The sequence below is a fragment of the Microbispora sp. GKU 823 genome, assembly GCF_002027145.1.
Lineage (GTDB): Bacteria > Actinomycetota > Actinomycetes > Streptosporangiales > Streptosporangiaceae > Microbispora > Microbispora siamensis.
Genome location: NZ_MWJN01000063.1, coordinates 1 through 52,831, shown reverse-complemented (window position 1 = coordinate 52,831; position 52,831 = coordinate 1). Strand labels below are relative to the sequence as shown.

Here is a 52,831-nt window from a genome sequence, read left to right as displayed (position 1 = left end):
GAACCGGTCGGCCGCGAGATGCGGACGGGGTCGGGCGGGCGGGACGCCGCAGCGTGGCCGTCGCGCCGGGGCGGCACGACGGCCATGCTCCGCACCGGGCGTCCCGCCCGCCCCCTGAGGCCGCGGTGGATGCGGCGGCCCACGGCGACTGCGCTTTCATCACTGTCGCTTTCACCGCGGAGCCGCCGCCTTCCCCTACTCGCTCACCGCGGCAAGTACGCGGGCCACCTTCGTGGCCGCTCCGGCGGGGTCGTCCGCCCGGTGCATCCGTTCACCCCAGGACCACCAGTAGTCGGCCGCCTGGCAGACGACGTTCTCCGTGAGGCTCGTCGCGTCGGGATTGATCACGCGTACGTAGGCGCGGCCCGACGGGGTGCGCACGACTCGCGCGAGTAAGCCCCGCGCGTCGAGTTCGGCCACCAGATGTTCCAGGCGCCGGAAATCGTCCTCCCCCACCGTAGGTCCTCCTTAATTTCCGTTCGCGGGCGAAATGTGTACTTTGCGTTCCCGTCTGTTCACTCTGGTGCGCCAAAGATGGCTCACGGAACTGCTCGGGTCAACGAGGGCGAGAAGCGGCCGCGGTGAAGGAAAACCCATGTTGGTTGAAAGAAAACCCCCATCGGGAGACGATCCTTAGTCGGCACGTCCAAGTTGGGGGCTTGGCCGCGCCAACTATGGTCCATCATTATGGTGTGGTCGGAGCGCGACGAGTAAGTCACTCTCCGTCACGAAGCGAGGACGCTCGAGACCACGGGCTGCGAGTGCGGCCGGCCACGAGAGAGGGGCCGGAATGTCCGGTCGGCAACACAGGGAGACAGAGATCGCGCGCCGCATCCGGGCGCGGGGCCTGGCCGCCGGGCGGAGCCTGGCCGAGATCGCCGAGGAGATCCACAACGACTGCGGACCGCAGTTCGGCACGACTCGGATCAAGGCACATCGCCTTTCGCACGGCGTGGCGCTCGCCGATGTGATCGAGCAGGTGCGCGCTCTCTTCGAGAGAGACGGAAAAGCCGTCCCCGGCATCGGCGAGACGCTACTGTCCGCGTACGAGTCGGGCATGAAGCGGCCCGGCCCGGAGTATCTCCACTACCTGTGCTCGGTCTACCGGGTGGAACCGCTGGCCCTCGGGTTCGAAAGCCCGTGCATCTGCGGCCACGGACACCTGGCCGAATCAGGTGGCGGCGACCAGGAACAGGACAGACCTATCACTTCACCCGCTCCGTGGGGTGCGCCGGCCCCGTCGGGCGCCGGCACCCCTCCTGTGGACGGGGGCGAGGAGGACGAGAACGTGCTACGGAGGACGCTGTTGAGGCTCCTCGCCGGCGGCACCGTCGGGGCGGCTGGGCTCAAGGAGCTCAACGAAGAGGTGCTCGGCGCGGTGGAGAACCTTCGCCGGCGGATGGACGAGACCATGGTCACGGCCACCGTCTCGCCGGCGATGCTCGACCAGTGGGAGCAGGCCACGTCCGGTTTCGGGCGGCAGTACATGAACACCCCGCCCGTACGGCTGCTCTGCGACGTCATGCTGGAGTTCACCGCCGTACGCAAGGCACTGGACCGCCGGCAGCCCGTCGACGTGCAGGAGCGGCTGTGCCGGATGGCCGCCCAGCTCGCCGGGCTCTCGGGGATGATCATGATCGACCTCGGGGACCAGCGGATGGCCCGCTCGTTCTTCCGCACCGGACGGATGGCGGCGGACGAGACCGGCGACCGGGCCCTGCGTGCCTGGGTCACCGCCCGTGAGGCGCTGGTCCCGCTCTACTACGGCGACCCGCGTGAGGCCCTCACGCTGGCGAAGAAGAGCCGCGACCTGGCCGGCCACACCCCCTGCGCCGCGCGGACCATGGCCCCCGTCGTCGAGGCGAGGGCGCTGGCGAAGATCGCCGGTGTCAACGGCTCGCGGCACGAGGTGGTCGAACAGGCCAAGCGGGCCCTGCACCGCGCCAGGGCGGCCTTCCAGCAGATGAACGACAGCGACAGGGAAGACCCGGCGTTCGGCTACACCGAGCGGCAGCTCTACTTCTACCAGGGCGACGTCCTGGTGAAGCTGGGGCAGACCGTGGAGGCCGACGTGATCCTGCAGCAGGCGCTCGACAAGTACACGGACGAGGACCTGCTCGACCAGACTCTGATCCGGTTCGACCGGGCGATGTGCCGGCTCATCGACGGCGACGTCGAGGCCGCGCTCAAGCTCGGCCAGGAGGCCATCGAGCTGGTCGACAAGGACTACCGGACCGACCTGCTGCTCAAACCGGCGTACGACCTGGCGAAGGCGATCAGGGCCAAGTACGGCGACTCGGCCCCGCTGCAGGCCTTCTGTGAGGTGATCAAGCAGAGCCGGGTCACGATCCCGCCGGAACTGCTCCGGGACGCCGGGTGACGTGGGTAGCGAGGAGGACGTGTGGCAGGAGACGCGCTGGCGGGAGATCTCGAGCCGGGAGATCCCGTGAGAGGCGGGGAGAGCGGGACCGCGCCACTGAGGATCCGGCGGTACCGCTGGTCCGACCTCGACGCGGTGTGGTCCCTCCACCAGATCGGCCTGGCCCAGGTGGGCGTCGTGCCGGGCGACGGCGTCTACTACGACGACGACTTCCCCCGGATCACCGAGGTCTACCTGGCTGCCGGAGGTGACTTCCTGGTCGGGGAGGTGCCGGGGGCGGGGCTCGTCGCGATGGGTGGCCTGCGGCGCATCGACGCCGACACGGCCGAGATGTGCCGGCTCCGGGTCCACCCCGATCACCAGCGGCGCGGCTACGGCGCGCAGATCACGCAGGAGCTCGAGGATCGGGCGCGCCGGCTCGGCTACAGGACGTTGCGCGGAGACACCACCCTGCGTCAGGTCGCCGCGCTGGAGCTCTACCGCAAATCCGGGTGGCGGGAGCTGCGGCGCGAGGTACGCGGCGACAACGTGGTGATTTATATCGAGAAGCAGCTAAATGCCGTAGTCTCTCCACTTTTCTCCCGATAGATAATGCTTCCATCCCTTGGCGGATAGCTGATCCCTGCGAATACTTGTGCCTTGTCCGCAAGAGTGGGGAAAGAGGCATGATGAAGAAGATCATTATCCGTAAGCCGGGGACGACCAAGCTGAGCGGCACATCGAGCGTCATCCACAAGGGGTGAGGGACCACCCGAGCCACATCTGGGTCCGGGGAGACCTCTCCCGGGACCGCGTAGCGGCCCTCCGAGCACTTGCTCCGGAGGTTCCGCCTCCCATGGCGCCCATCGTCAACGGGCACCGCAGGCTACGCGGTCCGTACACGGTCGGTGGCGCGATCCTGCGCGCCCTCGTCCCGGTCGCCTTGGAGCGTTCCCCGGGCCTGGTGGCGGAACACGACATCGAGATCCGCGCCGTCGCTCCCAGCCTGCGCCCTCGGGTGCCGGCGCGGCGGGAGACCATCGAGGCCCGCCTGACGGAGGACGAGCGGATTCTCGTGCCCGCGCCGCGACGCACGCTGCGGATCGCCAACGGGATCGCCGAGTTCGTCTGCGACTGCCTCGAAGGGCCGCGGACGCTGCTGGTGGACAACCTGCATGAGGCGGATCCGGCCGACCGCGAACTGCTGCGCGTCCTGGCGCGCCGGGTGCCGGATCTGACGCTGGCCGTGGGCTCGGCGGAGCCCCGATGGGAGGGCTCGTGGGAGGGCGCGCGGCTGGTGGAGGCGCGGGCTCAGGGCGGGCCGCCCGACGACTACGTCGCCTCCGACTGCACCTCCGACGACCCCCGGGCCTACCGGGCGTACCTGTCGCTGCCGCCGGAGGAGCGGGCGCGCCGGCACGACCGGCGCGCCGCCGAGCTGAGGCGCCACGCCGCGGCGGCGGAGCACGCCCTGGGCGCGGTGCCCTACCACCTGGAGCACGGCGGCGACCTGGACGCGGCGGCGCAGGCCCTGTGGGCGGCAGTGGACCACTGCGTCACCGAGGGCTTCCTGCACGCGGTCGTGGAGCTGGGCTCGCGCGGCCTGCGGCTGGTGGAGCCGGGTTCCGACCTGTGGTGGCGCTTCACCCACCGCACGGCGACCGCGCTGGCGGGGCTGGGCCGGCGGGAGCACGCGCAGGAGCTGTACGACCAGGCCCGGCGGGTCAGCGTCGATCCGGCCGTGCACGCCGCCGCCGCGTACGGCACGGCGATGCTCGACGCGCGTGACCGTGATCCGGCGCGGCGCGACCTGGCCAGGGCCAGAGGCTGGATCAACGAGGCGATAGCGATCTCCACGCTGCTGCCCGACCAGCGGACGCGAGCCTTCAAGCTCGGGTTCGACCAGAACGGCCGCGCGCTGATCGAGCTGCGGGAGGGGCGGGTCGACGAGGCGCTCGGCCTGGTGCGGTCGGCCATCGGCCTGGCCGAGCGCGACCTTCCGCCGGACGCCCACCCCGTGCACCGGATGGTGCTGTTCGCCAACCGGGCGCAGCTCCTCGCGCGGATGGGCCGCAAGGAGGAGGCGCTGGCCGACTTCGACCGGGCCGTCGCGATCGACCCGGGCTTCCCCGACCACTATCTCGACCGGGGCAACCTGCTGTTCGAGCTGGGACGTACGGACGAAGCGCTGGCCGACTACGAGACGGCGATGCGGGTGAGCCCGCCGTTGCCGGAGGCGTACTACAACCGGGCGGAGCTGCGCCTGGCCGCCGGGGACCTGGACGGCGCCCGGGCCGACCTCGACCACGTGCTCGACCTCGACCCCGGCTACCTCGACGCGTACGTCAACCGGGCCGGCGTGCTGGAGATGCTCGGCGAGCACGAGGCCGCCAGGCGCGACGTCGAGGCGGGGCTCGCGCTGGACCCCGGCAACGCGCACCTGCACGGCGTGCTCGGCCAACTGGAGACCGAGGCCGGCCGCTACGCGGAGGCCGCCCTGGCCTTCGACGCGGCGCTGGCCGCCGACGCCCGCCTGGCGTCGGCCTGGGCGAACCGCGCGACCCTGCGGTTCGAGACCGGTGACGCACAAGGCGCCGTCGACGACCTGACCCGGGCGATCGACCTGGGCGAGGACGCGGCCCTGTACTTCAACCGGGCCACCGCGCTCGACGCGCTCGGCCGGGGCCGGGAGGCGCTGCTCGACCTGCGCCGGGCGCTGGCCCTTGCTCCCGGCGACCCCGACGTACGCGCGGCGCTGGAGCGGCACGAGAAGGAGGGCTGAGGCGGGGACGATCATGGCGGGCGGCGGCCGCCCGCCATGATCGCCTCCACCTGCCCGCCACCCTCCGATCGGCTGGCCCTACCCTTGAAGCCGACACCGTCACCCGTCGAGGATCTGAGCATGAGCGCTGAATATGTGCTGACCCTGTCCTGTCCGGACCGGCCCGGAGTGGTCGCGGCCGTCTCCGGGCTGCTGGCCGGGAAGGGCTGCAACATCATCGAGAGCCAGCAGTTCGGTGACCCGGTCGAGGAGCGGTTCTTCATGCGCGTGCAGTTCTCCAGCGGGTGCACCGCCGACGAACTGCGGGCCGCGTTCGCCTCGCTCGCGCCGGAGTTCGCCATGGAGTTCCAGCTCTTCGACCTCGCGGTGCGGACGCGGGCGCTGGTGCTCGTCAGCCGGTTCGACCACTGCCTCAACGACCTGCTCTACCGGGTGCGCTCGGGCCTGCTGCCCATCGAGATCGTGGGCGTCGCGTCCAACCACCCCGACCTGCGCCCCCTCACCCAGTCGTACGGCGTGGACTACCACCACCTGCCGGTCACCGCGGAGACCAAGCCGCGGCAGGAGGCGGAGATCCTCACGCTGGTCGACCACTACCAGGCCGACCTGGTCGTGCTCGCCCGCTACATGCAGGTGCTCTCACAGGAGATGTGCGCCAAGCTCGCCGGGCGGATGATCAACATCCACCACTCGTTCCTGCCGTCGTTCAAGGGCGCCAAGCCGTACCACCAGGCGTACTCCCGGGGCGTGAAGCTGATCGGCGCCACGGCCCACTACGTGACGCCCGACCTCGACGAGGGGCCGATCATCGAGCAGGAGGTCGCGCGGGTGAACCACACCCACTCGCCCGAGGACCTCGCCGCGATCGGCCGTGACCTCGAATGCCAGGCGCTGGCCCGGGCCGTCCGCTGGCACGCAGAGCACCGCGTGCTGCTGGACGGCCACAAGACCGTCATCTTCCCGCGCTGACCTCTGCGCCTCAGCCGACCTTCAGGCCGGTGTGCCGGGCCATGAACGCGAGCTGGTCGGCCGAGAGCTCGACCGATCGGCTCACCGCCCGGGCGCCGTGCCCCACCTCGGTCTCGTTGCGCAGCAGGATCGGGCGGTCGCCCGCCTGGGCGTGCTGCAGGGCCGCCGCCATCTTCCACGCGTGCAGGGGATGGACGCGGGTGTCGGAGGCGAACACGGCGAACAGCGTGGCCGGGTACGACACCCCCTCGCGCACGTGGTGGTACGGCGAGTAGCTCCACAGCCAGGCGAACTCCTCCGGCACGTCGGCCGAGCCGTACTCGACGTTCCAGGTCGCCCCGAGACCGAACTTCTCATAGCGAACCATGTCGAGCAGCGGGGCCAGGCAGACGACGGCCGCGTACAGGTCGGGGCGCTGGGTGAGCGCCGCGCCGACGAGCAGGCCGCCGTTGGAGCCGCCGGAGATGGCGAGCCGGTCCGGGCTGGTGACGCCGGTGGCGATGAGATGCTCGGCCGCCGCGTGCAGGTCGTCGAAGACGTTCTGCTTCTTGCCGAGCATGCCGTCCCGGTGCCACTGCTCGCCCTCCTCGCCGCCGCCGCGAAGCTGGGCGACCACGTAGACGCCGCCCGCCTCGACCCAGGCCAGCGTCGTGGCGGAGAACCCCGGGTTCAGCGGGACCCCGAAGCCGCCGTAGCCGTACAGGATGGTGGGACGGGGCCCGGAGCCGGGGCGTGAGGTGATCAGCATGCGCACCTCGGTGCCGTCCTTGGACCGGTAGACGACCTGCTCGGTCGTCGCCTCGGGCACCTCCACCGCGCCGGGAGGCGCCTCCCAGAGGGAGGTCTCGCCGGTGAGCGCGTCGTAGTGGTAGACCGCGGTCGGGGTGATGCCGTCGGTGTAGCTGAACCAGGCCTCGTGCCCGCCCTCAGGACGCTCGGAGATCCCGCCGATCGAGCCGAGCCCCGGCAGCGGGACCTCGCCGATCCGCTCGCCGCTCTCCAGGGCGTGGACGGAGATCTCGCCGATCGCGTGCCGGGTCCAGCCCACGAGCAGGACCGGCTCGGCCATGCCGTCGAGGATCGCGAAGTCGGACAGCACCGCCTCGGCGTCCTCGGGGATCAGGTCGCGCCAGTGCTCGGGGCCCGGTGTCTCCGGGGAGGTGACGCAGACCCGCCCGCGTGAGGCGTCGAGGTCGGTGAAGACGTAGAGTCGCCCGTCGCGGCCGAAGTGGAGCCCGGTCTGGGCGTCGACGTCCTGCTGCACCACGACCAGTTCCGGTGCCTGGGGCGACGAGGCGATCAGGTCGGCCACCCACAGGTCGTTGCGCGGGGCCGTCCCCCGTGATGCGGAGATCGACAGCCATCTGCCGTCGAGGGAGACCGAGACTCCGTAGTAGTTGGTCTTCTCCAGGCCCTCGCCGAAGATCAGCACGTCGTCGTCGGGGGAGGTGCCGACGCGGTGCAGGTAGACGCGGCGGTGGTACTGCTCCTCACCGGCCGGGACCAGCGAGGGCGCCAGCCTGCGCACGTAGTAGAACGCCTCCCCGCCGGGCAGCCAGGCCACGGGGGAGTAGCGGCAGCGGTCGATCGGCCCCTCGACGACCTCTCCGGTCGTCACGTCGACGACGTACAGACGCGACTCCTCGTCACCGCCGACCGAGATCTGGTACGCCAGCCGGTTGCCCTCCTTGTCCGGCTGGTAGGAGTCGAGCGTGGTCAGGCCCGAGGGGTCGAGGGCGGTGGGGTCGAGCAGCACACGCTCGCCGTTCCCGTCCGCGACGTACAGCACCGGGTGCTCCTGGTCGGGGGCCCGGCGGGTGAAGAAGCGGCGCTCGCCGCGCCAGGACGGCGTCCCCACCGACCCGGAACGCAGCAGTTCGGCGATGCGCTCGCGGAAGTGGTCGCGCCCTTCGAGTTCGGCGGACCGGAACAGGGTCTCCTGCGCGTCCAGCCACTCCTTCGTCGCCGGATCGTCCGGATCCTCCAGCCACCGGTACGGGTCGGGGACGGGCGTTCCGTGGAGATCGTCGACGATGTCGTCACGGCGGGCTGGTGGGTACGGCACTCGGCTCATGCTGGCACTTTAAATCAGCCGGACGACTGCGACGGTACATCGTCCGTACCCGGCCAAGGCGGGAATAAAGGGGTGGACTGCTGGGCATAGAAGCAGCAGGCGTTCCAGTCGTTCACCTCACGGACCCTTTTTATGGGGTGGCGAAGGGGCCGCCGAAAAGGCCACACTTTGGTGAAGGGCGGTGCCGTGGTGACGATCCGCTGGGCCGTCCGGCGGAGGTCCCTGTGACGGAAGCACCCGGGTCCCAACCGACGGGGCCACAACCCAGGCGCACAGCCGAGACCGCTGTGGAGGCCGGCTGATGCGCCAAGTCCTGCTACTCAACGCCACATACGAACCGCTGACCACGCTCTCCCTGCACCGGGCCGTCATCCTGGTGCTGAGAGAGAAGGCGGACGTCGTCCACCGCGACGGCAGGGGCGCGGTTCTGCGCTCGGCCACCCGCACGCTCGACGTTCCATCGGTGATCCGGCTCCGGCGTTACGTCCGCATCCCCTACCGGACGCGCATCCCGCTCACCCGGGCGGCGCTGATGCGCCGGGACAACTTCCGCTGCGCCTACTGCGGCCAGCGGGCCGAGACCATCGACCACGTCATCCCGCGATCCCGGGGAGGCCCCCACACCTGGGAGAACTGCGTCGCCTCGTGCATGCCGTGCAACCACCGGAAGGCCGACAGGCTGCTGGAGGAAATCGGGTGGGCGCTGCGCGTGGCCCCCGTGGTGCCGCACGGCGCGCACTGGCGGCTCATCGGCGCGCAACTCGACGGCGATCCGCAGTGGGCGCCCTACCTGTCGGAGACGGCGGCCTGACCGGTGACGTCATGAACTGGACGTTCACCGCCGACGTGGAGGAGTACGCCGCGGCGGCCGAGCCCTGGCTGCTGCGCGATCCCGTCCGCAACACGGTCATGCTGACCGTGTTGCGCGGGATCCGCGGCGGCCAGTTCACGGCCGAGCCTTTGCTGGCCTGGCTGGAGGACGGCGACGCCGTGGCGGGGGCGGCCTGCCAGACACCGCCCTACCCGCTCGCGCTGGGCGACGTCCCGCTCACGGCGCTTCCCCTGCTGGCGCGCGACCTCATCGAGATGGACCACGACGTGCCCGCGGTCGGCGGTCCGGTGGCCGTCGCCGAGGCGTTCGCCCGCGCCTGGTGGCGGCCGGAGAGACGCCGCCCGGGCCGAGCGCCTCTACCGTCTCGGCGCGCTGCGGGCTCCCTCCGCGCCCGGGAAGCCCCGGGTCGCCGGCCCCGACGACCTGCCGACCGCCGTGCGCTTCTTCCGGGAGTTCCAGCAGGAGGCGCACGTCGAGCGCACGGCCGATCCCACCCCGGTCGTCGCCGCGCGGGTCAACCGCGAGGAACTCGTCCTGTGGGAGGACGACGACCGGCCCGTGTCCGTCGCCGGTGTCTCCGCGCCGATCGCCGGCATGTCGCGGATCGGCCCCGTCTACACCCCGCCCGGCCTGCGCGGACGTGGGTACGGCAGCGCCGTCACCCACGCGGCCAGCAGGAAGGCGCTCGACGACGGCGCCACCGAGGTGCTGCTGTTCACCGATCTGAGCAACCCCACCTCGAACTCCATCTACCAGCGGCTCGGCTACCGGCCCATCGCCGACTACGCCACCATCCACTTCGCCTGAGTTGCTGCTTCTCCGGGGGCGCTCGCGGTCGCCGCGCCGGGCCGTAATCTGGACGCATGCCTCGCTATGACTACCGTTGCCGCGCGTGCGGATCGACGTTCGAGCTCAACCGTCCCATGGCGGAGGCCGCCGACCGGGCGGTCTGCCCCTCCGGCCATGACGACACCGTGAAGCTGCTGTCCACCGTGGCCGTCACGGGCAGGGCGTCCGGGGCTTCCGCTCCCCGTCCTGCGGGTGGCGGGGGGTGGCGGCTGCTGCGGCGGTGGCTGCTGCGGCGGCTGAGCGGTGCGGTGTCCGGCCGCGCGGCCCGTGTAAGCCTGTAAGGCGTGCGGCCCGCGGGTGTGGGCGTGGCGCCCACGCCCGCGGGCCGGCGGAGTCAGGCCGCGGACGGCCGCCTGGTGCGCGAACGTCGTTGGAACGGCAGGTAGCGCTGCGGCAGGTGGGCGCGGGCCGGCAGGTCGGTCGGCTCGACCGCCAGGATGCGGTCGAAGCGGAAGGCCCTGATCGACCGGCGCATGCGGCACCAGCCCACCAGATACCAGAACTCGCCGTGGACCAGGCAGGTCACCGGCTCGACGTCGCGGACCGTCATCCGGCCCGCGGCGTCGTGATACTGGATGCGGATCACCAGGCGCGCGGTGATCGCGTTGGCCACCGCCCGCGCCCGCCGGGCGACGTCGGTGGGCAGCGGAGTGGTCAGGGTGGTCAGGGTCGTGGCGATGACGTCGTCGTCCAGATCGAGGTGCTCGAAGGCGTGGCGCAGTCCGCGCCGGGCGGTGACCGACTGTGGGCCGGCACCGAGGTGAGCGAGCGACAGGGCGAGGGCGGCGAGTTCCTCGGCGGTCAGCGAGTGCCGAATGACGTTGGCCATACCTCGACAATAACGACGAGGACTGACATTTTTCCGAACGCGTGCTCGCAAGAAGAGGCAGTATGGCCTACCCTTCCGGCCATCTTTTCCTGACCACACCGGCGGCGAGGCCATAGTGGCGATCGGGCGGCACCGGACGGCCTCGCGGGCACCGCGGACGGATGACGCGCTGAAACTTTCACCGGCCGGGCTCGGCCCGGAAATCACGGCGGTCCCGATATTCGAAACATTTCGCCGAATCATCCGTACGAATTCTCTGGTCGCCGCTGCATATCGGATTTCGGCCGCGGGATCGGCCGGCGCCGGGTTTCGGGCGCTCGGCTGGGCACGCTTTCGCATGCCTGCCGGCCCGATGTTCCGGCCCTGCCGAAATCGCCGGTGATTGACGGTGCCCCGGGGAGGTGGTGAATTCGCTGTGCTCGATGTCAGAGGGGAGAACGTTACTCATGTTTGCTGTGAAATCAGCCCGGCGGCTGCTGGCCCTTGGTGCGGCGCTCGTCACGACCGGTGTGCTGAGCCTGGCGCTCGCGCCCAGCCCTGCCATGGCCGGCACCGTCACGCTGCAGGCCACGGTGGACTGCCTCAACTACAACAGTTTCGGGGACACCAGGGACTGGTACCCCATCTCCCCGTCCGTCGGCGCCTCACCGTACGGCGGAGGCGGGGCAGTACCCTACTCCAGCATGGTCGCGGTCCCGGCCACGCACGCCTGGCAGTTCGCGCAGACGCTACCCAGCGGGACGACGTCCGTCAGCGTCTCCGCCAGGTGCAGCGAGGGCCATTCGTACGACCTCACCGGCTCCACGGCCGGCGTGAGCATCCCCGCGGGAACCACTACCGTGACCGCCACCTGGGGCTGCACCACCGCACCGGTCTACCCCGGCCCGTGGGTCACCAACTGCAGCCTGCAGTCGGTCTCGTACAGCTGAACGGCATGAAAACGCGGGGCCGCCTCCGGGGAGGCGGCCCCGCGGTGCATGGCCCTATCGGGAGAGCTGGGACAGGTCGCGGGACGCGCCGGTCGAGGCCGAGGTGGTCAGCGCGGCGTACGCCTGCAGGGCGGCCGACACCGGGCGGTTCCGGTCGCGCGGCCGGTAACCGCCGAGGTCGGCCAGCAGCCGCTCGCGGCGGGCGGCCAGCACGTCCTCGGCCACCTTGAGCTCGATCGAGCGGGCCGGGATGTCGATGTCGATGATGTCGCCGTCCTCCACCAGGGCCATCGTGCCGCCCTCGGCCGCCTCGGGGGAGGCGTGGCCGATGGACAGGCCGGACGTGCCGCCGGAGAAGCGGCCGTCGGTGACCAGCGCGCACACCTTGCCCAGGCCCCGGCCCTTGAGGAAGCTCGTCGGGTAGAGCATCTCCTGCATGCCCGGGCCGCCCTTGGGGCCCTCGTAGCGGATGACGACCACGTCACCGGGCTTGACCCGGTCGCCGAGGATGCCCGCGACGGCGTCCTCCTGCGACTCGAACACCACGGCGGGGCCGGAGAAGCGCCAGATCGACTCGTCCACGCCGGCCGTCTTGACCACGCAGCCGTCCTGGGCGAGGTTGCCGTACAGCACGGCGAGGCCGCCGTCCCTGGTGTACGCGTGGTCGAGGTCGCGGATGCAGCCCTCGGCGCGGTCGAGGTCGAGCGACTCCCAGCGGGCGTCCTGCGAGTACGCCTTGACGGTCCGCACGTTGCCCGGCGCCGCGTGCCACAGTTCCACGGCCTCGTCGGTGACCTCGGGCGACTTGGGGTCCCACTTGGCGATGTACTCCGCGATGGAGGCGGAGTGGACGGTCGGCAGGTCGCGGTGGAGCAGGCCGGCCCGGTCCAGCTCGCCGAGGATGCCGGGGATTCCGCCCGCCCGGTGCACGTCCTCGACGTGGTACTTCATCGTCGCGGGGGCGACCTTGCACAGGCACGGCACCCGCAGCGACAGCTCGTTGATCTCCTTGAGCCCGAAATCCACACCCGCCTCGCGGGCGGCGGCCAGGATGTGGAGGATCGTGTTGGTCGAACCGCCCATGGCGACGTCGAGCGCCATCGCGTTCTCGAACGCCTCGCGGGTGGCGATGCTCCTCGGCAGGACCGACTCGTCGTCCTCCTCGTAGTAGCGCCGGGCGAGGTCGACGATCCGCCGTCCCGCGTCCTCGAACAGGGCCTTGCGGGCGGTGTGGGTGGCGAGCGTGGTGCCGTTGCCCGGCAGGGCCAGGCCGATCGCCTCGGTGAGACAGTTCATGGAGTTGGCCGTGAACATGCCGCTGCAGGACCCGCACGTCGGGCAGGCGTTCTCCTCCATCTCCAGGAGGTCGGCGTCCGACACGCTCTCGTCGGCGGAGGCGATCATCGGGTCGATCAGGTCGAGCTTGCGGCCGGGGACCTTGCCGGCCTCCATCGGGCCGCCCGACACGAAGATCGTGGGAATGTTCAGCCGCATCGCGGCGAGCAGCATGCCCGGCGTGATCTTGTCGCAGTTGGACACGCAGACCAGCGCGTCGGCGCAGTGGGCGTTGACCATGTACTCGACCGCGTCGGCGATCAGCTCACGGGACGGCAGCGAGTAGAGCATGCCGCCGTGGCCCATCGCGATGCCGTCGTCCACGGCGATCGTGTTGAACTCGCGCGGGATGGCCCCCGCCTCGCGGACCGCGCCGGCCACCACCTCGGCGACCTCGCGCAGGTGCACGTGGCCGGGCACGAACTGGGTGAAGCTGTTGGCCACCGCGACGATCGGCTTGCCGAGGTCGCTGCCCGCTACGCCCGTGGCCCTGAGCAGCGCACGGGCGCCGGCCATGTTCCTGCCGTGAGTGACAGTGCGGGACCTGAGAGCGGGCATCGAGGGACCCCCATCCGGAGACTACTGAGTCTTCAAATGGTACGACCACTGCCCGGCTGCCGAGACCCGCTGTCCACGACTCGGAACGTGTCTACTCGGGATACCGCGAGGGCAGCACGCGTTCGGCGGCCCGGTAGATCGCGTCGATCTCCGCGGTGGTGAGCGACCTCTCCCGCTTGGTGATCCACTTGCGCACCAGCCCGCCGGAGAAGACGTCCACCTCACGGATGTTGAGGATGCGCCACGGGATCGGCGGACCGTAGATGGCCAGGGACGGCACCACGGTGATCTCCCGGCCGAGCGCCTTGCTGATCAGGTCGCTGGCCTGCGCCGCCTCCCACCGGGCCTCGTCGAGGCGCGGCTTCTGGTTGAACGGGCCGTGGAAGAGCTTGCGGTGCGACTGGACCCGTACGGGCAGCCGTTTGTCCCACTTCTCCGAGTCCACCGCGTAGACGCCGGTGGGCCCGACCACCAGATGGTCGATCTGCGCCTCGCTGCCGGGGATGGCCCTGGCGTGCAGCGTCTTGTAGCCGTTGCGCTCCAGCTTCTTGAGCTGGGCCTCCGTCTGGCGCTCGGCCGCCGAGGCACGCCGCCACGCGGGGATGGAGGAGACCGTCCTCGCCCGGTAGACGGCGTCGGCGACGCACGCGAGGATGGCCGCGGTGAGCCCGAGCCGCCAGCTGGCGAAGAGCACGCCGAACACCACACCCGCCGCGACCGCGATCACGGCCCGGCGGCGCAGGTGGCGGTATCGCGTGTCCTGCCACAGGCTGCTCAGCGACGTGCGCTCGACCGGAGCGTACGTGGGAGACGCCGGCGCCTCAGGTGGCGCCGAAGGGCGTTCCGCCTGCTCTGACGATTGGTCACTCACCCATATAGGTGACGTATCGTGACCGTCTTCTGGCGCTAGACCGGTATCCACATCACTCACGGTAGTTGAGCCGTCAGCGGCTTGCCTAGTGTTGGATGGTTCATACTTTTGTGGCCTGCTTGAGCCGATTCGTTGCGCGGAAGTGCGGGTATCTTCTCTAGATATCCGCGGCCCGGAGGCCTACCGTTCGGTAGCGTGGCGCACATTCACGATCTTACCGCCCTTGAGCAGGCGGCAGCCGTACGTACGGGTGAACTTTCTCCTGTCCAGATCACCGAGCACTACCTGGAGCGCATCGAGCGGCTCGACCCCGGCCTGGGGGCGTTCGTCACGGTGACCGCCGAGCGGGCCCTGGCCCAGGCGCGCGAGCAGGAGGCCCGGCTCGCCGCCGGCGACACGGAGGACCTGCCCCCGCTGCTGGGCGTGCCGATCCCGATCAAGGACCTCAACTTCGTCAAGGACGTGCCGGTGCACTTCGGCTCGGCCACGTACGAGGGATTCGTCGCGCCCGCGGACGACAGCGTGGTCGAGCGCCTGCGGGACGCCGGCACGATCATGCTGGGCAAGACCAGCACCCCCGAGTTCGGCATGCCGTGCTACACGGAGACCTACCTGCACGAGCCCACCCGCACGCCGTGGGACACCACGCGCTCGGCCGGAGGGTCGAGCGGGGGAGCGGGGGCCGCCGTCGCGGCCGGTCTCGCGCCCGCCGCGCAGGGCAGCGACGGCGCGGGCTCGATCCGCATCCCCGCCTCCGTCTGCGGCCTGTACGGCATCAAGCCCAGCCGCGGCCGCATCTCCGCGGCGCCCATCATGCCCGACCTCGCGGGGCTGTCGACCAACGGGCCGCTGGCCAGGAACGTCGCCGACGCCGCGGCGCTGCTGGACGTGATGGCCCACAACAACCCCGGCGACCTCTACCACGCCCCGGCGCCGGCGCTCCGGTCGTTCTCGGCCTACGCCGGGCGGGATCCGGGCCGCCTGCGGATCGCCAGGTTCGCCACGCCCGCCGTGCCCGGCGCGGAGGTCCACCCCGACGTGCTCGCGGCGTACGAGAGCGCCTCGGCGGTGCTGGAGTCGCTCGGCCACGAGGTCGAGGAGATCGCGCCGCCGTTCGGCCCCGACGTCGTGCCCGAGTTCGTCAAGATGTGGTTCAGCTTCTCCTGCATGCACCCGGTGGCGGAGGAACTGGAGCCGAAGCTGCGCCCGCTCACCGCGTGGCTGCGCGAGCGCGGCCACGCCGTCTCGGCCCCGGAGTTCCTCCAGGCGCAGTCGACGCTCCAGCTCGCCACCCGGTTCGCGCTGCTCGTGACCGACGCCTACGACGCGGTGCTCTCGCCGACCGTCACCCAGCCGCCCGTGCCGGTGGGCTGGTTCGAGGACGTCGAGTCGCCCGAGGAGACGTTCGAGCGGATGATGCGCTTCGCGCCCTTCGCGGCCATCTACAACGTGAGCGGCCAGCCCGCCGTGAACCTCCCGCTCTACTGGACGCCGGACGGCCTGCCCATCGGCGTCATGCTGGCGGGCAGGTACGGCGACGAGGGGACGCTCATCTCGCTGTCGTCCCAGGTGGAGGCGTCGGTCGGCGGCTTCTGGGGGGACCGCAGGCCACCCATGTGGTGACCGTCAGCCCAGCAGCTCCACGACGTGCGCCGAGACGTCGGCGAGCAGCGTGGCCGGCCGCACCGGCGCCGCCGCCACGGCGGAGAACAGGGCGGGCAGTCCCGGCAACGGGAAGCCGTCGTCGGCGGTGACCGCGGCGGCCGCCTCGTGCTTGGCCAGCGCGGCGCGGCTGCGCTCCCACGCCTCCAGCACCTCCTCCGGCGACGGCACGCCGAAGCCGTGCCCGACCGGGGCGGCGTGGCGCAGCCGTACGAGCGGGGTCTCGGCGAACGCGAGCGCGATCCGGCAGCGGGCGGACAGGTCGTCGAGGTCCGGCACCCAGTCGAGCGCGGGGCAGGGGGTGCGGCACCGGCCCGCGCAGGTGGCGAGGGCCCCCGCCACCTGGCTGTGCTGCCGGTCGAAGTAGGCCCGCCACCCCGCGGGCGGCTCCGCGGCCACCCGCAGCGTCCGCTCGGCCGCCGACCGCTCCGCCCTCGTGTGGTCGCAGTCCCGGTCGGGCATGACCCCGAACCGGCTGCCGGGGGCGCGCAGGCCCTCCGGCCAGCGAGCCGGGTCGCCCGCGTGGCCGAGCGCGGGCTCGAAGGCGAGCAGCGGGAGGTACTCGCTGCAGATGTGCACCGCCGCGATCATCGAGCTGAGCTCGCGCCGCCGCCAGCGGGCCTCGACGACCTCGAGGAGCAGCGCGTACGCCGACCGCAGCGAGTCGAGCGCGCCGCGCGGCTGCTCCCTCGGCGTCTGCGGCATGTGGCACGCGCGGGCGCGCCTGCGCAGGTCGGCCGGCACCGTCTGGGCGTCGATCTCGGTATGGAAGTCCTCGGCGTCGAGGGTGAGCAGCCGCTGGCCGAACTCGCAGACCGACGCCACCAGGGCCGCCCGCTCTCCCTCCCCGAGCACGGCCGGCGCGAGCGCGCCGACGTCGCCGAACGAGTACCTCCCGGCCAGGGCGATCAACAGGTCGTGGGCTGAGTGCACCCTGACGACCCTACTCAGGGCGGCGACGGCCGTCCGCCGGGCCATCCCACGCGCCCGGCGGGCGGTCGGGCAGGACGCGCACCTCGCCGAGGTTCTCCGGCGCGTCCACCGCGTATTCGCCGGTGTCGTCGTAGGTGGCGGCGTCCCGCAGGCGCGAGCCCTCGATCACGTCGACCCGCCTGATCCAGCCGAGCCTGCGCCCTGCCACGGCCCGCACCCTGTCGCCCTCCCGCAGGGGAAGCCACATCTCCTCGCTCAGGCACATGGCCCTGACCTCGCGGGAGCCCCCTTCGTCGATCGCGCACCAGTACGTCCACTTGGAGGTGTCGTTCGCCTTGCCGCCGTCCGGGAAACGGCGCAGCCGGACGACCTGGCCCTCCACGGTCGCCGCGCCGCCGAGGTCGGAGATCGCGCGGACGACCGGCAGGCCGGCGACCGCCAGGCCCACGGCGAGGGCGGCGGGCAGGACCAGCCCGTCCGGCCACACGCCGAAGGCGGCGGCGACCACCAGGATGATCCAGGTGGGGAACCCGGTGAACCAGCCGGCCGCCAGGCCCCGCAGGATCGTCGCTCCCGGCGGCCGCCCCCACAGCAGGCGTGAGGGGTAGCGGACGTTCACGACGTGCCACATCCCGCCGTAGTCGGACCACGCCCGGTTGTCGTCGGCCGGGGTGCTGACAGGAAGGCTCCTGACGGCCCGCGGCGCGAGCCCGAGCGCGGCGGCGTACGCGAGGTGGCGGCCCCAGATCGTGACCGAGGCGGCGGGCTGCTCGGCGAACCGCCCGGTCGCCCGCAGGTGCTCGCGGACGCCGAGCCAGTGGGCGGCGGCCCTGGCCCCCTCGGCCGTGCCGCGCTCCCCGTCAGCCTGCCCATGAGCGTCACGAGCAGGGCGAAGGAGACGATCGCCGCGCCGGGCCCGCCGTCGTGGTTGGCGCGGGCGTCGTCGGCCGCGACCGCGATGCCGATCGCCGCGGCGGGGACGGCCGCCGCCACGCCGAGGAGCAGCGCGTGGGCCCTGCTCCAGCGCGGCCGGGACAGGCCCTGCGCCCGCGCCTCGACGATCACCTTCTTGCGGAAGCTCTTCCACCACCGGCCGAGGTCGCGCGAGCCCTCGGCCAGCGCCCCCGTCGCCACCACGCCGTCGACGGCCAGCGAGCGTACGTGGTCGTAGACCAGCCGCTCGTACGGCCGCAGGTCGCCGGGCTCTCCACGCAGCCGTACGAGGGACAGCTCCGGGCCGATCTCCTCGACGGCCACGACGCCCCTGGCGGCCAGGTCGAGCAGGGTGGCCGAGGGCGCCTCGTCGCACAGCCGCCAGTCGCCCGTGATCAGGTCGACCACCGCGGGGGGCTGGCCGGCGAGCTCCCCGGTGGCCGGCCCCGGCTCGACGTCCGGGTTCCTCGTCGCCACGGCGAGCGCGAGCAGGAGCAGCAGCCACAGACCGGTCGCCGCCGCGGCGGCAATCCAGGCGCCCATGGTCAGAACCTGACCTGCACGGGCCCGCGCTCCTCGCCGGCGCCGGAAGTACTCGCGGGGCGTGAAGCCGGTCATGCCGGCCACGATGTTGGCGGGCACCGTCTGGATGGCGTTGTTGTAGGTCAGGACGGCGTCGTTGTAGTACTGCCGGGAGTAGGCGATCCGGTTCTCCGTGGCGGCCAGCTCCTCCTGGAGCTCGGCGAAGTTGGCGCTCGCCTTGAGGTCGGGGTAGGCCTCGGCCACCGCGAACAGGCTCTTCAGCGCGCCGGACAGCATGTTCTCGGCCGCCGCCTGCTCCTCGGGGCCCCGGGCGCCGATGGCCTGGGCGCGGGCCACGACGACGGCCTCCAGCGTGGCCCGCTCGTGCGCGGCGTAGCCCTTGACGGTCTCCACGAGGTTGGGAATCAGGTCGTAGCGGCGCTTGAGCTGCACGTCGATCTGCGCCCAGGCGTTGTCGACGGTGTTGCGGGTGCGTACGAGGCGGTTGTAGACGGAGACGAGCGTCGCGACGAGGACGGCCACGACGGCGAGGACGACGATCATGGTGATCATGGAGGCCTCCTGCACGGACGGTAGTCCCGGCCCGTTCGCCCTGTGAACGGCCCGGCCCGCCCATGGCACCGCCGCTGCCTTGCACCGGGCTTGCGCCGCGCTTTCATGCTCCCGCCGTCTTCCATGCCACGCGGTCCCCTGACACGCCCGAGGGCCCCGGCGGTGTGCCGGGGCCCTCGGGGTCGTGATCGTGCGGCCGGCCGCGGATCAGGACGCAGATCAGGCTGCGGATCAGGCGGAGGCGTCCCGCGCCCGGGCGCGCAGCGCGCGGCTGACGCCGTCCGCGCCTTCCAGCAGCAGGCGCCGCAGCGCGTGCGGCGGCTGCTTGGCGCTGATGTGGTCCTGCGTGCGGGCCACGGTCTCCGGACGGATCAGCAGCGCGGGGTAGCAGCCGATGGCGAAGTTCTGCGCCATGTCGGAGGTCCACTCGCTCCAGATCCGCCCGACCTCCTCGAAGTACCGGTCGGCATACGGCTCCAGCAGCTCGGGGTGCTGCGGGTCGACGAAGCCGAGGATCGTGGCGCGCAGCAGCGCGCCGCTCAGCTTGCCGCCCACGATCGTCGCCCAGGTCTCGGCCTTGGCCTCCGGGGTCGGGATCGAGGCCCGGCTGGTGGCGGCCGAGCGCTCGCCGGTCGCCGTGGCGTCCCTGGCCAGCTCCGCGTCGATGTCCCCGGCGCCGAGGACGCCGCCCGACACGAGCGACTGGATGAGCGTCCAGCGCAGGTCGGCGTCGACGGTCAGGCCCTCGGGCACCTCGGTGCCGTCGAGCACGCCCTTGAGGAACGCCAGGTCCTCGGACGAGGTGGCGGTCGCGGCGAGGGCGTTGACGTAGGCGAGCTGGTGGTCCGACCCCGGCTCGGCCGCCGCGACGAGGCGGCGCAGCGCGCCGGCCAGCTCGGCCAGGCCGGCGGCCCGCCACGCCGGGTCGGCGTACTGCTGCACGGCCTGGCGGGCCTGGCGCAGCACGGTCTGCAGGACGGTGATGTCGCGCACCGAGTCGATGCCGGAGACGACCAGCTTGACGTAGTCGCGGGTGGCCATCTCGGCGTCCCGCGTCATGTCCCAGGCGGCCGACCAGCACAGCGCGCGGGGCAGCGACTCGGTGAACGCGGTGATCCCGCCGCCGACGAGGGTGCGCAGCGACCGCTCGTCGAGCCGGATCTTGGCGTAGGTGAGGTCGTCGTCGTTCACCAGCACCAGGTCGGGCTGGACCTCGCCGACCAGCTCGGGCACGGCCGTACGCGCGCCGACGATGTCGAGCTCGACCCGCTTGGTCCTGGTCAGGACGCCCTCGCGCAGCGAGTAGAGGCCGATGGCCACCCGGTGCGAGCGCAGCGTCGGGTGCTCCTGCGTGGCCTCCTGCAGCACGTCGAAGCTCAGGAACCGGCCCTCGTCGTCGGTCGTGAACGACGGCCGCAGCGTGTTGACGCCCGAGGTCTCCAGCCACTCCTTGGACCAGGACGACAGGTCGCGCCCGGAGGTGCGCTCCAGCGCCGACAGCAGGTCCTGCAGGGTGGTGTTCTTCCAGGCGTGCTCGTTGAAGTAGTCGCGCACCCCGGCGAGGAAGTTGTCGAGCCCCACGTACGCGACGAGCTGCTTGAGCACCGAGGCGCCCTTGGCGTACGTGATGCCGTCGAAGTTGACCTCGACGGCCTGCATGTCCGGGATGTCGGCGGCGATGGGGTGGGTGGAGGGCAGCTGGTCCTGCCGGTAGGCCCACGCCTTCTCGACGTTGGCGAACGTCGTCCAGGCGCCCTGGCCCCAGCGGGTGGCCTCGGCCTGGCACAGCACGGACATGTAGGTGGCGAACGACTCGTTCAGCCACAGGTCGTCCCACCAGCGCATGGTGACGAGGTCGCCGAACCACATGTGCGCCATCTCGTGCAGGATCGTCTCCGCGCGGCGCTCGATAATCGCGTCGGTCACGCGCGAGCGGAAGACGTAGTCCTCCAGGAACGTCACCGCGCCCGCGTTCTCCATGGCCCCCGCGTTGAACTCCGGCACGAACAGCTGGTCGTACTTGCCGAAGGGGTAGCGCAGGCCGAAGACGCGGTGGAAGAAGTCGAAGCCCTGCTTGGTGACCTCGAAGATGTTCTCGGGGTCGAGGTACTGCGCGAGCGAGCGCCGCACGTAGATCCCGAGCGGGATCCCGTCGTGCTCGTCCCGCACGACCGTGTACGGCCCGGCGATGAGGGCCGTGATGTACGTCGACATGACGGGGGTCGGCGGGAAGTGCCAGCGCTTGGCCGCCTGCAGCGTGCCGTGCCGCCCGCGGTGCTCCTCCAGCGGCTCGACCGCGTCGGGAGCGGCGTTGGACACCACCTCCCAGTCGCCGGGGGCGAGGACGGTCAGCTCGAAGGTCGCCTTGAGGTCCGGCTGGTCGAAGCAGGCGTACATCCGGTGCGCGTCGGCCGTCTCGAACTGGCTGTGCAGGTAGACCTGCTGGTCCACGGGGTCGACGAAGCGGTGCAGGCCCTCACCGGTGCGCATGTAGGAGCAGTCGGCGTCCACGCGCAGCTCGTTGTGCCCGGCCAGCCCCGGCAGCGGGATGCGGCCCTTCTCGGCGTCGTAGGTGCTGACGTCCAGCTCCCTGCCGTTGAGTACGACCTTCCGCACGTGCGCGCCGTGCAGGTCGATGAACGTGTCCGCCCCCTCGCGGTCCGACGTGAAGTGGACCGTCGTGATGCTCTCGAACCGCTCCTCGCCCTCCGTCAGGTCGAGTTCGACCTGGTAGGACTGGACGGAGAGCAGCCGAGCACGCTCCCGGGCCTCGTCCCGTGTCAGATTCCCTGCCACACCCGCTCCTCATCACATGATCAACGCCCCCGATCCCCGCCGCCCCGTCGCGTCAGGGATTGCATGAATCCTGCCACGTCGCGGCGACAAGGCGGATTCGAGATCGCTCCTACCTGGAATAGGAGATTTCTTGCCCGGGTTGACGACCGAGGGAACCATAGTCCGTTCGAGAGGGTGTCACAGTGTCCGACCGAAAGCTTGTCGATTTCTGGTTCGACCCCGCCTGCCCCTGGGCGTGGATCACGTCACGCTGGATCCACGAGGTCGCCGCGCTCCGTCCCATCGACGTGCGCTGGCACATCATGAGCCTGGCGGTGCTCAACGAGGACAAGGACATCCCCGACGACTACCGCGAGCGGGTCAAGCAGACGCTCGGCGCCGTACGGGTGGTGGCCGCCGCCGCGGACAAGTACGGCGAGGAGGTCCTCGGCGGCCTCTACACCGAGATCGGCCGGCGCTTCCACGACGAGGGGCGCGAGCGCGACCGGGACACGATCGCCGAGGCCCTCACGGCCGCCGGGCTCGACCCCGCGCTGGTGGCCGCGCACGACTCGGACGAGTACGACGAGGCGATCCGGCGCTCGCACAACGAGGGCATCGACCTGGTCGGCCAGGAGGTCGGCACGCCGGTCATCGCCGTCGAGGGCGCGGCGTTCTTCGGCCCCGTCGTCTCGCCCATCCCCAGGGGTGAGGCCGCCGCGCGCCTGTGGGACGGCGTCCTGCTCGTCGCCGGCACCGACGGCTTCTTCGAGCTGAAGAGGTCGAGGACCCGCGACCCGATCTTCACCTGAGACTTCACAGGCTCCTTCACCCTCGCGTGAACCGACCGGAAAGGTTTCCGCTGGAAGGCTCGCCATCTGACAGCGGAGGCGCAAGGATGAGTGACATGCGTCACCTCTACGTGAACGGAGCCTGGGTCCCGTCCTCCTCCCGCGAGGCCGTCGACGTCGTCAACCCCGCGACCGAGGAGGTCGTGGACCGGGTGCCCGCCGGGGCGCCCGCCGACGTCGAGTCCGCCGTCGCCGCCGCCCGCGCCGCCTTCCCGTCCTGGTCGGCCCTGGAACCGGCCGAACGCGCCGCGTTCCTGGGGGCGGCGGCCGGGCTGCTGCAGGAGCGTGCCAAGGAGATCGCGGCGACGATCGCCACCGACATGGGCGCCCCGCTCACGCTCGCGTTGAAGGTGCAGACGCTGATGCCCGCCGAGGTGCTGGCCTCCTACGCCGACCTCGCCAAGCGGTACGAGTTCGACGGCGGCCGCGTGGGCAACTCGCTCGTCGTGCGGGAGCCCGTCGGCGTGGTCGGCGCGATCACGCCGTGGAACTACCCGCTCCACCAGGTCGTGTGCAAGGTGGCCCCGGCCCTCGCGGCCGGCTGCACCGTCGTGCTCAAGCCGAGCGAGGTCGCGCCGCTCGCTGCGTACGCGCTGGCCGACATCTTCCACGAGGTCGGCCTGCCGCCCGGCGTGTTCAACATGGTCAGCGGGTACGGGCCAGTGGTCGGCGAGGCCATCGCCGCCCACCCGGACGTGGACATGGTGTCGTTCACCGGGTCCACCAGGGCCGGCCGCCGGGTCGCGGCCCTCGCGGCCGAGACGGTCAAGCGGGTGGCCCTGGAGCTGGGCGGCAAGTCGGCGAACATCATCCTCCCCGACGCCGACCTGGAGAAGGCGGTGAAGAACGGGGTCGCGGGCGCCTACCTCAACTCGGGCCAGACCTGCTCGGCGCTGACCCGGATGCTCGTCCACTGGGACCAGTACGACGAGGCCGTGCGGCTCGCCGTGGAGGCGGCCGGCGCCTACGTCCCCGGCGATCCGTTCGCCGAGGGCACGCGCCTCGGACCGCTGGTGTCCGCCGCGCAGCGCGACCGGGTCGTCAGGTACATCAACCGCGGCCAGGAGGAGGGCGCCCGGCTCGTGCTCGGCGGGACCGACAACCCCATGGAACGGGGTTACTACGTCGAGCCCGCGATCTTCGCGGGCGTGTCGCCCGGCATGTCGATCGAGCAGGAGGAGATCTTCGGGCCGGTGCTGTCGATCATCCCGTTCGCGTCGGAGAACGAGGCCGTCGAGATCGCCAACGGCACGCCGTACGGGCTGTCGGGGGCGGTGTGGGCGGGCTCCGAGGACAAGGCGCTCGCGGTCGCGCGCCGCCTGCGCACCGGGCAGGTGGCGGTCAACGGCGGCCGGTTCAACATGATGGCGCCGTTCGGCGGCTACAAGCACTCCGGGGTCGGCCGTGAGCTCGGCGAGTTCGGCCTGGAGGAGTTCCTGGAGGTCAAGGCCATCCAGCTGTAGGACGTCAGGGCGCCTGCAGGAGGATCTTGCGGCGCTCGTCCTTGCCCAGCCGGTCGACGTACAGCGCGCCCTCGAGGTGGTCGAACTCGTGCTGGAAGCACCGGGCGAGCATGCCGCGGGCCTTGACGGCGACGGGCCGGCCGAGCTTGTCGACCCCGCGCAGCGTGACCCCGGCGGCGCGGGGGGTCGGGGCGTACAGCGGCTTGCCGGTCTCCTTGCCGGGCACCGACAGGCAGCCCTCCTCCTCGACGACCTGCTCGGGGTCGTCGATCGTCAGCTCCGGGTTGATCACGTGGCCCTTGCGGTTGCTGATGTCGTAGACGAACAGCCGCCGGCCCACGCCGATCTGCGGCCCGGCGAGCCCGACGCCGTCGGCCTGGTACATGACCGCGAACATCTCGTCGATCAGCCGGCGCAGCTCGCGGTCGAAGTCCGTCACCGGTTCTGCGGGGGTACGCAGGACCGGGTCGCCGACATAGCGAAGCTCGCGCATGACACTCCTGTCAGGCCGGAGGGTGTAAGGGACGGAGGCCCATCTCGGCTATTACTTTAGTGGAGCCCGGGGTCGTCTCCGCCAGAGGCCTTCTGGGAAACTTCTGTCGTGCGTGTCTACATCGGTGCCGACCATGCCGGCTACGAGCTGAAGAATCACCTTGTCTCCTGGCTGAAGGAGCAGGGCCACGAGGTGGAGGACTGCGGTCCCCACGTCTACGACGCGGAGGACGACTACCCGCCGTTCGTGCTGCGCGCCGCGCAGGGGGTGGCCGGCGACGCGGGCAGCCTCGGGGTGGTGATCGGCGGCTCGGGGAACGGCGAGCAGATCGCCGCCAACAAGGTGCGGGGGGTGCGCGCGGCCCTCGCCTGGAACGAGGACACGGCGAAGCTGGCCCGCGAGCACAACGACGCCAATGTGATCAGCCTGGGCGCCCGGCAGCACACGCCGGAGGAGGCCGTCAGGTTCGTCGGGCTCTTCCTGGCCACGCCGTTCTCGGGGGCCGAGCGGCACGCCCGGCGGATCCGCCAGCTCGCCGACTACGAGGCCACCGGCGAACTGCCGCCGCTGCCCGCCTGAATCCCGCCTGAATCCCGTCTAGCCCTGCGCCTGGCGGGTGTCCCTGTCGCGTCCCCGGCGGGGCTCCCGCCGGGGCGTCTCGTCGCGCAGTGGCCGCTCGTCGGCGGCCTCCTGCTGCTCCGGCGTAGGCCGGGACACGTCGCGGGCCCGCATGGCCGTGATCGCGGTGATCTGCAAACTCTGCAGCGCCATGCTCTGAAGCCTACGTCCCGGCTGTCGGCGGCGCGGCTCAGAACACCCGGCAGCCCCAGGGGGCCGGGTCCCACGCCATCGCGGCCGACAGCTCGCGCAGGGCCCCCGGCCGTGCTCCCGCACCAGCCCGGCGTCCGCCGCCGCCCGCAGGGACCGCCCGCCGAGGTACGCCGCGCCCAGCACGTCGACCGGCAGCGTGAGGTCGGCGGGCGCGCCGGTCGGTTCGCAGGACGCCTTGTCGGTGACGAGGCGCCGGCGCCCGGCGTTCCACGGGCAGAACTCGTCCTGGACGTCCAGCACCAGGTCGGCCGGGGCCGCGTACGCGCGGGAGGCCAGGGCCCGGTCCACGTCCACCAAGCGGATCCACAGGTCGTCGAACCAGCCCGCGTGCAGCTGGCGGGGTTCGGCCAGCAGGTGCGCGATCGGGTCGTCCACCGGCCGCCGCTGGGCGTGGACGACCGTGCACAGGTCCCGGTCGAGGACGCCGCGCCAGACCAGCGCGTACGCCGCGGGGTCGGAGGCGAACAACTCCAGGAGCCGGACCTCCCCGTCCGGCACGCCGTGCTCGTCCCATCCGGCCTTCGCCCGGAACAGCGCGTAGCCGCGCGCTCCCGTCGCGTCCTCCGCGATCAGGCAGCGCAGCGGGCCCATCCCGCCCCGGTCGTGCTCGGTGTCCGGGAGGATCTCGGTCCGCCAGTATCCGTCGGACCTCGCGTACATGCCCGGACGGCCGGGCCGTACGGCGTCGTAGATCCGCCGGAGATCGGCAAGTGCGTCGGCGGGGCCGGCCACGCGCAGGCGCAGCGCCGGGTCGGCGGGGGCCGAGCGCGTGAAGGCCGAGCCGTTGGTGGGGATGCGGAAGTTCAGGGTGTCGGCGGCCCTGCCGTACCCGAAACGCCCGTAGATGGCCGCCTGGCTGGCGTAAAGCGCGGCGACGGCCTCACGGCCCTCCTCGTGCAGGCCGTGCAGCTGCCGGGTCATCAGCGCGGTCAGCACGCCGCGGCGGCGATGCGAGGGGAGCACACCCACCGACGTGACGCCGGCCACGGGGATCAGCCTGCCGGGGACCGTCATCTCGAAGGACAACGTGGCGGCGCAGCCGACCATCAGGTCGCCGTCGAAGGCGGACAGCAGCCGGTCGACTTCCAGGACCTCGCGCCACCGGTCAGCGATCTCCACGGGATAGGTGGCGCTGAACGCCTCGTAATCGACGGCGACGAAGGCCGGCCACTCGGATTCCTCGATGGGGCGCACGGTGATGCTCATCGAGACACCGTAGAAGCGGGCCGCCGCGCGAGGCGACCCAATATCCGTGCCGGATGATCTAGACGTTGGTCAAGCAGGTGCCGCCACCTGGGATGTCCGGATACAGTCGAGGCCATCATGACTTCCCGTCCGGCGCCGCTGATCCCTCCTCGGCTCCGCGCGCTCCTGGCGCGCGTGCCGCTCCTGGTGCCGTTGGTCCGTTTTGTCAGGAAAGTTTGGTCGAAGGACCGGTACCTCCTCATCGCTCTCGTCGTGCTCACCGTCGTGATCGGCGTGCTCGACGCGGAGGTGTCGCCGTACTGGTTCTCGCCCTCGCTGCTGATCCTCTTCACGCTGATCGGCGGGCTCCAGCTCCGGCTGCGCAGCCTCGCGATCCTGCTGTGCGTGGTGGTGGCATCCCTGGCGTACATGGGACCGGTCAGGGGAGTGCTCAGCGTCGGCCCCGGCCTGCTGATCACTATGGCCTTCACCGCCGCGCTGGCCTGGATGATGGCGCGTACGCGGGGCAAGCTCGGCGTCCAGGGGCTGCGCGGCGACGCGATGCTGCTGGAGCTGCGTGACCGGCTGAAGCGGCAGAGCGAGCTGCCGCCGCTGCCCAAGGACTGGGGCGGCAAGGTGGTGCTGAAGCAGGCGGGAGGATCGTCGTTCGGCGGCGACTTCGTCGTCTCGATGAGGGAGGGCGACCGGGTCCAGGTGGCGGTCGTCGACGTGTCCGGCAAGGGCGTGGACGCGGGAACCCGCGCGCTCATGCTGTCGGGCACCTTCGGCGGCCTGCTCGGCTCGGTGGACGACTTCCTCGTCGCGTGCAACTCCTACCTGCACCGCCAGCTCGGCGACGAGGGGTTCGTGACCGCCGTCCACCTGGAGCTCGACCTGTCCACGGGGGAGTACACCATCACCTCGGCCGGGCATCCGCCCGTCGTCCGGTTCGACTCCGGCTCGGGCACGTGGCGGGTCTCCACCGCGAAGGGCGTCGTGCTCGGCGTGGTGCCCGACCTGGCCTGTGAGACCGACAGCGGGGTGCTGCGCAAGGGCGACGCTCTCATGCTGTTCACCGACGGGCTGATCGAGCAGCCGGCCGGGACATCGACGCCGGGCTCGACCGGTTGCTGGGCGAGGCCGAGCGGCTGCTGCCGTCGGGATTCCGCGACAAGGCCCGGCAGCTCGTCCAGTCGATGTCCTCCGGCCACAACGACGACTGCGCGCTCGTCCTGATCTGGCGCCCCTGAGCTCCTACAGCCAGCCGGAGTCGGTGGCGATCCTGACGGCGTCGACGCGGTTGCGCGCTCCGGTCTTGACGAGGATGCGCGACAGGTGATTTCGCACGGTGCCGACGGACAGGCCCAGCTCGGCGGCGATGTCCTTCGACCGCGCGCCCCCCGCCGCGAGCCGCAGGACCTCGTGCTCCCTCGGCGTCAGCGGGCAGTCGGCGGCCTCCAGCGCGGCGACCGCCAGCTCGGAGTCGACCACCCGGCGTCCGGCGACCATCCGGCGGATGCCGTCGGCGAGCTGCTCGGGGGCCACCTCGATGCTCAGGTAGCCCAGGACGCCCGCCGCGAAGGCCCGCTTGACGTGACCCGGACTGGGCTGCGCCGACAGCAGCATCACGCGGCAGCGTGGCGCCTTCTCTCCCAGCCGCGCGGCCGCGTTGAGCCCGTCCACTCCGGGCAGGTCCGCGTCGATGACGGCGGCGTCCGGCCGCACGTCCAGGGCCGCGGGCAGGATGTCCTCGCCCGACCCGACGTCCGCGACCACCCGCAGATCGTCCTCTCCGTCAAGGGACGCGACCAGGCCTCGCCGTACCAACGGAAGGTGTTCGGCCACCAGGATCCGGATCAAGGTTCTCCCCTCTGGACGTCTCTCAAAGGGTGATCGACCAACTCCGTACTGTCAACGAAGTGTCCCCAATCGGTCACACACGGGCAAGCCGAACCCGCGCCGGAAAAGTCTTCACCCTCGTGCGGGTGGGCTACGCTCGAAGGGTGCTTCGTCTGCCAGGGCACCTTCTCCGATTCGGGGGTACGCGCTGATGAGCTGGCTCTTCGTGGCCGGATTCGTGATCCTCTTCGTCGGTCTGCTCGTCTCGATCGCGCTTCACGAGATCGGGCACCTCGTGCCCGCCAAGCTCTTCGGCGTCCGCGTGACCCAATACATGGTCGGCTTCGGGCCCACGATGTGGTCGCGCAGGCGGGGCGAGACCGAGTACGGCGTGAAGTGGGTCCCGCTCGGCGGCTACATCCGCATGATCGGCATGCTGCCGCCGCGCCCCTCGGACGAGCCCGGCAAGCTGCGCAGCGTCTCCACCGGTCCCTGGCAGGGCCTCATCGAGAACGCGCGGGCGGTCGCGTCCGAGGAGATCCGGCCGGGCGACGAGAACCGGGTCTTCTACCGCAAGCCCTGGTGGCAGAAGGTCATCATCATGACCGGCGGCCCGGCGATGAACTTCGTGCTCGCGTTCGTGCTGTTCGCGGTCGTGATGATGGGGTTCGGCGTGCGCGAGCAGACGCCGGTCGTGTCCTCGGTGTCCAAGTGCGCCATCCCGGCCGCGGAGGCGGGGCACCGCGACTGCCGCGATGGCGACCCCCTGACGCCCGCCGCCAAGGCGGGACTGCGGCCCGGCGACCGCATCGTCGCCATCGGCGGCGCGCCGGTGACCAGTTGGGAGAACGCGCAGCGGCTGATCCGGGAGCACGGCGCGGGGGCGACGACGCTCGGCATCGAGCGGGGCGGGCAGCGGACCGACGTGAAGGTCGACCTGATCGCGCAGGACATGCCCTCGCTGGCCGACCCGGACAAGGTAGAGAAGAACGTCGGCTTCCTGGGCGTGAGCCCGACCGTCGTCGTCGAGAAGAAGGGCCCCGGCTACGTCGTCGGGCAGATGTGGGACCTGACCGAGCGCACCGCCGTCGCGATGGTCAACATCCCCAAGAAGATGGTCGGCGTGTGGAACGCCGCCTTCTCGGGCGAGAAGCGCGACCCGAACGGGCCGATCGGCATCGTGGGGGCGGGCCGCATCGGCGGTGAGATCGCCGCCTCGGACCTCCCGGTCGAGAACAAGATCGAGATCTTCATCAACCTGCTGGCCTTGCTGAACCTCGCGGTGGGCATGTTCAACCTCATCCCGCTGCTGCCGCTGGACGGCGGGCACATCGCCGGCGGCCTGTGGGAGGGCGTCAAGCGGGTCTTGGCGCGGGTGCGCCGCCGGCCCGCCCCCGGTTACGTGGACGTGGCCAAGGCGCTCCCGCTGACGTACGTCATGGCGGCCCTGCTGGTCGTCATGGGCGGCCTTCTCATCTACGCCGACCTCGTCAACCCGGTCCGCCTGTCCGGCTGAGCCCCGCCGGGCGGGAGCCTATTCGCCCGTCGCCCCGTCGATGCGCTCACGCAGCAGATCGGCGTGGCCGTTGTGGCGGGCGTACTCCTCGATCATGTGGCACATGATCCAGCGCAGCGAGTGGCGGACTCCCTGGCGGTCCGCCTTCGCCAGCGCGTCCAGGTCGGCGCAGGCATCCTCGGCCGCACGCGCGTGCTCGATCTCCGCGCGCCAGGTCGCGAAGGCCTCCTCCGCGGACGCGGTGTCCACGTTGTCGAACTCGCCGTCCGGGTCGTCGTCGCTGTAGTAGATGCCGCCGAGGTCCTCGCCGTTGAGCCGCCGCCGGAACCAGGCCCGCTCGACGTCGGCCAGGTGCCGTACGAGGCCGAGCAGCGACATGCTGGAGGGAGGCACGGAGCGCAGCCGCAGCTGCTCCTCCGTGAGGCCCTGGCACTTCACCGCGAGAGTCTCACGGTGCCAGTCCAGCCAGGCGCGCAGCATCGCGCGCTCGTCCGCGGCGACAGGGGGATCGATACGTGTGTCGGTCATTCCGGCATCCTGCCCCGAGCCGCGGCGCGGAGTCACATCATTTTGGGCCTGCCGGCCGGTATTCGAGCAGGACGATGCGCGAGTCGAGGACCTTGCTGCCGGCCAGTTCCAGCCCCGTCCGGGGGTAGCCGGCGTAGGCGGGCTCCCGGCCGTCGCCGCCCAGCGTGAGGGGAAAGACCATCACCCGCAGCCGGTCGACCAGCCCGAGCTCCATCAGGCTTCTGACCAGCGTGAGGCTGCCGATCGAGCGCAGCGGCACGGCCGACTCCCGCTTGAGCGCCCTGACCCGCTCGGCGAGGTCACCGCGCACGAGCCGGGTGTTCTTCCAGGCGAGCGGCTCCCGCAGGGTGTTGGAGAAGACGGCCTTCGGCAGGTCGTTCATCCGGGTGCTCGCCTCGTCGGCGGCCGCGGACGAGATCGCCGCGAGCGCCTCATAGGTGACGCGACCCATGAGCATCAGGTGCGGCTGCTCGGTCGCCTCGCGTATCCAGGCGTCGAGGCCGGGCCCCGGATAGCCGAAGAAGGCCCCCACGTCCACGCCGGCGGCGAAGCCGTCCAGCGACACGAACAGGTCCGCCGTGAGGTCAGGCACGGTGGTCACCCCGCTTTCGCCACATGCCCGGCCCGCCGGTGTGCGGCGTGGGCAGGTAGCCATCTGGAGGAGCAGGAAGGGCGTCGATGCAGGCCGGTGAGCAGGCGTTCACCAGCAGCGGCACGGTGTCGGTGCCGACCCGTAATGAGATCCACACCTGGTGAAGCCCGCCTTCGGCGATAGGCCGGTCGCAGACGCTGCACGCGCGGATCACGTCGGTGCCCCACACTCCAGGGTCGAGGCCGAGGAGATCGAGGTCCCGGGTCGATGCTCTGCCCGGCTGGAGCGGAGGAAACGGCGCTCGCACCTTGAGGTTGCCGTAAAGCGAGCGGGTGCTGACCGTGCCGGCCTTCAGCCGCCGGCACCTGGTCAGCTCGTACGGGAACCAGTGGAGGCGATGCGACGTGTAAGGGCTGAACTCCCGCAGATTGGTCATCGAGCCGATCTCCGGGGGGATTCGCACGAGGTTACTGCCGTAGAGCACCAAGTGCTTGACCTCGGTGAGTTTGGCGATGGTCGGAGGCAACGTGACGATCTGACGCTGCTCGGCCGGGCTGAGTTCGACAAGAGGACGGAACACCTCGCGGCCGTCCGCCGCCGCTTCTTCTACGAGCTCGAGCAGATGTCGCCAGCCAGGGGACGCAGTGTCCTGACGCTCAGGATGGAAGCGCACAAGGTGCGGCGGACGAACCCTGTCTTGGCGAACCCTGTGTTGGTCGAAACACCTGCATATCTCCCTGCCGGCCCCCGGCCCGCCTTCGCCGGCAGCGTCGGCCCATCGATTGGCCAGCAGGGGCGGGGGAGGCTCGTCCTTCATGGCAGGACGATAACCCGATCCGCCCTTCTCGTTCGCCTGCCGACGAGAGCCCCGGCGTCAGTACATCGAGATGTGCACGTGGTCGTAGTGGTTGGCGGTGATGCTGCCGCGGTCGGACATGGTCCGCCAGCCCGGATGGCCGAGGTTGTAGATGCGCTGCTGCCAGATCACGTACATCACGCCCAGCTTCGGCCCGTTCTTGATGGCCCAGGCGGCCAGGCTGTCGCCGAACGCCTTCATCTCGGGGGAAGGCATGGCGCCGCCCGAGCTCATCATGAAGTCGCAGGCGCGCCCGAGGGGGTGCTCGCCGCTGTTCTCGGCCCGGTAGCAGCCGACCGGAAACCGCAGGTCGAAGTGCTTTTCGACCTCCGTGCGCATGAGCCGCATCCGGGGGGTGATGTTGTCGGAGCCGCTGGGCAGCTCCGGCGCCCACGACCCGCCCGCGCGCTTGCCCGGCGCGATCGGGATCAGCGCGTCGAGCTTGTCCTTGATCTCGTCGATGAGATCCTCGGCGTCCTCGCGCTGTCCGGCGACCTCGGCGGCCTGCGCCTTGAGCTGTTCGGTCAGCGTCTTGGCGGCGTCCGCGGCCTGCTGCCGTTCGGCGCGGACCTGGTCGAAGCGGGCGAGCCTGGCGGCCTGCTCCTCCTTGAGCTGGTAGTTCAGCGCGGCGGTGTTCATGTCGGGCAGCGCCATCGCGCTCTCGGTCTGGTAGCGCAGCCCGGCCATCCGCCGTACGGCGTCGCTGGCGGCCTCGTAGTCGGCCTCGGCCTTGGCCAGCCGGCCGCGGGCCGCCTTCTCCTCGACGCGGGCCTTGGCGAGGGCGACGCGTTTGGCGTTGTAGTCGCCGATCAGCCGGTCGACCTTCTTGCGTAGGTCCGACAGCTCCTTCTTGAGCTGCTTCTCCGTCGGTTTGGGGTCGGCGGCGCCAGGGGTGGCCGCGCCGAACACGAGGACGGCGGAGGCGAGCGCGCCGAGAGCCAGGGGGAACGCGCGGGGCAGAGCCCACTCCTCTCCATCTGCCGACCGGGTTAGCTGACGGGTTCGGGCTGGAGAAGCCCGGGCAGGCGACTGCCTTGACCCCAGGTGCGTGGTTGGGTCCCCGGCTCCCGGGCGGGCGCCCGGGATTAGGCGTACCGGTTGTGACGTCCGGTGTCAGGGATACTAGTGGTAAAGAAACCGTGGCTGCCACCAAAGTCGCAACCATTCGGAGATCAAGCCGTTACCGCCTCGCGTAGCATCCGGGCGGCCTCCTCCGGAAGCACGTCGTTGACGAACGCGCCCATGGCCGACTCCGATCCGGCGAGATACTTCAGCTTGTTCGGCGCCCGCCGGATCGTGAAGAGCTGCAGGTGGAGGTAGGCGAGGTCGCGCCGATAGGTGACCGGGGCCTGGTGCCAGGCCGCGACGTACGGCATCACGACGCCGAACAGCCCGTCCAGACGGCGGAGCACCTCGATGTAGAGCGGCGCGAACGCGGCCCGTTCCTCGGGCGACAGCGCGGGGATGTCGGGCACCTGACGATGCGGGTAGACGTGCACCTCGAACGGATAACGCGCGGCGGCCGGGACGAAGGCCGTCCAGTGCTCGTTGGCGGCCACCACCCGGGGGCCCCTCCGCTCGGCGGCCAGGACGTCCGCGAACAGGTTGCCGCCCCGATGGCGGGCGGCGGCGTCCAGCATCTGCCGGGTACGCGGCGTGACGTACGGATAGGCGTAGATCTGCCCGTGGGGGTGCGGCAGCGTGATGCCGATCTCGGCGCCGCGGTTCTCGAAGCAGAAGACCTGCTCCACGCCGGGCAGCGAGGACAGCTCGGCCGTGCGGTCGGCCCAGGCCTCGACGACCAGTTCGGCCTGCTCGTCGCTCAGCGAGCTGAACGACGCGTCGTGGTCGGAGGTGAAGCAGACGACCTCACAGCGCCCGATCCCCGGCCGCACCTCGCTGAGCCCGCCCACCTGCTCGTACGCTCCGGTGTTGAAGCTGAACGACGGGAAGCGGTTCTCGAACACCGCCACCTCGTACGGCGAGGGGATCTCCGAGCCGGGATGCCCCGGGCAGAGCGGGCACTCCTCGGCGGACGGCAGGTGGGTGCGCGTCTGGCGGTGCCGGGCGACGGCCACCCACTCGTCCATCAGGGGGTCGTAGCGCAGCTCGGAGGCGAGCGGGCGCGGCGGCAGGTCCCTTTTGTCGGTGGCGCTGTGGTCGGCGTCGTCACGCCGGTCGAAGTAGATCAGCTCACGGCCGTCGGCGAGATGGGTGATGGTGCGCTTCACAGAGCGGTCTCCAGCTTCACGGTGCGGTGTCCCGGGTCACGGGGGGCTTCCAGAGGTCCGGCGTCACAGTGCGGTCTCCAGTTCGGTCTCCCCGGACGGATCGGTGAGGAGGAGCTCGCCGGCGTGCTCCGACAGCGCGGCGCGCGCCTCCTCCGGCAGGCCGACGTCGCTCACGACCACACCGGCCTCGCCCAGGGCGGCGATCGTGCTGATGCCGATCGTCCCCCACTTGGTGTGGTCGGCCAGGACCACGAGCTGCTGGGCGGCCGCGATGAGGGCGCGGTCGGTCTCCGCCTCCAGCAGGTTGGGCGTGGTGTAACCGGCGCGGACGCTCATGCCGTGCACGCCGAGCATGAGCGTGTCGACGTTCAGGGAGCGGACGGCCGCCACGGCCACCGGGCCGACCAGCGCGTCGGAGGGCGTACGCACGCCTCCCACCAGCACCACGGTCTGGTCGGGCCGTCCCGCCCGGTGGAAGACGTCGGCCACCTGGACGGAGTTGGTGATCACGGTCAGCTCGGGCACGTCCACCAGGTGGTGGGCCAGTGTCCAGGTCGTGGTCCCGGCCGACAGGGCGACGGAGCTGCCCGGCCGTACGAGCATGGCGGCCCGGCGGGCGATGGCCTCCTTCTCGGCCTGCTGCCGCACCGACTTGGCCGCGAAGCCCGGCTCCTCCGTCGAGCCGGTGCCGGTGGCGGTCGCCCCGCCGTGCACCTTGACGATCAGGCCGCGCTCCGCGAGGACCTCCAGGTCGCGGCGGATCGTCATGTCCGAGACCCCGAGGTCGCGTACGAGCTGCGCGACGCGCACCCCGCCGGTTCTGCGTACCCTCTCCAGGATCGCCTGCTGCCGTTGCTGGGCCAGCATCCACCACTCCTGTCAACAGATTCAAACAAATTATGCCTCACGTACGTGGAGACATGTTGAGTTGGGGTCCGGGTACTTGCCGTCGGCGATCCGGGGGAGGACAGTGAGCGAAAGCCGTACCCGACGGAAGGCGGTCGTGATGGGCAGGCGCGCACGCAAGTCGAAGGCACGCAAGAAGAAGAAGGCCAACCACGGCAGGCGGCCCACAGGCCGGTAGGCCCCGCGGAAGGTGCTGCACGGTAGGGCTTAGGGGTTCCTGCCCCAGGCGGCGAGCAGATGAGTCTGCTGGTCGGCGCCGGCCGGAACGTCGCGCTCGTCCCCGATGACCCCCGCCTCGCGGTAGTCCTCCCGCGCCTTCTCGAACCATTCGGAGCAGGAGGCGACGAGTTCGGGGTCGAGCCGTTCCGGCCCGCCGATGGCACGTGCCAGATCCCAGGTGTGGATCAGCGCGTCCGCGAACAGCTCGGTGATGTACTCCTCGCCCGGCACGTCGCCGAAGGACAGGTGGGTCACGCTGGTCAGGGCGCCCTCGGCGTACACCGCCTGGACGGCGCCCTGCGCGGACGCCTCGAACGCCTTGAGCGGGTCGTCGCCGAGCACGTCGCCCTCGAAGGCGTCCCCCACCTCGGCGACCGTACGGCCGGACAGCAGTTCGGGGGCCCACAGGTTCTCGGCGACGACGTGGTTGACGAGCCCCCGGACGTCCCAGTCGACGCAGGGGGTCGGCAGCTCCCACTGCCCGCGGCGGACGAGATGGAGGCGGTCCCCGAAACCGTCCAGCGCCCTGCGGTACGCGTCACGGATGTCGATCATGTCCCCTCCTCGCCACGAACTCCCCATTCGAACGTAACTCTTCTCAACGATCAGTCATACACGCTCGCCGGGGAGGGAACGCCCGGGTCAAGGGACGTGCTGCTCGACCCAGACGATCTTTCCATACGGCGTGGGCCGGGTGCCCCAGCGGTAGGCGAACCGCTTGATCAGCTGGAGACCGCGGCCGGTGTCCTCGTCGGGGGCGGCGGTGCGCGGGGGCGGGAGTGGCGGGGGGAGCCGTCGACGACCTCGACCACCAGCGTGCGGCCGCGCAGCAGGCGCAGCTCGATCGGCGGCCAGCCGTGCTTGAGCGCGTTGGTGACCAGTTCGCTCACGATGAGCTGGGTGCTGTCCACGAGGCCGCCCAGCCCCCACCTCTGCAACGTGCCGCGGACGAACCGGCGGGCGTGCGAGACGAACCGCGGGTCGGACGGCAACGGGCAGGTCGCCACCTCGTCCGGGTCGAGATCGCGCACCCTGGCCACCATCAGGGCGATGTCGTCACGTTCGTGGCCCGACCGCTGGCTGCTGATGATCACGTCGCACATGTCCTCCAGGTCCTCGACCGGACCGGCGAGCAGGCGGCGCAGCCCCATGATCCCGGCGTCCAGGTCGCGCTCCCGGCTCTCCACGAGGCCGTCGGTGTAGAAGGCGAGCACGCTCCCGGCCGGCAGGACCAGCTCGCGCGACTCCAGCGGGTCGCTGCCGATGCCGAGAGGCAGGCCCGACGGCAGCTCGATGATCTCGGTCGACCGGTCGGGGTGCAGCAGGATCGGCGGCACGTGCCCGGCGCGGGCGAGCGCGCACGTGCGCGTCACCGGGTCGTAGACGGCGTAGATGCACGTCGCGATCTGACTGGGGTCGAGGTCCTGGCTCATCAGGTTGAGCCGGAACAGCACCTCGTCGGGCGGCAGGTCGAGGCTCGCGAGCGTACGCGCGGCCGTGCGGAGCTGGCCCATGGTCGCCGCGGCCCTGGTCCCGTGGCCCATGACGTCGCCCACCACAAGGGCCGTACGGCACCCGGGCAGGGCGATCACGTCGTACCAGTCGCCCCCGACGCCCATCAGGTCGCTGGCCGGCAGGTAGCGCGAGGCGATGTCGATGCCGAGCGCCTGCGGCAGTTCGACGGGCAGCAGGCTGCTCTGCAGGGTGAGCGCGGTCCTGCGCTCCCTGGTGTAGAGCCGCGCGTTGTCGATGCACAGGGCGGTGCGGGCGGCCAGGTCCTCGGCCACCACCACGTCCTGCTCCTCGAACGGCAGGCTGTCCGGGCGCCTGGTGAAGATCACGCAGCCGAGGACCCGTCCCCGCGCCCGCAGGGGGACCGCGAGGAACGAGGAGTCGGTCAGGAGCGAGGCGACCGCCTCCTCCCGGTCCAGGCTCGCGCCGATCAGCCGGGCGCTCTCCTTGTCGAGTGCCGGGTACATCAGCGGCTTGCCCCCGGCCATGCACTGGGCCTGCGGGAGGATCGCCGGGTAGACCGTCGCCTCGCCGACGGGGAACGCCTTCACCCAGGAGTCCGGGTCGGCGCCGGCCACGCCCAGGGCGACCCGGCGTACGAGGGTGGTCCCGTCCACCGGCCGGGAGGACAACTCGCCGTCCGCCATGAGGCGGTCCTGCACCATCACGGCCGCGGCGTCGGCGAAGCGGGGGACCGCCACGTCGACGAGCTCCCGGCTCGTCTCGGATAAGTCGAGCGTGCTGCCGATCCGCCGGCTCGCCTCGTTCAGGAAAGCCAGCCGCTCGTGCGCGGACGCGGCGCTGCTGCGGCGCCACTGCGCCCGGTTGCCCGGGGCGGGGTCCTTGATAACGCAGTTCCGGTTCAACGAATTCTCCGGAGAGAGCGGATGGTGTTCCAGAATCGTATGGAGCTGATACCGCGCATTTCAGCCGTTTGACATGAGTGCTCCGGTCGGGATTACGGTGCGATGGCGCAGCCGTACCCGCCGGTCAAGGGACGAAACGGGTAACGGTGGGCATGCGTCGCATCAGACGGTCGGCAGGTGCGCGAGGGCCGCGTCGATCCGCTCCTGCGGGAGAGTGAAATCCTCCAGGCGGCCGGCGAGTCGGCTCTCGTAGGCGGGCAGGTCGAAGTGGCCGTGCCCGCACAGGGACATCACGATGACCTTCTCCTCGCCCGACTCGGCGCACCGCAGCGCCTCCGCGATCGTCGCGGCCACCGCGTGGGAGGGCTCGGGAGCCGGCACGATCCCCTCGGCCCTGGCGAAGCGGATCCCCGCGTCGAAGCACTCGGTCTGCGTGACGGCCACGGCCTCCACCAGGCCCAGCTCGTACACGTGCGAGAGCAGCGGCGACATGCCGTGGTAGCGCAGCCCGCCCGCGTGGATCGGGTCGGGCACGAACGTGTGCCCCAGCGTGTGCATCTTCATCAGCGGCGTGAACCCCGCCGTGTCGCCGAAGTCGTACGCGTAGGCGCCCCGGGTCAGGGACGGGCAGGCGGCGGGCTCGACGCTCCGCAACACCGGGTTCATCCGCCCCGCCAGTTTCTCGCGCAGGAACGGGAAGGCCAGCCCCGCGAAGTTGGAGCCGCCGCCGGTGCAGCCGATCACGACGTCCGGGGTCTCGCCGAGGGCGGCCAGCTGCTCCAGCGCCTCCTCGCCGATCACGGTCTGGTGCAGCAGGACGTGGTTGAGCACCGAGCCGAGGGCGTACCGCGTGTCGTCGTGCTGCCCGGCCACCTCGACCGCCTCGCTGATCGCGATGCCCAGCGACCCCGTGCAGTGGGGGTCCTCCGCCAGGATCCTGCTGCCCGCCGTGGTCACCGCCGACGGGCTCGCGTGCAGGGTCGCGCCGTAGACCTTCATCAGCGTGCGGCGGTACGGCTTCTGCTCGTACGACGCCCTGACCATCCAGACCTCGCAGGCCAGGCCGTATTGGACGCACGCGAACGCCAGGGCGGAGCCCCACTGGCCCGCACCGGTCTCGGTGGTCAGCCTCCGCACGCCCTCCCGCGCGTTGTAGTACGCCTGGGGGACCGCCGTGTTGGGCTTGTGCGAGCCCGACGGGCTGCCGCCCTCGTACTTGTAGTAGATCCGTGCGGGCGTGCCGAGGACGCGCTCGAGGCGCCGGGCGCGGATGAGCGGCGTGGGCCGCCAGAGGCGGTAGACGTCGAGGACGCCGTCAGGGACCGGGACGAATCGCTCACCCGACACCTCCTGCTCGATCAGCGCCGCAGGGAAGAGCGGGGCGAGGTCGTCGGGGCCGACCGGTTGCAGCGTCGCCGGGTGGAGCACCGGCGGGGGAGGCGTGGGCAGATCAGGGACGATGTTGTACCAGTTCCGGGGGATCCGGGACTCGTCGAGAAGGACCCTGGTCGGCTCGCCCATATCTCCCAGTGTCCGCGCCGGGGGCCCATCGGGAAAGGGCGTCCGCCGATGTGGCCGGACCCGGTCAGACGGCTGCGTCAGGTGGTTCCTCCCGAGCGCCAGTAGACGTTGGCCTCCCGGGTGAGGAACCCCTCGTCCACCAGGTAGCGGCGCAGGGCGGCGTAGTCGTCGTGGAACGCCCGCAGCGCCACGTCGACCTCCTTCTCCGGGTAGCGCACGCCCACCTCGAACACCTGCGCGATGTAGTCGAGTACCATCAGCCGTTTGGCCCTCTTCGCGGGTATCGAGACGAGTCGCCCGTCGACCAGGAACGCGTCCATCGGGTCCGTCGGCGTCGAGGGGATCGTACGCAGCAGTTCGCGGAAGGTCTCGGGCCGAGCCCGCCAGCTGTCCTCGTCCCGTACGGCGAGGCCGCCCCTGGCCAGCCGGTCCAGTGCCTTGGCCACCGCTTCCTGGTCGAGCCCGGTGACCTTGTCGAGCGGCTCACCGGGACGCAGGACCAGCCCGGCGAGGACGCGGAGCGTGTCGTCCTGCCCGAGCAGCCCGAGCACGCGGGAGATGTGCTTGTCGATCACCTGTCCACGGTATTGGCTCGATGAGGACCGTAGGAAACCTGGAGGGCGACGTGACCGCTCAACTGGATCACACGATCGTGCACAGCAGCGACCGCTTCGAGTCCGCCCGGTTCCTGACCGGGCTGCTCGGCGAGCCCGAGCCCGGCGCGTTCGGGCCGTTCGCCACGGTCCGGGTCGGCAACGGGGTGACGATCGACTACGCCGACTCGATCGTCGACCGGGACCGGATCGTCATGCAGCACCTGGCGTTCCTCGTCTCGGAGGACGAGTTCGACGACATCTGCGCCCGCATCGCGGAGCGGGGCCTGCCGTACTGGGGCGGTCCCGGCCACCAGGAGCCGCAGCAGATCAACCACCGTCACCACGGCCGCGGGGTGTACGTGGACGACCCCGACGGCCACGCCATCGAGTTCCTCACCCATCCGTACGTCGAGGAGGAGTGAGTTTTCAGCGGGCCTGCGCCCGGCCCCGGTCGAACACGGCGCGCCTGCGGGCGGCGAAGTCCTCGGGGCCGGCGATGGCGAGCCCGTCCCGGCCGGTCTCCAGTTCGGCCCGGAGGCCGTCGGCGCCGGTGCCGTCGCGCAGGAGGTCGTAGATCTCCCGGATTCTGCCCAGCGTCTCCGGCGTCGTCGTCGCGATGCTCTGCGCGAGCTCCACGGCCCGGGGCAGCAGCCGTTCGTGCGCGACGACCTCGTTCACCAGGCCGATGCGCAGCGCCAGGGGAGCGTCGACGAAATCCCCGGTGAACGTCATCTGCCGGGCCCAGGCCTGCCCGACGGCCTGGCTGAGCCGTGCCGTCATGCCCCAGGAGGGCACGATGCCGACACGGGTGTGGGTGTCGGCGAACCGCGCCCGATCGCTGGCGATCCTGAAGTCGCAGGCGAGCGCGAACTCCAGGCCGCCCGTCACCGCCACGCCGTTGACCGCCCCGATGACGGGCACCGGGAAGTGCCGCAGCGGGAGGATGGAGTCGGGATGGCCGATCTTCACCCCCGCTTCCAGCTCGCCGAGGTCCAGACCGGCGCAGAAGGCGGGGTCGGCCCCGGTGAGGACCATCGCGCGCAGGTCCGGCTCCTCCGCGAGCCGCTTGAGCGTGTCGTGGAACTCTTCGAGCAGCGCCTTGGAGATCGCGTTGTACTTGCGCGGACGGTTCAGCGTCACGACCGCGACGGCCTCGGAGGGCCGGTCGACGAGGACCAGGTCGCCCATGATGCTCCTCAGGGTTCCGGGGGTACGGCGAGAACAGGTTATAGAAACGTGCCGGGCCGCTGCCGTACTGCTGACTGGCGGAGCCGTGGTCACTCAGTCGGTCACCCAAGGGACGGACAAGGCCGCCTCCGACGATCGGAAGCGGCCTTCGTAGTGCTGAGCGCTGGTCGGGGCGACAGGATTTGAACCTGCGACTTCTTGCTCCCAAAGCAAGCGCGCTACCAAGCTGCGCCACGCCCCGTCTCGTCGGGTACGCGAGCGGTCCGAGACTCCGGTACGCTTACGCCCTGACGACCGGATGAAGTCTAGACCAGATGGACACCGGGCGCGCGCGGACGTAGCTCAATGGTAGAGCCCCAGTCTTCCAAACTGGCTACGCGGGTTCGATTCCCGTCGTCCGCTCTCAGTGCGAAAGGCCAGGTCACCCCGTACGGGGAGCCTGGCCTTTGTAATCCCAGGACAATGTTTCCGATGCCATGATCACGATCCCGCGGGGCGTGCAGGTAAATCAAGGCCGCCCGAGTGGACAAGTGACCCCATGTGCGCCATCGGCTCCTTGAGGCTGGCACCGTTGGCAGCCGTCAGCGTGTTCCAGACGTGCCGTAGGTCGTGACAGTGGAGATCCGGAAGGCCGACCGCCGTACGGGTCTTGTTCCAGGTCCGGCGGAAGCTGGAGCGCCGGAGGCGAGCGCCCTTGGGGCCGATGAAGACCCAGCCGTCCGCCGCTTTATCCGAGTAGCGCTCGACATGCTCCCGAAGCTGGGGGAGGAGTTCCGGAGGGATGGCGACAACCCGACGACCGGCGCGCAACCTGGGTGTGCGTCGAGCAGCTTGCCGCCGTCGAGTTCGGCCAGTGCTCCCACGACTCGGACCACGCCCGCCTCCAGGTCGAGATGCGTACGACGGAGGCCGGCCCGCTGTCGCTTCGCGATGGGTCGAGGCAGACGGGAAGATCAGGAAGGGGTGAAGCGTGCGGGCCGCGCCTACTTGCTGAGCAGCACCCAAACGGCTGACAGGCCAGCGTGTGCCGTTATCTGCCGCGTTACGACGTCCACAAGATCATCGGCGACGTTTGCAGGGAGGTCCCCCTCGATGGACACCTGCCAGCCGACGTCCTCGGCCGAGAAGGAGACGTCAGCGTCTCGCACCCGAATCCGGTGATCGCCCCAGCCGTCCACGAGGGAAGCCTCCCACCCGTCAGGGGTGAGGACGCGCGCAAGATCTCGCGCGTGTATGGGGATCCATTCCGGCCCGTCCTCTGGCCTGATCAGATATGTACGAGTCTCCTGCATGATCCATACCGTGCCACAAGCGTGCCAGTCATAAGCGGGGAATCAGGGGGAGTCGAAGGTGTGAGCGGACACCCGGAAATGGCCCTTGACCAGCACCGAAGCAGGCCGAGCCGTGGTGATCCGAACTCTTCCAAACTGGCTACGCGGGTTCGATTCCCGTCGTCCGCTCTCAGTGCGAAGGCCCAGGTCGGGGAGTGCTCCCGACTCTGGGCCTTTATCTTTCTGCCTAGGCTTTGCGGGCGAGCAGGTGAATCTCCTTGAACTGCCGTCGGTCGGTGGGCTGGGGCTCGCGAACCATCCGAGCCACCTCGGGCAACCCGGACTCGCGCAGCATCGCGGCGAGGTGATCAGGCCACCACCGATAGGCCAGCGCGACTGCGTGATCGAAGACCTGCGTCGGGTGAGACGAATCGTCGGTTGCCGAAAAGCCGATCAGAAGGTGGCCGCCAGGTGCCAGCACACGATGGAACTCCGCCAGGATGACGGGGAGTTCCTGCGGCGGAGTGTGGATGATGGACCAACGTGAGAGTACGCCGCCCAGGACGCCGTCAGCGATGTTCAACGCGGCCATCGAGCCCACGTCGAACCGCAGGCCCGGATAGGCCTGTCGAGCCAACCTGATCATCTCAGGAGAGGCGTCAACCCCGAACGCCGCCAGTCCCAGTTCGTCTAGATAAGCGGTGACATGGCCAGGCCCACACCCCAGGTCCGCGACCCGACCGTCCCCACTCGCACTTACGACCTCGGCGAAGACACCCAAGATCGCGCGGTCCAGGGGGCTGTCACGCAGCGAGTCGCGGAACAGCTGCGCATAGGTGGAGGCGGCGGCGTCGTAAGCCTCGCGGGTGACATTGAGGGCATCGTGTTCGACCATGCGCGCGACAATAGTCCTGGCCGGAGGTGAGCCGGGAGAACCAGGATCTTCCCTCCCGCCCGTTCGCGGGAGCGGTCGCGGGATCGTCAGTCGCCGGTGCGGAAGAGGGCCCAGACGGCCTTGCCGCCCTCGTCCAGCGCGTCCCAGCCCCACGCCTGACTGTAGGTCTCGACGATGTAAAGGCCGCGTCCGTGCTCCGAGACGAAGTCGGGCTGCACGGGCGACGGCGCCTGGTCACTCGGATCCGAGACGGCGAGCAGCACGTGCGGGGCGATGCGCAGAAGCGTCAGCGTTATCGGCCGGTCGCCGGCGCGGTTCGCGGGATACAGAGCGTAACGGACCGCGTTCGTCACCAGTTCGCTCACGACCAGTGCCGCGTCGTCGCTGAGTTCCGACAGGCCCCACTCTTGCAGGGTCGTCCGCGTGACGTCACGAGCGGTCTTGACGGAGTCGGCCTGCGGGGCCAGGGGGCACATCGTCGTATCGGACGCCCCTGCCACCCTCCGGAACCAGCCGAATCCCACGTCGCGGGTCAGCTGGCCGCCGGGTTTGGGCTCGTCCGACATGGTTGCCCGTACCTCCCGCTGGCCTGAATCGAGGACTGGTGCACATTTTGGCCCAATATGCACCTAGACATGATGGATCAGCGCCTCCTGCCGCTGCAAGACCCAAATGCACGTGCAATTGTCATGTGCAGACGCACATTGCGGTAGTGCTAACCGTCAGGGACACGTAGATCAGACCTTGTCATCGGGGCCCGAAGTGGTGACACTGTGTGGGCTGGGGGTGTCGTGCGGGTCGTCCCTTGGCGGCACACAGGGCCGAGGTGAGAGGGAGGCGCCGTGATACAGATCCAGGCTGGATCGGGTCCGACGGCTCTGCGCATCCTTCTCGGTTCTCAGCTCCGCAAGCTCCGTGAGAGCAAGGGCATCAGTCGTGACCAGGCCGGCCAGTGCATCCGGGCGTCCGAGTCGAAGATCAGCCGGATGGAGCTGGGCCGGGTCGGATTCAAGGAGCGCGACGTCGTCGACCTTCTCGCCCTCTACGGGGTGGAGGACGAGGAGACGCGCGATGTCGTGATGAACCTGGTCGAACGGGCCAACGAGCCCGGGTGGTGGCACAGGTTCAACGACCTGCTGCCCTCGTGGTTCCAGGCGTACGTCGGCCTGGAGGAGGCCGCCGAGCGCATCCGCACCTATGAGGTGCAGTTCGTCCCCGGCTTGCTGCAGACGAAGGAGTACGCGCGGGCCGTCATCATGGCGGGCGCGGTAGGCGCGGCGCCGGAGGAGATCGCCAGGCGGGTGGACCTGCGGCTGGAACGCCAGCGCATCCTCGACGGAGAGAACAGCCCCAAGTTCTGGGCCGTGATCGACGAGGCCGCGCTGCGCCGCCCGATCGGCGGCGTCGAGGTCATGCGGGGTCAGATCCAGCACCTCATCGACCTGATGAACCAGCCCAACGTGACGATCCAGGTCATCCCGTTCAGCTACGGCGGACACGCCGCCGAGGGCGGTGCCTTCAGCATCCTGCGGTTCGCCGATCCCGACCTGCCCGACATCGTGTACGTCGAGCAGCTCGCCAGCGCGCTTTACCTGGACAAACGAGAAGAGGTCGACCGCTACAGCGAGGTAATGGAACGCCTCTGCGCGGTCAGCACAACCCCAACGGAGACGGTGGACCTGCTGCGGCAGATCATGGCCGACCTCTGAGCAGTCGCTACCGGGCCTCATCTGCTCTAGACTGCCCTTGGCGTTGGACACCCGCCACAGTCGAGCATGCCCGGACAGGTCGCGTGCAGGCGAGACGGTGATCCTGCGCCTCTCACGTGGGCGCGGCGCGCGTTACTGTGCCGCGGTTGCCGTGCACGACGTGCCCGCGATCACCAGATGCTGGATCAAGGAGACCACCCCGTGAAGACCGCTGTCGAGGAGCTCAGCCCTACCCGGGTCAAGCTCACCGTCGAGGTGCCGTTCAAGGAGCTCGAGCCGAGCCTGCAGGCCGCGTACAAGAAGGTCGCGCAGCAGGTGCGCGTGCCCGGCTTCCGTCCTGGCAAGGTGCCGGCCCGGATCATCGAGCAGCGCTTCGGCCGCGCGGTGGTTCTCGAGGAGACCCTGAACGACGCCCTGCCCAAGCTGTACGGCCAGGCCGTTGACGAGACCGAGGTCTTCCCGGTCAGCCAGCCGGAGATCGAGGTCACCAAGATCGAGGACGGCGAGCAGGTCGAGTTCACCGCCGAGGTGGACATCCGCCCCGCCTTCGACGTCCCGGACTACCAGGGCGCCGAGATCGTGGTCGACCCCGCCGAGGTGACCGACGAGGACATCACCGCCCAGCTCGAGGCCCTGCGCCAGCGCTTCGCGACGCTGACCGGCGTCGAGCGGCCGGCCCAGAACGGCGACTACGTCGTCATGGACCTGCGCGCCGAGATCGACGGCCGCAACCTCGACGAGCAGCAGGCCGCCGACGTGTCGTACGAGGTCGGCGCGGGCTCGGTCCTGCAGGGCCTGGACGACGCGCTGCAGGGCATGGCCGCCGGCGACGAGAAGACCTTCCGCACCACGCTCGTCGGCGGTGAGAACGCCGGCGAGGAGGCCGACGTGATCATCAACGTCAAGTCGGTCAAGGAGAAGGTGCTGCCCGAGCTGGACGACGAGTTCGCGCAGCTCGCCAGCGAGTTCGACACGCTCGACGAGCTCAAGGACAGCATCCGTGAGCAGGTTCGCCGCAACAAGCTGGTGGACCAGGTCGTGCAGAGCCGCGAGAAGGCCCTCGAGGCGCTGCTCGAGAGGATCGACATCCCGCTGCCCGAGAGCGCGCTCCAGGCGGAGATCGACGCGCGCAAGCACAACCTCGAGCACCAGGTCGCCGAGAGCGGCCTGAGCCGCGAGGCCTACCTCCGCCTCCAGCAGACCACCGAGGAGGAGCTGTTCGCCGAGTACGAGGCGACCGCGGCCAAGGCGCTGAAGTCCGGCTTCGTGCTCGACAAGATCGTCAAGGCGGAGGAGATCGGCGTCAGCGAGCAGGAGCTGACCGACTTCGTGGTGCGCCGCGCCATGCAGATGGGCGTCGCGCCGAACACGCTGGCCCAGCACCTCGCCGACAACAACCAGCTCCCGCTGGCGATGATGGAGATCGTGCGCGAGAAGGCCAAGACGCTCATCGGCGACGCGGCCAAGGTGACCGACACGGCCGGCAACGAGGTGGACATCAAGGCCATCTACGCCGAGCTCAACCCTGAGCAGGAGGCCGTGGGCGTGGAGGAGGCGGGCGCCGGGGAGCCCGCCGACGAGGCCAAGGAAGGCTGATTCCGTCGGCTCTCGCCTGACTTTCCGCCGCCGACCGGCCGGGAGGCCGGCCGGTGTGGCTTGGCGGTAACGGTGAAACCCCCGTCGCACTCGGGTGCGCCGGGGGTTTCCGGTTATATTCGGGCAAATCCCTGCAAATTTGTTTCTTACCGCGTGTCGGGGAGCAATCGTACGGCTGAGATCCGTACGTCCCTGCCCGCGCGGCCAGGGCGGTAAACACGGGCGATGCGGCTCGGCGTCCCGCCGCGGGCCGGGCATGCGCCGTCAGCGAACAGTACGGCGCACGGGCATGACCTGTCTGCGTCGCGCGTTAAGGTCACAAGCAAAGCCAATCGATTACGACGCATCGGAAGGTGACGCTGTGACCAGCCCGCCGACCTTCTTCCCGACCGGTGGTTCCGGCTTCGAGGCCCGGAGCCCGGAGGGTGGCCCCTCCCGCCTCGAGGACCAGCTCTACCAGCGCCTGCTGCGCGAGCGGATCGTGGTGCTCGGCACCCAGGTCAACGACGAGGTGGCCAACCGGCTGGCCGCTGAGCTCCTGCTCCTCGCCGCCGATGACCCGGACCGCGACATCTGGATGTACATCAACTCCCCCGGTGGCTCGGTGACCGCCGGCATGGCGATTTACGACATGATGGAGTACGTGCCGAACGACGTCTGCACGGTCGCCATGGGCTTGGCCGCCTCCATGGGGCAGTTCCTGCTCTGCGCCGGTGCCCGGGGCAAGCGGTACGCGCTCCCGCACGCCCGGATCATGATGCACCAGCCGTCGGGCGGCATCGGCGGCACCGCGGCCGACATCGCGATCCAGGCCGAGCAGATGCTCTACGTGAAGAAGACGCTCGCGGAGCGGATCGCTTTCCACACCGGCCAGCCGCTCGACCAGATCGAGCGCGACTCCGACCGGGACCGCTGGTTCACGGCCGAGGAGGCCAAGGACTACGGCTTCATCGACCACGTGGTGCGCAGCGCCCGCCAGGTGCCCTCCGAGGGCGCCGTCTCGTGACTGGAGCTTCCCAGATGAGTGAGCTGATCCGGCCGGGTGACATCAACGGCCGCTACGTCCTTCCCTCCTTCGTCGAGCGCACGTCGTACGGCGTCAAGGAGATGAACCCCTACAACAAGCTGTTCGAGGACCGCATCATCTTCCTCGGCGTCCAGATCGACGACGCTTCGGCGAACGACGTGATGGCGCAGCTGCTGACGCTGGAGTCGCTGGACCCGGACCGCGACATCAGCATGTACATCAACTCGCCGGGCGGCTCGTTCACCGCGATGACCGCGATCTACGACACCATGCAGTTCGTCCGGCCCGAGATCCAGACGGTCTGCCTTGGGCAGGCGGCCTCGGCCGCGGCGGTCCTGCTGGCCGGCGGCACGCCGGGCAAGCGGTTCGCACTGCCCAACGCCCGCGTGCTGATCCACCAGCCCTACACCGAGGGCGGCGGCCAGGGCAGTGACATCGAGATCCAGGCTCGTGAGATCCTGCGGATGAGGTCGCTGCTCGAGGAGATCGTGGCGAAGCACTCGGGCAAGTCGGCCGACGAGGTCCGCAAGGACATCGAGCGTGACAAGATCCTCAGCGCCGAGGAGGCGAAGGCGTACGGGCTGGTGGACGACATCATCCCGTCGCGGAAGAAGCGCGCGGCGGCGGTCGCCGCTTCCTGAGGGAGTTGCCGCACCGGAACGGTGCCCATTTGGGCACGTTCCGGTGCGACTCACCGCTAGGGGGCTCACTGAGGGCCCGAGAGACGGTAACGTCGAAACCTGAGCGGGATGACGTTTTCGCACCGGATCGCGATCCCCGGATCATGGCCCAGGATCATGAGCCCGGAACGCGAGCAGGGTGCGGACGGAAGCGACCGCGGCGGCAGGGGCGGTCCCACGCAAAGGAGTATCTGGGGTGGCACGCATCGGCGACGGGGGAGACCTGCTGAAGTGCTCGTTCTGCGGCAAGAGCCAGAAGCAGGTCAAGAAGCTCATCGCCGGACCAGGCGTCTACATCTGCGATGAGTGCATCGATCTCTGCAACGAGATCATCGAGGAGGAGCTGTCCGAGTCCTCCGAGCTCAAGTGGGACAACCTCCCCAAGCCGCGCGAGATCTACGAGTTCCTCGACGCGTACGTCATCGGGCAGGACAAGGCGAAGAAGGCGCTGTCGGTGGCGGTCTACAACCACTACAAGCGCGTCCAGTCGGGGGAGCGGGGCCGTGACGACGGCCTGGAGCTGGCCAAGTCCAACATCCTGCTGCTCGGCCCCACAGGCTCGGGCAAGACCCTGCTCGCGCAGACCCTCGCCAAGATGCTCAACGTGCCGTTCGCCATCGCGGACGCGACCGCGCTGACCGAGGCCGGCTACGTCGGCGAGGACGTGGAGAACATCCTCCTCAAGCTGATCCAGGCCGCCGACTACGACGTCAAGAAGGCCGAGACCGGCATCATCTACATCGACGAGGTCGACAAGATCGCTCGGAAGAGTGAGAACCCGTCGATCACGCGGGACGTGTCGGGCGAGGGCGTGCAGCAGGCCCTGCTGAAGATCCTGGAGGGGACCACGGCGAGCGTGCCCCCGCAGGGCGGTCGCAAGCACCCCCACCAGGAGTTCATCCAGATCGACACCACCAACGTGCTGTTCATCTGCGGCGGTGCCTTCGCCGGCCTCGAGAAGATCATCGAGTCGAGGGTCGGCAGGAAGGGCATCGGCTTCAACGCGATCATCCACTCGAAGGAGGAGATGGACTCCTCCGACATCTTCTCCGACGTCATGCCGGAAGACCTCCTGAAGTTCGGCATGATCCCCGAGTTCGTCGGGCGGCTCCCGGTGATCACGTCGGTGCACAACCTCGACAGGGACGCGCTGATCCAGATCCTCACCGAGCCGCGCAACGCGCTCGTCAAGCAGTACCGGCGCCTGCTCGAACTGGACAACGTCGAGCTGGAGTTCTCCGACGACGCGCTGGAGGCCATCGCCGACCAGGCCATCCTGCGTGGCACCGGCGCCCGCGGGTTGCGCGCCATCATGGAGGAAGTCCTCCAGTCCGTGATGTACGAGGTGCCCTCCCGCCAGGACGTGGCCCGTGTCGTCATCACCCGCGAGGCCGTGCTGGAGCACGTGAATCCGACCCTGGTGCCACGCGACCAGCTGCAGGCCAAGCAGCAGCGGACCCCGAGGGAGAAGTCGGCCTGACGCGGGCCTTCGCCGGCACGTTGTCCACAGGGCGTGCGGCGACGGCTCGGGTGGCGTCCGGACGTCCCTAGAATTGGGCACCGTGACTACGTCTGAGCTGCCCACCCAGTACGCCCCCGCCGATGTCGAGACCCGGAGCTACGAGCGCTGGGTATCGGCGGGCTACTTCACCGCGGACCCGGGCAGCGGGCGCGAGCCGTACAGCATCGTGCTTCCCCCGCCCAACGTGACCGGGTCGCTCCACGTGGGCCACGCCCTCGACCACTCGATCCAGGACGCGCTCACCCGGCGGGCCCGGATGCGGGGCATGGAGACACTGTGGCTCCCCGGCATGGACCACGCCGGCATCGCCACGCAGAACGTCGTGGAGCGCGAGATCGCCAAGGAAGGCCTGTCGCGCCACGACTTCGGCCGTGAGGCGTTCGTCGAGCGTGTCTGGCAGTGGAAGGAGGAGTCCGGCGGCCGGATCCTCGGCCAGATGAAGAAGCTCGGCGACGGCGTGGACTGGTCCCGCGAGCGCTTCACCATGGATGAGGGGCTCTCCCGGGCCGTCCAGACGATCTTCAAGAAGCTGTTCGACGACGGGCTCATCTACCGCGCAGAGCGGATCATCAACTGGTGCCCCCGCTGCCTGACCGCCCTGTCCGACATCGAGGTCGAGCACAGCGACGACGACGGCGAGCTCGTCTCGATCCGCTACGGCTCGGGCGACGAGGAGATCATCGTCGCCACCACCCGCGCCGAGACCATGCTGGGCGACACCGCGGTCGCCGTCCACCCCGCCGACGAGCGTTATGCGCACCTGGTCGGCAAGTATGTCGAGGTCCCGCTCACCGGGCGGCGCATCCCGATCGTCGCGGACGAGCACGTGGACCCCTCCTTCGGCACCGGCGCGGTGAAGGTCACCCCCGCGCACGACCCGAACGACTTCGAGATCGGGCGGCGCCACTCGCTGGAGTCTCTCGTCGTCATGGACGAGCGCGGCGTCATCACCGCCCACGGGCCCTTCCAGGGGCTCGACCGGTTCGAGGCGCGGCCCGCCGTGGTCGCCGCGCTGCGCGAGCAGGGCCGCATCGTCGCGGAGAAGCGTCCGTACGTGCACTCCGTCGGGCACTGCTCCCGCTGCAAGACCGTGGTCGAGCCGCGGCTGTCGCTGCAGTGGTTCGTCAACGTCACACCGCTGGCCAAGGCCGCCGGTGACGCGGTGCGTGACGGCCGCACCCGCATCCACCCGCCGGAGCTGGCCAAGCGCTACTTCGACTGGGTCGACGACATGCACGACTGGTGCATCTCGCGCCAGCTGTGGTGGGGACACCGGATCCCCGTCTGGTACGGCCCGGACGGTGACATGATCTGCGTGGGGCCCGACGAGGAGCCGCCGGCGGGTTACGAGCAGGACCAGGACGTCCTCGACACGTGGTTCTCTTCTGGGCTCTGGCCGTTCTCCACGCTGGGCTGGCCGGACGCCACGCCCGATCTGGCGCGCTTCTATCCGACGACCGTGCTCGTCACCGGCTACGACATCCTGTTCTTCTGGGTCGCCCGGATGATGATGTTCGGGCTGTACGCGATGGACGGCCAGCCGCCGTTCCGCACCGTGGCGCTGCACGGCATGGTGCGCGACCAGTTCGGCAAGAAGATGTCGAAGTCGTTCGGCAACGTCGTCGACCCCCTCGACTGGATCGAGCGTTACGGTGCGGACGCCACGCGCTTCACGCTCCTGCGCGGTGCCAACCCCGGCTCCGACGTGGCGATCAGCGAGGACTGGGCGGCCGGATCCCGCAACTTCTGCAACAAGATCTGGAACGCCACCCGCTTCGCCTTGATGAACGGCGCCGTCTCCGACGGCCTGCCGGAAGACCTCACCGCGGCCGACCGGTGGATCCTGTCGCGCCTGCAGGAGGTCGTCACGAGTGTCGACGCGGCCTTCGAGGAGTTCGAGTTCGCCAAGGCCTCCGACGCCCTCTACCACTTCGCCTGGGACGAGGTCTTCGACTGGTACGTCGAACTGGCCAAGGTCCAGTTCGCCGAGGGCGGCGCGGTGGCCGAGAACACCAAGCGGGTGCTGGGGCATGTCCTCGACGCACTGCTCCGGCTGCTCCACCCGCTCGTGCCGTTCGTGACGGAGGAGCTGTGGCGGGCTCTGACCGGTGGGGAGTCGATCGTGGTCGCTCCCTGGCCCTCGGCCGTGCCCGGACTGCTCGACCCCGAGGCCGAGCAGGAGATCGCGTCACTGCAGGACCTCGTGACGGAGGTGCGCAGGTTCCGCTCGGATCAGGGACTGAAGCCCGGCCAGCGGGTGGCCGCGCGACTGTCCCTGTCCGGTACGGCTCTCGCCGCCCACGAGGGCGCGATCCGCGTCCTGCTGCGTCTGGACGATCCCGCGGACACGTTCAACCCGACAGCCCGGCTCACCGTCGGCACCGTGCTCGTGGAGATCGACACGGCCGGTGCCATCGACGTCGTGGCCGAGCGGAAGCGGCTGGAGAAGGACCTGGCGGCGGCACGCAAGGAGCAGGCGCAGGTCACGGCGAAGCTCGGCAACGAGCAGTTCATGTCCAAGGCGCCCGAGGACGTCGTGGCGAAGGTGCGCCGGCGGGCCGAGCAGGCCGCCGAGGACATCTCTCGTCTCGAAGCCCAGCTCGCAGCCCTGCCGACCTAGGGCGTCGTCCTGTGCGCCCTCGTCACGACGAGGGCGCACAGGCATCCGGAAGCTTTGTGGCGGGAGAGGTTTGAGGGCCCTGAAGACAGGGCAGGACCACAAAGTTGCCCAAGTTGTGCGCAGCCCCTCCGGACGGGTGCTAGTCTTTCTGCACGCGCTGAGGACCGGCGAGCCTGAACCCCCCTCCGGGGATCGGCTGCTAGGCTCTCAGCAACTCCTTCTCATCGGACCCGATCTCGGGATGCCTCGTCACGATTCGACGGGCTTTCGGGGATCAGGTAAGTTAGAGGGGTTGCCCCGGAAACGGGGGGTCGAATTCCTGTCGGTCGGCGGGTTTCGGGTCAAGTAAGTCCCGGTGGGGCGGATTTGACACGGAAGAGCGTCGGGAAGAATTAAGACCAGCAAGACAAAACAAAAACGAACGGTGAAACGCCCCGGAGCGTGGGACCTTCTTGAGGGTTTCGGGTGATGGTGGTCGCGTCCGTTTCTTGAGAACTCAACAGTGTGCTAAAAGCCAGTGCATGAATCATGCA

General features: G+C 70.2%; 44 protein-coding genes, 2 tRNA genes, 4 pseudogenes and 1 riboswitch. Of the genes and pseudogenes, 22 read left to right on the top strand and 28 right to left on the bottom strand.

The annotated features are described in order from the left end of the window. Positions 1-195 precede the first annotated feature (195 nt). Positions 196-456 (bottom strand): hypothetical protein, encoded by a 261-nt coding sequence (locus B1L11_RS28355; RefSeq protein WP_030509616.1) that lies wholly within the window; start codon positions 454-456, stop codon positions 196-198. Positions 457-790: 334 nt separating this feature from the next. Between B1L11_RS28355 and B1L11_RS28350 the strand changes: the two genes are divergently transcribed. From B1L11_RS28350 to purU, 4 genes are all read left to right on the top strand, one after another. After that, entirely contained in the window at positions 791-2,380 is a 1,590-nt protein-coding gene (locus tag B1L11_RS28350) for a helix-turn-helix transcriptional regulator (RefSeq protein WP_079317876.1), read from the top strand. Between the two features lie 21 nt (positions 2,381-2,401). Next, positions 2,402-2,968: a GNAT family N-acetyltransferase gene (locus B1L11_RS28345; RefSeq protein ID WP_239109065.1), complete on the top strand. Its 567-nt coding sequence runs from the start codon at positions 2,402-2,404 to the stop codon at positions 2,966-2,968. Between the two features lie 247 nt (positions 2,969-3,215). Next, complete coding sequence (locus B1L11_RS54190) at positions 3,216-5,141, top strand: tetratricopeptide repeat protein (RefSeq protein WP_079317874.1); 1,926 nt, start codon at positions 3,216-3,218, stop codon at positions 5,139-5,141. 120 nt (positions 5,142-5,261) lie between these two features. After that, positions 5,262-6,110, top strand: coding sequence for a formyltetrahydrofolate deformylase (gene purU / locus B1L11_RS28335; RefSeq protein WP_079317872.1), 849 nt, complete (start codon positions 5,262-5,264; stop codon positions 6,108-6,110). A 10-nt stretch (positions 6,111-6,120) separates the two neighbouring features. Here purU and B1L11_RS28330 read toward each other — a convergent pair whose 3' ends face one another. After that, on the bottom strand, positions 6,121-8,184 hold the full coding sequence (locus tag B1L11_RS28330; RefSeq protein WP_079317870.1) for a prolyl oligopeptidase family protein: 2,064 nt from the start codon (positions 8,182-8,184) through the stop codon (positions 6,121-6,123). Between the two features lie 301 nt (positions 8,185-8,485). Here B1L11_RS28330 and B1L11_RS28325 point away from each other — a divergent pair, with 301 nt between their 5' ends. The 3 genes and pseudogenes from B1L11_RS28325 (at position 8,486) to B1L11_RS28315 (ending at position 10,105) form a co-directional block, all read left to right on the top strand. Further along, the gene (locus tag B1L11_RS28325) at positions 8,486-8,995 is read left to right on the top strand and encodes an HNH endonuclease (RefSeq protein WP_079317868.1); all 510 of its coding nucleotides are present in this window, start codon (positions 8,486-8,488) and stop codon (positions 8,993-8,995) included. A 456-nt stretch (positions 8,996-9,451) separates the two neighbouring features. Beyond that, complete coding sequence (locus B1L11_RS52145) at positions 9,452-9,823, top strand: GNAT family N-acetyltransferase (RefSeq protein WP_256862965.1); 372 nt, start codon at positions 9,452-9,454, stop codon at positions 9,821-9,823. Positions 9,824-9,879: 56 nt separating this feature from the next. Continuing rightward, a pseudogene (locus tag B1L11_RS28315) lies at positions 9,880-10,105 on the top strand (zinc ribbon domain-containing protein). Positions 10,106-10,199: 94 nt separating this feature from the next. Here the strand turns inward: B1L11_RS28315 and B1L11_RS28310 are convergent. Continuing rightward, positions 10,200-10,694 (bottom strand): YafY family protein, encoded by a 495-nt coding sequence (locus tag B1L11_RS28310; RefSeq protein WP_079317866.1) that lies wholly within the window; start codon positions 10,692-10,694, stop codon positions 10,200-10,202. A 455-nt stretch (positions 10,695-11,149) separates the two neighbouring features. Between B1L11_RS28310 and B1L11_RS28305 the strand changes: the two genes are divergently transcribed. After that, a complete protein-coding gene (locus B1L11_RS28305; protein ID WP_079317864.1) occupies positions 11,150-11,623 on the top strand; it encodes a hypothetical protein in 474 nt (157 codons plus the stop codon). A gap of 54 nt (positions 11,624-11,677) precedes the next feature. Here the strand turns inward: B1L11_RS28305 and ilvD are convergent, their stop codons facing one another. Both ilvD and B1L11_RS28295 read right to left on the bottom strand, forming a co-directional pair. Beyond that, entirely contained in the window at positions 11,678-13,516 is a 1,839-nt protein-coding gene (gene ilvD / locus B1L11_RS28300) for a dihydroxy-acid dehydratase (protein WP_079317862.1), read from the bottom strand. Positions 13,517-13,607: 91 nt separating this feature from the next. Further along, positions 13,608-14,387, bottom strand: a complete 780-nt coding sequence (locus tag B1L11_RS28295) for a nuclease-related domain-containing protein (RefSeq protein WP_240809125.1) — start codon at positions 14,385-14,387, stop codon at positions 13,608-13,610. Between the two features lie 195 nt (positions 14,388-14,582). On the opposite strand from B1L11_RS28295, the gene B1L11_RS28290 reads away from it, so the two are divergent. Next, positions 14,583-16,010 (top strand): amidase, encoded by a 1,428-nt coding sequence (locus B1L11_RS28290; RefSeq protein ID WP_079317858.1) that lies wholly within the window; start codon positions 14,583-14,585, stop codon positions 16,008-16,010. A 3-nt stretch (positions 16,011-16,013) separates the two neighbouring features. Here the strand turns inward: B1L11_RS28290 and B1L11_RS28285 are convergent, their stop codons facing one another. From B1L11_RS28285 to pepN, 5 genes and pseudogenes are all read right to left on the bottom strand, one after another. Then, the gene (locus tag B1L11_RS28285) at positions 16,014-16,982 is read right to left on the bottom strand and encodes a hypothetical protein (RefSeq protein ID WP_079317856.1); all 969 of its coding nucleotides are present in this window, start codon (positions 16,980-16,982) and stop codon (positions 16,014-16,016) included. Between the two features lie 10 nt (positions 16,983-16,992). Further along, complete coding sequence (locus B1L11_RS52140; protein WP_256862964.1) at positions 16,993-17,601, bottom strand: hypothetical protein; 609 nt, start codon at positions 17,599-17,601, stop codon at positions 16,993-16,995. A 126-nt stretch (positions 17,602-17,727) separates the two neighbouring features. After that, positions 17,728-18,069, bottom strand: a pseudogene (locus B1L11_RS55235) (hypothetical protein); the annotation flags it as partial. Positions 18,070-18,551: 482 nt separating this feature from the next. Continuing rightward, positions 18,552-19,001 (bottom strand): annotated as a pseudogene (locus B1L11_RS55230) (LemA family protein); the annotation flags it as partial. A 240-nt stretch (positions 19,002-19,241) separates the two neighbouring features. Further along, on the bottom strand, positions 19,242-21,806 hold the full coding sequence (pepN, locus tag B1L11_RS28270; RefSeq protein WP_079317852.1) for an aminopeptidase N: 2,565 nt from the start codon (positions 21,804-21,806) through the stop codon (positions 19,242-19,244). A 182-nt stretch (positions 21,807-21,988) separates the two neighbouring features. Here pepN and B1L11_RS28265 point away from each other — a divergent pair, with 182 nt between their 5' ends. Both B1L11_RS28265 and B1L11_RS28260 read left to right on the top strand, forming a co-directional pair. After that, positions 21,989-22,597: a DsbA family protein gene (locus B1L11_RS28265; protein WP_079317838.1), complete on the top strand. Its 609-nt coding sequence runs from the start codon at positions 21,989-21,991 to the stop codon at positions 22,595-22,597. A 95-nt stretch (positions 22,598-22,692) separates the two neighbouring features. Continuing rightward, positions 22,693-24,099 (top strand): aldehyde dehydrogenase family protein, encoded by a 1,407-nt coding sequence (locus B1L11_RS28260; RefSeq protein ID WP_079317836.1) that lies wholly within the window; start codon positions 22,693-22,695, stop codon positions 24,097-24,099. 4 nt (positions 24,100-24,103) lie between these two features. Here the strand turns inward: B1L11_RS28260 and def are convergent, their stop codons facing one another. Next, entirely contained in the window at positions 24,104-24,592 is a 489-nt protein-coding gene (gene def / locus B1L11_RS28255; protein WP_079317834.1) for a peptide deformylase, read from the bottom strand. Between the two features lie 108 nt (positions 24,593-24,700). Here def and B1L11_RS28250 point away from each other — a divergent pair, with 108 nt between their 5' ends. Next, entirely contained in the window at positions 24,701-25,171 is a 471-nt protein-coding gene (locus B1L11_RS28250) for a ribose-5-phosphate isomerase (protein ID WP_079317832.1), read from the top strand. A gap of 18 nt (positions 25,172-25,189) precedes the next feature. Here B1L11_RS28250 and B1L11_RS28245 read toward each other — a convergent pair whose 3' ends face one another. Beyond that, on the bottom strand, positions 25,190-26,629 hold the full coding sequence (locus B1L11_RS28245; RefSeq protein ID WP_256862962.1) for a GNAT family N-acetyltransferase: 1,440 nt from the start codon (positions 26,627-26,629) through the stop codon (positions 25,190-25,192). A gap of 117 nt (positions 26,630-26,746) precedes the next feature. Between B1L11_RS28245 and B1L11_RS28240 the strand changes: the two are divergent. Then, a pseudogene (locus B1L11_RS28240) lies at positions 26,747-27,858 on the top strand (PP2C family protein-serine/threonine phosphatase). Positions 27,859-27,862: 4 nt separating this feature from the next. Here B1L11_RS28240 and B1L11_RS28235 read toward each other — a convergent pair. Then, on the bottom strand, positions 27,863-28,468 hold the full coding sequence (locus B1L11_RS28235; RefSeq protein ID WP_079317820.1) for a response regulator transcription factor: 606 nt from the start codon (positions 28,466-28,468) through the stop codon (positions 27,863-27,865). Positions 28,469-28,658: 190 nt separating this feature from the next. Between B1L11_RS28235 and B1L11_RS28230 the strand changes: the two genes are divergently transcribed. After that, entirely contained in the window at positions 28,659-29,963 is a 1,305-nt protein-coding gene (locus tag B1L11_RS28230) for an RIP metalloprotease (RefSeq protein WP_079317818.1), read from the top strand. 18 nt (positions 29,964-29,981) lie between these two features. Here the strand turns inward: B1L11_RS28230 and B1L11_RS28225 are convergent, their stop codons facing one another. The 10 genes from B1L11_RS28225 to B1L11_RS28180 form a co-directional block, all read right to left on the bottom strand. Further along, a complete protein-coding gene (locus B1L11_RS28225) occupies positions 29,982-30,491 on the bottom strand; it encodes a DinB family protein (RefSeq protein ID WP_079317816.1) in 510 nt (169 codons plus the stop codon). A gap of 37 nt (positions 30,492-30,528) precedes the next feature. Beyond that, positions 30,529-31,083 carry a dihydrofolate reductase family protein gene (locus B1L11_RS28220; protein WP_179155359.1) on the bottom strand — a complete coding sequence of 185 codons (555 nt, stop codon included), beginning with the start codon at positions 31,081-31,083 and terminating at the stop codon, positions 30,529-30,531. Then, positions 31,076-31,900: a hypothetical protein gene (locus tag B1L11_RS28215; RefSeq protein ID WP_218671360.1), complete on the bottom strand. Its 825-nt coding sequence runs from the start codon at positions 31,898-31,900 to the stop codon at positions 31,076-31,078. Before B1L11_RS28215 ends, B1L11_RS28220 begins: the two co-directional genes overlap by 8 nt. Positions 31,901-31,957: 57 nt before the next feature. Next, a complete protein-coding gene (locus B1L11_RS28210) occupies positions 31,958-32,848 on the bottom strand; it encodes a hypothetical protein (protein ID WP_143737610.1) in 891 nt (296 codons plus the stop codon). Positions 32,849-32,903: 55 nt separating this feature from the next. After that, positions 32,904-33,041: riboswitch (cyclic di-AMP (ydaO/yuaA leader) on the bottom strand. A gap of 70 nt (positions 33,042-33,111) precedes the next feature. Beyond that, positions 33,112-34,170: a galactose-1-phosphate uridylyltransferase gene (gene galT / locus B1L11_RS28205; protein WP_079317799.1), complete on the bottom strand. Its 1,059-nt coding sequence runs from the start codon at positions 34,168-34,170 to the stop codon at positions 33,112-33,114. A gap of 63 nt (positions 34,171-34,233) precedes the next feature. Further along, a complete protein-coding gene (locus B1L11_RS28200; RefSeq protein ID WP_079317797.1) occupies positions 34,234-35,037 on the bottom strand; it encodes a DeoR/GlpR family DNA-binding transcription regulator in 804 nt (267 codons plus the stop codon). A gap of 246 nt (positions 35,038-35,283) precedes the next feature. After that, a complete protein-coding gene (locus B1L11_RS28195; protein ID WP_079317795.1) occupies positions 35,284-35,850 on the bottom strand; it encodes a TIGR03086 family metal-binding protein in 567 nt (188 codons plus the stop codon). Positions 35,851-36,017: 167 nt separating this feature from the next. Further along, the gene (locus B1L11_RS28190) at positions 36,018-37,673 is read right to left on the bottom strand and encodes a SpoIIE family protein phosphatase (protein ID WP_218671359.1); all 1,656 of its coding nucleotides are present in this window, start codon (positions 37,671-37,673) and stop codon (positions 36,018-36,020) included. A 162-nt stretch (positions 37,674-37,835) separates the two neighbouring features. Further along, positions 37,836-39,194, bottom strand: a complete 1,359-nt coding sequence (locus tag B1L11_RS28185) for a TrpB-like pyridoxal phosphate-dependent enzyme (RefSeq protein ID WP_079317793.1) — start codon at positions 39,192-39,194, stop codon at positions 37,836-37,838. A 77-nt stretch (positions 39,195-39,271) separates the two neighbouring features. Continuing rightward, on the bottom strand, positions 39,272-39,769 hold the full coding sequence (locus B1L11_RS28180; RefSeq protein ID WP_079317791.1) for a DUF2087 domain-containing protein: 498 nt from the start codon (positions 39,767-39,769) through the stop codon (positions 39,272-39,274). A gap of 50 nt (positions 39,770-39,819) precedes the next feature. Between B1L11_RS28180 and B1L11_RS28175 the strand changes: the two genes are divergently transcribed. Further along, the gene (locus tag B1L11_RS28175; RefSeq protein ID WP_079317776.1) at positions 39,820-40,212 is read left to right on the top strand and encodes a VOC family protein; all 393 of its coding nucleotides are present in this window, start codon (positions 39,820-39,822) and stop codon (positions 40,210-40,212) included. A gap of 4 nt (positions 40,213-40,216) precedes the next feature. Here the strand turns inward: B1L11_RS28175 and B1L11_RS28170 are convergent, their stop codons facing one another. Both B1L11_RS28170 and B1L11_RS28165 read right to left on the bottom strand, forming a co-directional pair. Further along, complete coding sequence (locus tag B1L11_RS28170; protein WP_079317774.1) at positions 40,217-40,978, bottom strand: enoyl-CoA hydratase; 762 nt, start codon at positions 40,976-40,978, stop codon at positions 40,217-40,219. 164 nt (positions 40,979-41,142) lie between these two features. Beyond that, positions 41,143-41,219: transfer RNA gene (locus B1L11_RS28165), tRNA-Pro, on the bottom strand. 90 nt (positions 41,220-41,309) lie between these two features. On the opposite strand from B1L11_RS28165, the gene B1L11_RS28160 reads away from it, so the two are divergent. Further along, positions 41,310-41,380 (top strand) — tRNA-Gly (locus B1L11_RS28160). A gap of 78 nt (positions 41,381-41,458) precedes the next feature. Here the strand turns inward: B1L11_RS28160 and B1L11_RS55225 are convergent. The 3 genes from B1L11_RS55225 to B1L11_RS28140 all read right to left on the bottom strand — a co-directional run bounded on the left by B1L11_RS55225 (position 41,459) and on the right by B1L11_RS28140 (position 43,710). Beyond that, the gene (locus B1L11_RS55225) at positions 41,459-41,788 is read right to left on the bottom strand and encodes a tyrosine-type recombinase/integrase (protein WP_179155358.1); all 330 of its coding nucleotides are present in this window, start codon (positions 41,786-41,788) and stop codon (positions 41,459-41,461) included. A 708-nt stretch (positions 41,789-42,496) separates the two neighbouring features. Next, positions 42,497-43,144: a class I SAM-dependent methyltransferase gene (locus tag B1L11_RS28145; RefSeq protein ID WP_079317768.1), complete on the bottom strand. Its 648-nt coding sequence runs from the start codon at positions 43,142-43,144 to the stop codon at positions 42,497-42,499. 86 nt (positions 43,145-43,230) lie between these two features. Further along, on the bottom strand, positions 43,231-43,710 hold the full coding sequence (locus tag B1L11_RS28140; RefSeq protein WP_079317766.1) for an ATP-binding protein: 480 nt from the start codon (positions 43,708-43,710) through the stop codon (positions 43,231-43,233). Between the two features lie 276 nt (positions 43,711-43,986). Between B1L11_RS28140 and B1L11_RS28135 the strand changes: the two genes are divergently transcribed. The 6 genes from B1L11_RS28135 to B1L11_RS28110 all read left to right on the top strand — a co-directional run bounded on the left by B1L11_RS28135 (position 43,987) and on the right by B1L11_RS28110 (position 52,298). Further along, positions 43,987-44,853, top strand: coding sequence for a helix-turn-helix transcriptional regulator (locus B1L11_RS28135; protein WP_079317764.1), 867 nt, complete (start codon positions 43,987-43,989; stop codon positions 44,851-44,853). A gap of 201 nt (positions 44,854-45,054) precedes the next feature. Continuing rightward, positions 45,055-46,449, top strand: a complete 1,395-nt coding sequence (gene tig / locus B1L11_RS28130) for a trigger factor (RefSeq protein WP_079317762.1) — start codon at positions 45,055-45,057, stop codon at positions 46,447-46,449. Between the two features lie 361 nt (positions 46,450-46,810). After that, positions 46,811-47,455: a ClpP family protease gene (locus B1L11_RS28125; protein ID WP_030509565.1), complete on the top strand. Its 645-nt coding sequence runs from the start codon at positions 46,811-46,813 to the stop codon at positions 47,453-47,455. Between the two features lie 14 nt (positions 47,456-47,469). Then, positions 47,470-48,117 (top strand): ATP-dependent Clp protease proteolytic subunit, encoded by a 648-nt coding sequence (locus tag B1L11_RS28120; RefSeq protein ID WP_079317758.1) that lies wholly within the window; start codon positions 47,470-47,472, stop codon positions 48,115-48,117. 235 nt (positions 48,118-48,352) lie between these two features. Then, positions 48,353-49,636 (top strand): ATP-dependent Clp protease ATP-binding subunit ClpX, encoded by a 1,284-nt coding sequence (gene clpX, locus B1L11_RS28115; RefSeq protein ID WP_079317756.1) that lies wholly within the window; start codon positions 48,353-48,355, stop codon positions 49,634-49,636. A 73-nt stretch (positions 49,637-49,709) separates the two neighbouring features. After that, positions 49,710-52,298: a valine--tRNA ligase gene (locus tag B1L11_RS28110; protein ID WP_079317755.1), complete on the top strand. Its 2,589-nt coding sequence runs from the start codon at positions 49,710-49,712 to the stop codon at positions 52,296-52,298. Positions 52,299-52,831: the final 533 nt, after the last annotated feature.

What these genes read in the sequence shown, in the direction of transcription:
- B1L11_RS28350 (WP_079317876.1), top strand. Translation starts at nt 791, where the DNA reads ATGTCCGGTCGGCAACACAGGGAGACAGAGATCGCGCGCCGCATCCGG.
- B1L11_RS54190 (WP_079317874.1), top strand. Translation starts at nt 3,216, where the DNA reads ATGGCGCCCATCGTCAACGGGCACCGCAGGCTACGCGGTCCGTACACG.
- purU (WP_079317872.1), top strand. Translation starts at nt 5,262, where the DNA reads ATGAGCGCTGAATATGTGCTGACCCTGTCCTGTCCGGACCGGCCCGGA.
- B1L11_RS28330 (WP_079317870.1), bottom strand. Translation starts at nt 8,184, where the DNA reads ATGAGCCGAGTGCCGTACCCACCAGCCCGCCGTGACGACATCGTCGAC.
- B1L11_RS28325 (WP_079317868.1), top strand. Translation starts at nt 8,486, where the DNA reads ATGCGCCAAGTCCTGCTACTCAACGCCACATACGAACCGCTGACCACG.
- B1L11_RS28310 (WP_079317866.1), bottom strand. Translation starts at nt 10,694, where the DNA reads ATGGCCAACGTCATTCGGCACTCGCTGACCGCCGAGGAACTCGCCGCC.
- ilvD (WP_079317862.1), bottom strand. Translation starts at nt 13,516, where the DNA reads ATGCCCGCTCTCAGGTCCCGCACTGTCACTCACGGCAGGAACATGGCC.
- B1L11_RS28260 (WP_079317836.1), top strand. Translation starts at nt 22,693, where the DNA reads ATGCGTCACCTCTACGTGAACGGAGCCTGGGTCCCGTCCTCCTCCCGC.
- def (WP_079317834.1), bottom strand. Translation starts at nt 24,592, where the DNA reads ATGCGCGAGCTTCGCTATGTCGGCGACCCGGTCCTGCGTACCCCCGCA.
- B1L11_RS28245 (WP_256862962.1), bottom strand. Translation starts at nt 26,629, where the DNA reads ATGAGCATCACCGTGCGCCCCATCGAGGAATCCGAGTGGCCGGCCTTC.
- B1L11_RS28230 (WP_079317818.1), top strand. Translation starts at nt 28,659, where the DNA reads ATGAGCTGGCTCTTCGTGGCCGGATTCGTGATCCTCTTCGTCGGTCTG.
- B1L11_RS28225 (WP_079317816.1), bottom strand. Translation starts at nt 30,491, where the DNA reads ATGACCGACACACGTATCGATCCCCCTGTCGCCGCGGACGAGCGCGCG.
- B1L11_RS28215 (WP_218671360.1), bottom strand. Translation starts at nt 31,900, where the DNA reads ATGAAGGACGAGCCTCCCCCGCCCCTGCTGGCCAATCGATGGGCCGAC.
- B1L11_RS28200 (WP_079317797.1), bottom strand. Translation starts at nt 35,037, where the DNA reads ATGCTGGCCCAGCAACGGCAGCAGGCGATCCTGGAGAGGGTACGCAGA.
- B1L11_RS28195 (WP_079317795.1), bottom strand. Translation starts at nt 35,850, where the DNA reads ATGATCGACATCCGTGACGCGTACCGCAGGGCGCTGGACGGTTTCGGG.
- B1L11_RS28185 (WP_079317793.1), bottom strand. Translation starts at nt 39,194, where the DNA reads ATGGGCGAGCCGACCAGGGTCCTTCTCGACGAGTCCCGGATCCCCCGG.
- B1L11_RS28170 (WP_079317774.1), bottom strand. Translation starts at nt 40,978, where the DNA reads ATGGGCGACCTGGTCCTCGTCGACCGGCCCTCCGAGGCCGTCGCGGTC.
- B1L11_RS28145 (WP_079317768.1), bottom strand. Translation starts at nt 43,144, where the DNA reads ATGGTCGAACACGATGCCCTCAATGTCACCCGCGAGGCTTACGACGCC.
- B1L11_RS28140 (WP_079317766.1), bottom strand. Translation starts at nt 43,710, where the DNA reads ATGTCGGACGAGCCCAAACCCGGCGGCCAGCTGACCCGCGACGTGGGA.
- B1L11_RS28120 (WP_079317758.1), top strand. Translation starts at nt 47,470, where the DNA reads ATGAGTGAGCTGATCCGGCCGGGTGACATCAACGGCCGCTACGTCCTT.